Below are 57,671 nucleotides of genomic sequence, written 5' to 3'. Positions count from 1 at the left end.
TCGGAGTGAGAGGGCAGACCTCGATCTGTCCCCGCAGCCGAAGCCACCCGCCGATACAGGCGGGGGCGCCATGCAGAGGAAGAGGATCAGGATGTTGGATCGCAGATCAACACGGCTATACGTATCACCCAGACCTCAGCGGTCCAATCATTCAGACCCCGCAATCGAGCTGTTCAGACTGGCATCCGCCTGTTCCCGGGAGTTCGCGGCGAACTACAACGATCAGCAGGACCTGGCGTCCGACGCCCTGCTCGCCGCCCTCCGCTACAGAGGCGACATCCGGTTTCCCAGGCAGTTCATCCGGCGGACCATCCGCAACCTCTGCATAGACCGCTCCCGTTCGATCGGCGCCCGAGAACTCATCGGCTGTGAATCGGAGGCTTCATTGGGAGACCTCCGCGCTGAATCATCCGATCAGCCCTGCGACGTGTGCGAGTATGTCGCCCTGCGCCAGACCATCGAGCGCATGGAAGCGATGCTCAGCCCGGCCGAGCGAAGATGCTACGAGCTGATGCGTGGGGGCTACGAACAGCGCGATCTGCCCGCGATGCTGGGAGTGTCCAGGCAGGCTGTCTCCAGAATGGTGGCGTCCATTCGCCGCAAGTACCTGGTCATCGAAGACGTGACCGGAGAGCGCGCGGTCTAGCTTCGAAATGTCCTGTGGGTTCGCTATCCCGAATGTGGGAAGCGTCCCAGCCACGGATGGCATCTGTTCCAATTCTTGTTAGAAACAGCAGTAAAGCAAAGGCAGGTCAGGGCCCCGGCCCGGCGCTGCCTGGGCGGGCGATTCCTTCCGTCTCTGCGAAGAGGGATGAAGCGCCGCCCGGAAACCTATCACGAGGAAAAGGGGATTCAAGATGATTAGAATCACTCACTTCACCATCGCTGTCCTGTTGCTCGCAGTGCTGGCAATGCCGGTTCATGCACAGTCCTGGGACTCCGCCCAGACGACGGGCATCACCTTCGTGGACTCCGTCCTTGACCCGATGACCAACACGTTCACCTGGACGCTCACCAACAACGGCGGTCAGGCCGATCTGCCGTGCGTGTTGATCTGGTCGCTCGAGCCGTTCAACGTGCCCGCGCCGACCGCCTGGACCGCACCCGCGGGTTGGGAATGGGATGGAAGCGGCTGGCAGTCTTACGAGATCTCGCAGCCGAGCAAGAAGTACTTCACGCCGCCGGCTATCGCTCCGGGGCAGAGCGCGACGTTCACCTACACGTTCAACCCGTCCGCGCCGAAGATCAACCCGTTCGGCGCCGGCTACACCGGCTATCCCGATGCCATCGGCTTCCTCTGCCACGTCGGGCAGGTCGTACCGGGCAGCGGCAGTCTTGACGGTTCGGTCAGGTGGGTAGCGCAGGACAACCCGATGTACGGGCAGACCTGGTTCGACAAGAGCGGTGCGACATTCGATCCGCCTTATCCGCCCATCCCTGAGCCTTCCGCTCTGATAGTGCTCTGCACGGGGTTCATCTCCCTTGCGGGCCTGGCCCGAAGGAGAGCCTGACTCCCGGGGTACGAAGCATGCATCGCGCCGGCGTCATCGAGGCGCCGGCGCATCAAGAGGAGGTCGTGAAGACATGTTCAAGACAATCCATCCGGCAATCATCATACTGCTGTTGGCGGCGCTCGTGCTTCCCGCGTCGGCGGGCACCTATCAGTTCGTTCCGAGCGTTTCCGACCTGGAGGATCTGCCTCACGAGTACTACTACTCATGGGGTATATCCTGGGCCGTCCCGGCCGGCGAGCAGATCACCGAAGCCGTGCTGTTCATCTCGCAGATCAACGACTGGACCACGGAGTCGAACGATCACCTGTACATCCACCTGCTCGACAACCCGCAGGTTGGAGTCAAGCGCTGGACGGACTATGAGGGCGGCGGAGACAACTGGGCGAGCCACCCGCTGATCGCCAACTACACGGATACCAACAGCTATGCGGAGAATCTTACCTACAAGTTCAGCGACGTTGGTCTGATAAACACCCTGACCGACTACGCGAACAATAACAACGTGTTCGGCCTGGGCTTCGACCCTGACTGCCACTACTACAACTGCGGCATCAAGCTCACCATCAACACCGAGCCCAAGACGCCTCCGATCCCTGAACCGTCGAGTCTCTTCGCCCTGGCGATTGGAGCGACGTCGGTCGGCGGACTTGCCCTTCGACGCAGGAACAACAGCTGAGACCACAGACCGATTCCTGTACTCACCGCGAGAGACCCGGCCCCAATCCGGGTCTTTCGCGCGTCTCCCCGCGATTGACCGTGCGTCGGGCTTCTGCTACACTTGTCGCAAAGCCTGGATACTGCCGACACCCTTGGCCGTCGGTTCGTCATCAGGCCACATACTTTCACTGCTGATCGAGGGGAGCACGAGCATGCCCGAGGGCAAGACGATCTACGACAGACAGCCAATCGGCGGCGTTGACCAACTCGAGGAGATGCTGAGCGCGCCGACCGAGGGGGTGGTGGACACCCTCCGCCGCATCGAGGGAGACATACTGATACTGGGCGTCGGCGGGAAGGTCGGCCCGACGCTCGCCCGCATGGCCGCGCGCGCATCCGACGCTGCGGGAATCGAGCGAAAGGTGATCGGAGTGGATCTCTTCCCGAACCCCGAGGTTCAGGCGCGCGTCGAGTCTTTCGGCGTCGAGACGGTGAAGTGCAACCTTTTGGATGAGGAGCAATTCGACAACCTCCCGCCCGCGAAGAACGTCATCTTCATGGTCGGCATGAAGTTCGGCTCTACCGGCCAGGAGGCCCTCACCTGGGCGATGAACGCATTCCTTCCCGGCCTCGTAGCTCGGAAGTACGCGGATAGCCGGATCGTGGCTTTCTCGACGGGGAACATCTACGGGCTCGTGCCGCTTACCGGCGGCGGCTCGGTTGAGGCCGATGCCCCAAATCCGGTCGGCGACTACGCGACCAGCGCCCTCGGCCGCGAGCGGATGTTCGAGCACTTCAGCCGCGCGAACGGCACCCCGACGGCCATCATCCGCCTCAACTACGCGGTCGAAATGCGCTATGGTGTGCTTGTGGATGTAGCCCGACAGGTATGGGCGGGAGAGCCCGTGGATGTGACGATGGGTAACGCCAACGTGATCTGGCAGGCCGATGCCATCGCCATGACCCTCCAGTCGCTCGATCTGGTGTCGTCCCCGCCGTTCATCCTGAATGTCGCCGGCCCGGAGCTTGTCAGCATCCGCAAGGCCGCAGGACAGTTCGGCGAGATCATGGGGAAGCCCGTCACCATCACCGGAGCCGAGGCATCGGAAGTCCTGCTCAACGACGGCCAACTGGGGCATCGGCTCTTCGGCTACCCGAAGATCGGCCTTCAGCAGATGATCCACTGGATCGCGAACTGGGTGATGAGCGGGGGCGAGAGCCTCGGGAAGCCGACTCACTTCGAGAGCCGCGACGGGAAGTTCTAGGAGCCTCCTCGTTCAGGCCGCTTGAAAGGATGCCCATGCTGCCTACACAGGTTCGACACTCGCTCCGGCGCGGAGTCGTGATACCGGCGAGTCCGCTCGCGCTCACGGCCGAGCGAAAGCTCGACGAGCGCCGTCAGCGGGCGCTCTGCCGCTACTACATAGCGGCCGGATCGGGCGGCCTGGCGATCGGAGTGCACACCACCCAGTTTGCCATCCGCGATCCGGGGATCGGGCTCTTTCGGCCGATACTCGAACTCGCCGCCGAGGAGATGTCACGCGCGGACGGGGGCCGTTGCGAGCCGCTCGTCCGGGTTGCCGGCATCTGCGGAGCGACCGAGCAGGCGGTTGCCGAGGCCGCGCTCGTCCGCGACCTCGGATACCACGCGGGGCTTCTGAGCCTCGCCGCCATGAAGGACTCCGACACCGACGGCCTCATATCGCACTGCCGCGCCGTCGCCGAGGTCATCCCGGTCGTGGGGTTCTACCTCCAGCCGGCAGTCGGCGGCCGGGTGCTTCCCTGCTCGTTCTGGCGCCGGTTCTTCGACATCCCGAACGTCGCCGCAGTCAAGATCGCGCCGTTCAACCGCTACCAGACGCTCGACGTCATCCGTGCGCTGGCTGAATCGGGCCGTGACGAAGTCTCGATCTACACGGGCAACGACGACAACATCGTAATGGACCTCCTGACGTCGCACCGGTTCATCGTAGGCGGCAGGCCGATAGAGCGCCGGATCGTCGGTGGGCTTCTCGGCCATTGGTCGGTCTGGACGGCGAAGGCGGTCGAACTGCTGGACGAGTGCCGCGCGCTGGTCGAAAAGGGTGGGGACGTGCCCGCGGAGATGATGCGCCGAGCGATCGAGGTCACCGACTGCAATGCCGCGTTCTTCGACGCGGCGAACGCGTTCGCGGGGTGCATCGCCGGCCTGCACGAGGTCCTGCGGCGTCAGGGTCTCCTGGAGGGCATCTGGTGCCTCGACCCTCGAGAGACTCTCAGTCCCGGCCAGGCGGCGGAGATTGACCGCGTGTATTCGGCCTATCCGCGTCTCAACGACGATGCCTTCGTCGCCGAGCATCTCGATGAATGGCTCGGCTAGAACTCCTGTTCGTACTGAGACCAACCCGTGATGCGCAGATTCACGATCATAGTGTCACTCCCGCTCCTCATCGCGGCGGCGAGGTTCGTTCCACTCGACCGTCTGCCGTCCACATGCGTCTTCTACCGCGTGACGGGCTACCCATGCCCGACCTGCGGCATGACGCGTTCGCTCGCGGCCCTCGCGCATCTCGACTTCGGCCGGGCGCTGTCCTTCAATCCCATCGCGGTCATCCTGGCGGCCTTCTTCGCACTGCTCTGGTCGGCCGCTGTCCATGAGATTCTGACCCGGAGGCGGACCAGGCTTCTCGACTGGATCAGGCCGCGCGTGCCGACCCTGGTTCTATCGTGCATCGGCCTGACTATCCTGTACGGCGTGTTGAGGATTGTCCTCGGATGACGGCAGGACAGTCTCGGCGATCGGTCGAATAGCAGTGGAGGGAGCATCGGGCGGATCGTATAGCCGGCTCGCGCGGAGGCGATGCATGAACGACAATCCGAACAGAACGAAGTGCTCGAAGTGCGGTGCGGCCAACTTCCCGTCGAGCACGACCTGCTGGCAGTGCGGCGAGCCGCTCTCCGTTGAGCAGCAGGAGCCTTCCGAGTCCGTTGTTACGGTCTCTTCCGATCCGCCGGTCCCCGCTTCGCCGACATACGTGCCGCCCGCCGACCGCAAGGAGACCGAGACTCTCGTCATAGTCGGATTCGTGCTGGGCGGCCTGGGGTTCTTCGGATGCTGTTGCTGTTGTTCGCCCTTGTGTTCCATCGCTGCGATAGTTCTTGGCGCCATGGCGCATTCCAAGGGCGACACCCGGGGTATGTGGGTCATCATAGTCGGCGCCGCGTCTCTCATCATCGGCCTGCTGCCGCTCATCTGGATGCCCTTCACCATGCCCTTCAAAGGGCCGTGGCCCGGGCCGTTCCCAGGGCCGTTTCCGGGACCGTGGAAGAATACATAGCTTGCGCGATTGCCGCGGATGTGCTTTAATAGCGACTCGTGCCTGCCGTGCACCTGCGACGGCAGGCTTCATTTTGAGCGGAACTAGCCCGCGTCCCACGCAGTCTAGAGATGCGGAGCGGCGCTCCCGATAATCTTGTCGCAGGTCGAGTATCTCCTGCCGCGGCGAGCGAGGCATCATCGTAGAATGGCCAAGTCACTGATCATAGTCGAGTCACCGGCTAAGACGCGCACCCTGAAAGGCTTCCTCGGGAAGGACTTCCAGGTCGAGGCGTCCATGGGTCACGTTCGAGACCTTCCCGCGCGGGAACTGGCAGTGGACGTGGACAACGGGTTCGAGCCGAAGTACGCGACCATCCCCGAACGGAAGGACGTCCTCAAGCGGCTCGGCGATGCCGCGTCGAAGGCCGACACCGTGTACCTCGCCACCGACCCCGATCGCGAGGGAGAGGCGATCGCCTGGCATCTCGAGCAGGCCCTCAGGCTCAAGGGCGCCAGGAGGATCACCTTCAATGAGATCACCCGGACCGCTGTCCAAGAGGCTCTTCGCCATCCGCACGAGTTGGACGCCCATCTTGTGGATGCCCAGCAGGCGCGGCGCGTCCTCGACAGACTGGTCGGCTACAAGCTCAGTCCTCTGCTCTGGAGCAAGGTCAAGAAGGGGCTCAGCGCCGGGCGAGTGCAGAGCGTCGCCGTTCGCCTGATCTGCGACCGCGAGCGTGAGATCGAGGCCTTCGTCCCTGAGGAGTACTGGTCGCTCACCGCCCGGCTTACCAAGCAGGAAGAAGATAAGCCATTCAACGCCAAGTTGATCGAGGAGAAGGGCCAGAAGATCAAGGTCGGGAACGAGGAGCAGGCGAAGAGCATCCTGGCCGACCTCGAAGGCGCAAGCTGGGTCGTTGCCGACGTCAAGGAACGCGAGCAGAAGCGCAACCCCGCGCCGCCGTTCATCACCAGCACCCTGCAGCAGGAGGCGTCGCGCAAGCTCGGGTTCTCGAACAAGAAGACCATGACCGTCGCCCAGATGCTCTACGAGGGCATCGAACTGGGCTCGGAGGGGCACGTCGGCCTGATCACGTACATGCGAACCGATTCGACCCGAATCGCGCAGGAAGCGGTCCACGAAGCCCGCGAATACATCCTCCAGACCTACGGCGGGGAATACCTCCCGGATGCGCCCAGAGCCTACAGGTCGCGAAAGTCGGCTCAGGAAGCTCACGAGGCGATCCGTCCCACATCGGTCGCCCGCCGGCCGGAGGACCTAGAGAGCGTTCTGAGCAAGGATCAGTTCCGCCTCTACAAGCTGATCTGGCAGAGGTTTCTCGCCTGCCAGATGGAGTCGGCGGTTCTCAACGTCGTCACCGTGGATATATCCGCGGGCGATTACACTTTCCGCGCGACCGGCTCGACCGTCAAGTTCCCCGGCTTCACGGTGCTCTATACCGAGGGCAAGGATAACGGCAAGGACGAAGAAGACGAGAACCAGCTTCTCCCCAAGCTCGCTAAGGATGAATTGCTCCGCCTGCTCGATCTGATCCCGAAGCAGCACTTTACCGAGCCGCCGCCGAGATACACTGAGGCCACTCTGGTCAAGGCGCTGGAGGAGAAGGGCATCGGCCGCCCAAGCACCTACGCCAGCATCATCTCGACGATCCAGGACCGCGAGTACGTTATACTCGCCGAACGTAAGTTCCGGCCGACCGACCTCGGATGCTCAGTGAACAACCTCCTGGTGAAGCACTTCCCCGGGATCATGGATGTTACGTTCACTGCCGGCATCGAGGACAAGCTCGACGAGATCGAGGAGGGCAACCTGCGGTGGCCTGTGCTCATGAGCGAGTTCTACGGCCCGTTCGAGCAAGCTCTGATCGAGGCGAAGGCGAACATGGAATCGCTCAAGAAGGCTCCGGTCCCTACCGACGAAGTCTGTCCGAACTGCGGCAAGCCCGTCGTGATCCGGGAGGGCAAGTACGGGCAGTTCTTGAGCTGCTCCGGCTTCCCGAAGTGTAAGACGGTCATCAACAAGAAGCTCGGCGACCCATGCCCCGTCCCCGGGTGCGGCGGCGTGTTGGTTGAGGAGTCGCCGGGCAGCGCCAACTACACGTGCGACAACTCCGAGTGTACCTTCGCCACCCGTGGTAGGGCCGAGAACGGCAACGGTCAGCCGGCGGAAGTCACCGACCAGAAGTGCCCGAAGTGCGGCAAGCCGCTCGTGAAGCGCCAGGGCAAGTACGGCGAGTTCCTCGGCTGCTCGGCCTACCCGAAGTGTAAGACGATCATCAACATCCGCAAGGAAGGCGAGCCCGACGGGCCGGCGATACCCTGTCCGGTGGAAGGATGCTCCGGGCGCGTCGTACAGAAGTTCTCGAAACGGGGCCCGTTCTATGGCTGCGACAGGTATCCCGACTGCAAGTATATCCATCCGGGGAAGCCTGTCGACCGCAAGTGCCCGACATGCGGCGGGATGCTCGTCGAGAAGGAGTTTCGCGGCAAACCCCAGGGAGTGAAGTGCATTGCCGAGGGCTGCGACTACAAGGAAGCGGCCCCGCAGGCCGAATGACAAGTCCTTACTCTCTGCGGTACAATGCTCTCAGACAACGACAGGCCTCGGAGCATTGGACCCCAGGACTCCATCACTCCAGTACTCCCGCGCCCCAGAGATAAGGAGACGCCATGTCCATCAAGCTCGCATTCGTCGGATTTCGCCACGCCCACATCTTCGACCTTTACAGCCGCGCGAATGAGTCGCCCGACTTCGAGATCGTCTCCGCCTGCGAGGAGGACTCCGAGACCCGTAAGGCGCTGGCTGAGAACGGGAAGGCTGAGATCACGCACGACGACTACCGCCGGATGCTCGACGACGTCGCCTGCGACGCGGTCGCGGTCGGCGACTACTACGGCAAGCGGGGAAGCATCATGCTGGAGGTGTTGAGGCGGGGCAGGCACGTCATCGCCGACAAGCCGATCTGCACGAGTCTGTCCGAGCTTCACCGCATCGCCTCGGTCTCCGCGCGGAAGAAGCTCAGCGTCGGGTGCATGCTCGACATGCGTGACAAAGGGCTCATGATCCGCATGAGGGAACTCGTCCGCGATGGAGCGATCGGCGAGGTCAACGGGATCGTCATCGGCGGCCAGCACCCTCTGCTCCTCGGCACGCGGCCCGGATGGTACTTCGAGCCGGGGAAGCACGGCGGCACCATCAACGACATCGGCATCCACGCCTTCGACCTCGTTCCCTGGCTTACCGGCAGGCGGTTCGCGGAGGTCGTGGCCGCCAGGAGTTGGAACGCCGTACCGAAGGACTTGCCGCACTTCCACGATGCGGGGCAGTTCATGCTGCGGATGGACAACGGCTGCGGGGTGATGGGCGAGGTCTCGTACTTCATGCCGGACTCGATGGGCTACACGCTCGATCTCTACTGGCGGATCACGCTGTTCGGCACGGAGGGCATTCTGGAGACGACCATCAACTCCGAAGCGATCATGCTTGCGAAGAACGGGGCATGCGAGCCGGAGATGGTTCCGCCCGCCGAAGGCGATCCCGGCGGGTACCTGCGGTCGTTCGGCGAAGAGGTAACTGCGGGTCGGACCGAGGGCGTCTCGACGGCCGACGCGCTCCGTGCGGCCGAGGTCGCGCTGACTGTTCAGTCCGCCGGCAACTCAGGCCGCTTCCCTGTAGCCTTGTGATCCCTGGGCGTGAGCCCGAGTTGCTCGGCTCGCCTCCAGCGAGGATGGCTCCACATCCATTGCTCGGGATGCAGGGCGACCTGCTCTTCGATGGTCCGAGTGATCAGCGCGGTGTTCTCCTGTATGTCGCGTTCCGTGTCGTCGGTGCGCACCAACTCCAGCGGTGGGAAGAACCTGATGTGATGATGGTTCTGCTCGTCGCGCATGATAAAAACCGGCACGATCGGCGCGCCCGTTCTCAGCGCGAGTACCGCAGGTCCGGGAGCGGCGGTCGCGGGGTGCCCGAAGAACTCGACCCAGACGCCGCCTTTCTGGATATTCTGGTCGGCGAGAATGGCCAGCCCCTCGTTTCGGCGGAGACACTGGATAGCCGCCCGGAGGTCGTCGCGTCCGATCGAGTGCATCCCGAAGCGTTCGCGGGCTTCGTTCACGAAGGCGTTTACCTGGGCATCGTTTGCCTCGCGGATTATCGCGTTGACCTTGTATCCGTCCGCGGCCATCCTTGCCGCAGTGAGTTCCCAGTTGTCGTAGTGGGCGGACATGACGATGACGCCGCGGCCCAGCGACATCGCCTGCTTCAGGTACTCCGCGCCGGACTCACTCGCAAGGTCCAGGATCTCCTCCCTGGTCATCACGGGGAGCCGCAGGAACTCTATCACCGTGCGGAAGAGGTTTCGGAAGGATTTCCACGCAATCTCCTCGCGCTCACGCGCGGAGTAGCGGTCGCCGAACGCGCGTCGCAGTTGGCGCACCGACGTCCTGCGCGGTGTGGGGTATATGCGGTATACTATGCGTGCCAAGCGGTCCGCCAGGCGGTAACCCTCGTCCGGAGACATCCGGCGCACCTTGCCGGTCAGCCACCGGAGAGCGCGCCTCACGAAGGCATTGACGACGGCCCTTTTCGCACGCTTGAACGCTTGATGAAGCCCGCCGGGAGGATTCGAACCGGAATCGCGCGTATCCGGCTGCGGAACTGCCATGGGTCTCCTCTATGGGAAGTATGAACGCTGAACGTGAACTCGTCGTGATAGGCGGCGGACTCGCCGGGGCGGAAGCCGCCTGGCAGGCCGCTGGCGCAGGCGTCCGCGTGCGCCTCTACGAGATGCGCCCGGTGAAGCAGACCCCCGTCCATGGCACCGGCCTCCTCGCCGAACTGGTCTGCAGCAACTCGCTCAAGTCCGACCTCCTCACCAGCGCGTCGGGTCTGCTCAAAGAGGAGATGCGCATCCTCGGATCGCTCGTGGTCGAGTGCGCGGATGCTAACCGGCTTCCGGCGGGGCAGGCGCTAGCCGTTGACCGCGACCGCTACGCCGAATGCGTGACAGAGCGCCTCTCTACACTACCAGAAATCACTCTCTTTCATCAAGAGGTGACGAAACTGCCGCCGGACGGTATCGTCATCATCGCATCAGGTCCGCTGACCTCCGAGGCGCTTGCCGAGGAGATCTCCCTGCTCACCGGCCGCGACTGCCTCTACTTCTACGATGCCGTCGCCCCGACGATCACCGCCGATTCGATTGACTACGATATCGTCTACCGGGCTTCCCGGTACGGCAAGGGCGACGCCGACTACCTCAACTGCCCGCTGACCGAGGACGAGTACAACGCCTTCTACGATGCCCTTGTCTCTGCTGCGCGCGTGCCCACCAGCGCCGTCGAGCCGATGAAGCTCTTCGAGGGATGCATGCCTGTCGAGGAGATCGCATCGCGGGGGCGTCAGACTCTCGCGTTTGGCCCGCTCAAACCGGTCGGCCTCGACGATCCGCGCACCGGCAAGTACCCGTACGCAGTCGCGCAGCTCAGGCAGGAGAACCGGGAGGGAACGCTCTGGGGACTCGTCGGGTTCCAAACGCGGCTCAAGTGGCCCGAGCAGGAGCGCGTCTTCCGCATGATTCCCGGCCTCCGCAACGCCGAGTTCGCGCGGTACGGGGTGATGCACCGAAACACCTACATCGAGTCCCCGCAACTTCTGCTGCCCACGATGCGAATGAGAACTCCCCTCCCCGCGAGCGGAGAGGGGTTGGGGGAGGGGTCGATCTTCTTCGCCGGCCAGATCACCGGCGTCGAGGGATATGTAGAGTCCGCCGCGATGGGCATCGTCGCCGGTATCAACGCCGCCCGCCTGATCAAGGGCCAGGAGCCGATCGTCTTCCCGCGCGAGACGATGATCGGCGCGCTCGCCGACTACATCTCGTCTCCGCAGACCACCGACTTCCAGCCGATGAACGCCAACTTCGGCATCCTTCCGAAGCCCGAGCAGCGCATCCGGAACAAGCGCGACCGCCAGGCCGTCCAGGTCGAGTACGCCCTGGGCGCGATCCGGCGGACGATGAGTGAGGTGCAGGCATGAAGATGCGAGGATACACCAATAACCCTGTCGAGATCAGCTTTGCGGGGACCATCCGTGAAGACTCCGCCGACGTCGAGATGGACGTCATATTCGTCGGGCCTTCCGGGGAGTTCCCGGTCCCCGCGTTCCGGGCGGGAGGAAACGCATTCCGCGTGCGGTTCTCGTCCCCGAATCCCGGCCGGTACACTTACCGAACGATTTGCTCGAGTGACGTCGGCCTTGACGGCCTCGCCGGCGAGCTTGAGATCGAGCCCTACGACGGCGAGAACGATCTCTACCGGCACGGGCCGCTCCGGGTCGCCGCGAACCGCCGCACCCTCGAGCACTCCGACGGTACTCCCTTCTTCTGGCTCGGCGACACCTGGTGGATGGGCCTCACGAAACGCCTCGACTGGCCGCACGGTTTCGCATCCCTCGCCGCCGACCGGGTCGCGAAGGGGTTCAACCTGATCCAGATCGTCGCCGGTCCGCTCCCCGACTTCGATGCCGAGGACGCCACATGGCATCCACAGCAGGCGAACGAGGGCGGCTGGCCCTGGGAGCAGGGCTGGGCGCGCATCAACCCCGAGTTCTACGACCTCGCCGATCGGCGCATCCAGTACCTGGTAGACCACGGCCTGGTCCCGTGCATCGTCGCCATGTGGGGCTTCTACCTGCCGTTCATGGGCATCGAGAGGGTCAAGCAGCACTGGCGGAATCTCGTCGCTCGGTACGGCGCGTATCCCGTCGTCTGGTGTCTTTGCGGCGAGATCGAGCTGCCGACCTACAGTCACCTCGCAAACACCGATGCGCTCGAGGCCGAGAAAGCCGCACAGATCGCCGGCTGGACGGAAGTCGCGCGTTATGTCAGAGCGCTCGATCCCTACCGCCGCATCCTCACCGTCCATCCCGCGTGGGCCCAAAGCGGGCGCGACGCGATTGCGGACGAGTCGTTGATCGATCTCGACCTCCTTCAGACGAGCCACGGGGGCCATGCAATCCTCGGTCGGACTATGGACAGGGTGAACGCATCGAATGCCAGGACGCCGCGCATGCCGGTGGTGAACGGCGAGCCGTGCTACGAGGGCATCATGGGCACCGCGTGGCAGGAGATGCAGCGGTTCGTCTTCTGGACGAGCGTGATGTCCGGCTCGGCGGGCCACACCTACGGCGCGCAGGGCATCTGGGCGATGAGTTCGCGCGACGAGCCGTTCGTCGGCTCGACGATGAACTGGGGCGAGGGCTTCTGGCAGGACGTAATGCACTATCCCGGCTCGGCGCAGGTAGGATTGGGCCGACGCTTCCTCGAACGGTATCCCTGGTGGCTCTTCGAGCCGCGGCCGGATCAGCTGGCGATCGGCATTCCCGGCAAGCTGAAAATCTTCTATCTCGCCGGCCAATGGGTAGATCCCAAGTTCGCCGGGGTCCGCGACAAGCGCATCGAGATCGAGCCCGACATCCAATACCGCGCGTACTTCTTCGACCCGCGCACGGGCGCTGATGTCGCAGTAGGACCGGTCGAGCCCGATGCCGACGGCACGTGGCCCGTTCCCCGAAAACCTACGATGGACGACTGGGTACTGGTGCTTGACGGCACATAGCGCCCGTCTGTTGGAAGGCGAACATGCCCTCTCCGTCGAATACCACCCTGAGAGGTTATCGGCCATGTGCAAGATGACAGCGGCGGCTCTGTCCCTGATACTCCTTAGCGGAGTCGCGCAGGCGAATCCGGAGGTGGCGGATACCGTGAACAGAGAGTTCGTTACAGTTCCGTTTACCAGCGTGACGGTAGATGATGTGTTCTGGGCGCCGCGATTGAAGACCAACCGCGAGGCCACGATCCCGTACGAGTACAAGCAATGCAAGGATACCGGCCGGATAGACGGCTTCAGGCCCGACTGGACACCCGGTGAGGGCCAGACGCGCCATATCTTCTACGACTCGGATGTCGCCAAGTGGATCGAGGCCGCGAGCTACTCGCTGGCGACTCATCCCGACCCGAAGCTCGAAGGGCAGCTCGACGAGCTCATCGCAAACATCGCGAGCTGCCAGCAGCCCGACGGGTATATGAACTCGTACTACGTTAACGTCGAGCCCTCCAAGCGCTGGACCAATCTGCGCGACTGCCACGAACTCTACTGCGCGGGCCACATGATGGAGGCCGCTGTCGCGCACTATCAGGCGACCGGCAAGCGCAGCCTGCTCGACATCATGTGCCGCTACGCCGACTACATCGCCAGCGTTTTCGGCACGGGCGATGGGCAGAAGCGGGGCTACTGCGGCCACGAGGAGATCGAACTGGCACTGGTCAAACTCTACCGCGCTACCGGCGAGAAGCGGTATCTAGAGCTGAGCAAGTACTTCGTTGACGAGCGCGGCCGGAAGCCCTACTACTACGATGCCGAGGCCGTCGCGCGGGGAGAAGACCCCGCGCAGTTCCACGGTAGATCCTACGACTACTGCCAGGCCGACAAGCCTCTCCGCGACCAGCGCGAGGTCACCGGGCACGCCGTCCGCGCGATGTACATCTACACCGCGATGGCCGACCTTGCGGGCGAATACGGCGACGAGACGCTCATGCCTGCGCTCAACAGCATCTGGGACAGCGTGACACTCCAGCGGATGTATGTCACCGGCGGCCTCGGTCCCTCCGCCAGCAACGAGGGGTTCACTACGCCCTACGATCTGCCGAATGAGTCCGCCTACGCCGAAACATGCGCCGCAATCGGCCTTGTCTTCTGGGCGCATCGCATGCTCGGTCTCGATTCCGACGGCAGGTACGCCGACGCGATGGAGCGCGCACTCTACAACGGCGCCCTGAGCGGCATCTCGCTCGACGGCACGAAGTTCTTCTACACGAATCCGCTCGCGAGCCACGGACAGCATGAGCGCCAGGGCTGGTTCGGCTGCGCGTGCTGTCCGCCGAACATAGCGCGCCTGATCTCGTCGGTCGGGGAGTACATCTACACACAGAGCGATAACGAAATCGCAGTTCACCTCTACGTCCAGGGCTCGGCGAAGCTCGAGATCGGTGGCCGAAATGTGACGCTTCACCAGAAGACCGAGTACCCGTGGGACGGCAAGGTGGCGATCACTCTCGATATGGCCAGACCTGCAACATTCGGCTTGAGGTTCAGGGTACCGGGTTGGTGCCCGTCGTGGAAACTGAAGGTGAACGGCAAGCCGGTTGCGTCCGAGCCCGATCTCGGCTACGTCAGGATCGAGCGCAGGTGGAGCGGCGGCGACACCGTCGAGCTTGACCTTGCGATGCCGGTCGAGCGCGTACACGGCCATCCGAAGGTGCAGGCGGACGTCGGCCGGGTCGCCCTTCAGCGCGGGCCGATCGTCTACTGCGTCGAGGGTATCGACAACGTTGGCGTTCCGATTGACGGGCTCATTCTGCCGAAGGGGTCCGAATTCAAGGCAGCATTCCGCAAGAACCTGCTCGGCGGTGTGACCGTCGTCACCGGCGCCGCTGAGTACGCCGACGGTTCGGCCTGGGACGGAACGCTATACCGTCCTTCCGAGCCGAAGACCAAGAAGTGCAAGATCACCGCCATTCCCTACTATGCCTGGTGCAACCGGGGCAAGGGCGACATGGCGGTGTGGATAAGGGAGTAGACTCCCAGTGGCCGTGCCTCAGTGCCGGCATATCTAGTCCGACCGGTCAGACGCATCCGATCCGTCCGACAGGCGGCCAGAACCGAAGAAAGGAACACCAACCGTGCCCAAGAAGATCGCATTCATCGGAGCAGGCAGCTTCGGGTTCACCAGGGGGCTCGTCCGCGACATCCTGACCTTCCCCGAGTTGTCAGACTGCACGCTCGCGCTCATGGACATTGATCCCGAGCGTCTCGAGTTCAGCAGGCAGGCGGTCGAGAAGATCGTCGCCGCCGGGAACTACCCCGCGAAGGTCGTCGCCACCACGAATCGCAAGGAGGCTATCGAGGGCGCGGACGGCGTCCTGATCACGATCCTGCAGGGCGGACCTCAGGTCTTCCGCACCGACATCGAGATCCCGAAGAAGTACGGCGTGGATACCAACATCGGCGACACTCGCGGCCCTTCGGGCATCTTCCGCTCGCTGCGCACGATCCCGGTCATGCTCGATATCGTCTGCGACGTCGCCAGGTACGCCCCCAAGGCGACCGTCCTCAACTACACGAACCCGATGGCGATGCTCTGCCGGGCGATGCAGGGCAGGTTTCCGAAGCTGGCCATAAGCGGCCTCTGCCACAGCGTGCAGGGCACGGCGATGATGCTCGCCAACTGGATTGGCGCTCCCTATGAGGAGGTCACCTACCACTGCGCGGGCATCAACCATCAGGCATGGTACATTGACTTCAAGTGGAACGGCGATGACGCCTACCCGAAGATCCGGGAGGCCGTCGAGACTCGTGAGGACATCTACAACGCCGAGCAGGTTCGAAACGAGTTGTTCCTCCACTTCGGCTACTACATCACCGAGTCGAGCGGCCACAACTCCGAGTACTGCGCCTGGTTCCGCAAGCGCCCTGACCTCATCGAGAAGTACTGCACGACGGGCACCAACTGGAATCCGGGTGAGTACGCGTACATCCTGAACGAGTACCTCCGGCGCGAGGATACCTGGCGCGACAACATCCAGGCGGAGCTCGACAAGCCGATCAACCTGGCGCGCGGGCATGAATATGCGGCCAGCATCTTCAATGCCATCTTCGGCGACGGAGCGCTCTTCGAGTTCAACGGCAACGTCCGGAACTTCGGTCTGGTCGACAACCTGCCCGCCGGATGCTGTGTCGAGGTGCCGGTCATGGCCTCCAGGCGCGGCCTCGATCCGATCGCGGTTGGCCCGCTTCCTCCTCAGTGCGCGATGCTCACCGGTCTGAGCGCCCAGATCGAGGAACTTGCTGTGGACGGCATCATGACCGGCGACAAGGACAAGATCCGCCGGGCGATCTACATGGACCCGCTGACTTCCGCGGTGTGCAGCCTAGAGGAGATCAAGTCAATGGTCAACGAGATGTTCGAGGCCAACGCGGAGTACTGGCATCCGCTCGACGGCACGGGCGTCGCGCTCTGCGACGGATGGGACACGGACGGTTAGGGGATTGGAGTGATGGAGTGGCGGAGTGACGGGTATCCGGTACTCCGCCACTCCGTGCTTCCATCATGCATCAAGAGCTCGATCGCTTCATCAGCTATCTGCAGGTCGTACGCAACGTCTCCTCGAATACGATCAGGGCATACTCGGCGGACATCGCCCAGTTCGTCGGCTTCCTGGAGGACGAGGGCATCGGCTCGTCTCCCGGCGAGGTGGACTCCCGGGTCATGCGGAGGTATTTCGCCCGCCTCCAGCGCGGCGGGAACGGGAAACGGACGATAGCTCGCAAGATGGCCTCCTTGCGGGCGTTCTTCAGGTATCTCGTTCACAAGAAGCTGATGAGTGCGGACCCGATGCTCGGACTTTCCGGCCCGAAGCTCGACAAGCGCCTGCCGAAGTTCCTGCGCCCGGAGCAGATAGAGGCGCTGATGCTCCGTCCCGACACGACCACAACATCGGGCGCTCGCGATGCGGCGATCCTGGAAGTCATCTACGCGACCGGTTGCCGGGTTGGAGAGGTCTCAGGGATGAATCTGCTAGACCTGGATCTCGGCGCGGGCGAGATCAGGGTGCTGGGCAAGGGATCGAAGGAGCGCGTCACGCTCATCGGCCGCGCGGCACAGGAGGCGCTCTCGGGGTATATACAGAATGCACGCCCCAAGCTCCTTGCGAAGCGGAAGGACGGCGCGGACGAGCAGGCGCTTTTCCTGAACAGGGACGGCGGCCGGCTGACGGCGGGCGGTATCGCCCGGATGCTCGACAAACACTTTGGGGCGGTGAGCGGCGAGCTGAAGATCAGCCCACACGTCCTGCGGCACACATTTGCGACTCATATGCTCGAGAACGGCGCGGACCTCCGCTCGATCCAGGAGCTGCTCGGACACTCGAGCCTCTCGACGACGCAGATTTACGCTCACGTCACCCGGGAGCGCCTCAAGCAGGTCTACGAGCAGGCCCACCCCCGGGCGCTGGAGGAGAAATGACTGCACACGCAACCACGATCGTCGCGGTTATGCACAACGGCAAGGTCGCCATGGCGGGCGACGGTCAGGTGACTATCGAGAACCAGATCATGAAGGCCGGCGCGAAGAAGGTCCGGCGGATGCACGACGGCAAGGTGCTTGCAGGGATCGCCGGTTCGGTCGCCGACGCCTACACGCTGTCGGACAAGTTCGAGGCGAAGCTCGAGGAGTCGCACGGCAACATCCTGCGCGCCGTGCGGGAGTTTGCGAAGGAGTGGCGGACGGATCGGATACTGAGGAGGCTCGAGGCGCTGATGATCGTCGCCGACGCCGAGCACGTGCTCGTCCTCTCCGGCAGCGGCGAAGTGATCGAACCGGACGACGGTATCGCGGCGATCGGATCGGGTGGGGGATATGCCCTAGCGGCGGCCCGCGCCCTGATGCGGCACTCGAACCTGACCGCCCAGCAGATCGTCGAGGAGGCACTGCGCACCGCCGCCTCGATCTGCGTGTACACGAACGAGAACATCACGGTGGAAGCGCTGTGACGTCGGACATGTCTGACAAGTCCGACTCCACTCGAAGAGGCAAATATGGAAGACCTTACCCCGCGTGAGATCGTCGCGGAACTCGACAAGTATATCGTCGGCCAGGACAAGGCCAAGCGCGCGGTGGCAATCGCCCTCCGAAACCGCCATCGGCGCCGGCTGCTCGGGGAAGACATGCGCGAGGAGGTCATCCCGAAGAACATCCTCATGATCGGCCCGACCGGCATCGGAAAGACCGAGATCGCCCGCAGGCTCGCGCAGATCGCCCGTGCCCCGTTCGTCAAGGTCGAGGCCACCAAGTTCACCGAGGTCGGGTACGTCGGCCGCGACGTGGACTCGATGGTGCGCGACCTCGTCCAGCTTGCGGTGCGGATGGTCGAGACCGAGAAAGTTGCCGAGGTCCAGGACCGCGCCCGCGAACTTGCCGTCGAACGAATACTCGACATCATGGAGCCGCTGCCGTCTCGCGAGGATGAGCGCCCGGCGCATGGGAAGGAAATGGAGGCCGCAAGCCAGTTCCTAGGGCAGTTGTTCGGCGGGCGAGTTCCAGGCCAGGCAGAGCCCGAGCCCGAACCGGTGGCGGAGGATGAGCATCAAGTTGCCGAGCGCGAAGCCCTCGAGCGGGAGCACCTCAAGCGCAAGGAGAGGATCAGGGCGAAGCTCCGAAAGCAGATCGAGGACGGCTTGATTGACGATAAGCGCATCGAGATCGAGGTGGAGGAGACCGGCGGCACCCCGTTCCTCCAGGTCTTCAGCGGGCAGGGCATCGAAGAGATGGGCATGGACATGCAGGGCATGCTCGGCCCGATGATGCGCCGACGGAAGCAGAAGTCGGTCACGGTAGGCGAGGCGAGAGAGGTACTCGCGCAGGAGGAGGCCGGGAAACTCGTGGACCACGACCAGATCGTCCGCGAGGCAGTTGACCGCACGGAGCAGACCGGCATCATCTTCGTGGACGAGATGGACAAGATCGCGGGGCGGGAGAAGGGCGGCGACAGCGGCCCCCAGGTCTCCCGCGAGGGTGTCCAGCGCGACATACTGCCGATCATCGAGGGTTCGACCGTCGTCACGAAGTACGGCCCGGTCCGCACGAACCACATCCTCTTCATCGCGGCCGGCGCGTTCCACGTCAGCAAGCCGTCGGACCTCATCCCGGAGCTTCAGGGCCGCCTGCCGATCCGCGTCGAACTAGACAGCCTGACCGAGGCCGACTTCAAGCGCATCCTGACCGAGCCGAAAAACGCGCTGGTCAAACAGTACAGCGCGCTGCTCTCGACCGAAGGCGTGACCGTCCGGTTTGCGGACGACGCGGTGGACGAACTCGCGCGGATGGCCGCCGAGGTCAACTCGCAGATGGAGAACATCGGCGCGCGGAGACTGCACACGGTGATGGAGCGCCTGCTCGAGGAGCTCTCGTTCGACGCGTCGGAGCTTGCCGGTCACGAGGTCAGCATTGATGCCGAATACGTCCGCGACAAGCTCGAAGGCATTCTCAAGAACGAGGACCTGAGCAAGTACATACTGTGAGAATGGAGTGGTGGAGATATGGGTTCCCAGTACTCCGCTGACCCCATGAGGTACAATGCCGCTATGAACCGAAAACGCCATCTCATCCTCGCAGCAGCGTTGGCCGCAATTGTGATCATCACCAGAGGGGGTACCAAGCCAGTGGATATCAAGCCCACTGACAGCAAACGGCTCGTGATCGGGTACTTCTGGATTCCCGGCAAGTCCGACCGGTCCGCGTATCCGTGCATCCGTGAGAACTACAACGTGCTGACCCACGTCTGCCCGACCCGCGTCGCCATCGCCGACACCGACGGCAACGTGAAGTGCGGCAAGGATAACTACCTCCTCGCCTTCGCGAAGGAGAAGGGCCTGGGCGTTCTCCCGCTTGTCGCGAACGGCGAGTTCAGCAAGGAGATCGCCCACGAGGTGCTGATAGACCCGGCAAAGCGCGCGAAGGTGATAGACCAGTTGCTGAAGATCACACTCGACTGGAAGTGCCCGGGCATCAACATTGACATCGAGAACCTTCCGAAGGAAGACCGCCCGCATCTCAGCGCCTTCATGAGCGAGCTTGCCGACAAGTTCCATGCGAAGAAGCTGCTCGTCACGATTGACGTCCCCGCGAAGACCCGTGACGCGCCCGAGGCGGAGTGGGCGGGTCCGTTCGATTACGTGGCGCTCGGGAAGTCCTGCGACCTCGTGATGCTGATGGCCTACGACGAGCACTGGAGCGCGGGCAGTCCTGGTCCGATCGGCTCGGCCCCTTGGGTGCGAAGGGTGCTGGAATATGCGACGAGCGTCATCCCTCGCGAGAAGGTCGTGCTCGGAGTTCCCTTCTACGGCTACGACTGGCCTGAGCAGGGCAGGGCGAAGTCGCACACCACCAAGTCGGTGGAGGCCCTGATTGCGAAGGTGAAACCGGAGATCAAGTGGGACGACGAGGGGAAGTACCACTGGTTCACGTATACCGCCGAGGACGGCGTGAAGCGCGAGGTCTGGTACGAGGACCCCGACAGCCTCAAGCACAAGGTTTCGCTCGCGCAGGAGTACGGTGTCGCCGGCATCTCCATCTGGCGGCTCGGCGACGAGCATCCGGATTACTGGAAGCTCCTCGCCAAGTACCGCAAGGGCGAAAGTATCCTCAAGTAGACAAGCAGGCAGGGTCGGAGTCCGGCTCCGGCCCTGCCCTTGTCGATCCCTTGAGCGTCTGCGTTGCGGTCAGCCGATCTGCACGGTCGACTTGAGCGTTTCAGTTCGGTCAGTTTTCTCCCACGGAACGCCCTCTCTACCGAAGTGACCGTAAGCCGAAAGCGGTGTGTATATCGGTCTCCGCAGGTCGAGCGTCTCGATGATCCCCGCCGGGCTCAGATCGAAGTGCTCTCGGATCAGGCCGGCGAGCGCCTTGTCGGGTATCGCACCCGTGCCGAAGGTCTCCGCCTTAAGCGAGAACGCATTCCTGTCGCCTATGCCGTATGAAACCTGGACTTCGCAGCGCTGGGCCAGGCCAGCCGCCACGACATTCTTCGCGACGTACCTCATCATGTAGGCGGCCGAGCGGTCGACTTTCGTCGGATCCTTTCCGCTGAATGAGCCGCCCCCGTGCCGGGCATACCCTCCGTAAGTGTCCACGATGATCTTCCTCCCGGTGAGTCCGGTGTCGGCCCCGGGTCCCCCGACCTCGAACGACCCGTTCGGGTTCACTCGTACGATCGTATCGTGGTCGATCTGAATCACAGGGCTCACGACCGCAGCGACGACCTCCCGCCTGAGCGTCTCGAGATCGACGTCCGGCGAGTGCTGCGCCGATATCAGGACCTTCGCGACCCTGACCGGCCGGCCGGAGTCATCGTACTCGACCGTGACCTGCGTCTTGCCGTCCGGCCTCAGATAAGGCAGGATGCCGGATTTGCGCACCTCCGCGAGCCGGGCCGCCAGCCTGTGCGCAAACACGATCGCCGTAGGCATCAGCTCCGGCGTCTCGTCGCAGGCGTATCCGAACATCATACCCTGGTCCCCGGCGCCTCCGCCGTCCACCTGGTCGTAGATCTCGCACGCCTGCTGCCGCAGGATCACTTGGAACTCCGCCGAGTCGCAGTCGAAGCCGTCGTCGGCGCTCCCGTACCCGATTGACTCGATCGCTTCCCGCGCTATCCTTCGCGCGTCGAGTTCCGAATCCATGCTGACCTCGCCGCCGATCACGACCAACCCCTTAGTGATGAAGGCCTCGACGGCAGATCGAGTCGTAGGGTTGCGGGCGAGCAGCGCGTCCAGGATGGCGTCCGCGATTCTGTCTGCGACCTTGTCGGGATGCCCTTCGGTGACTGATTCGGATGTGAACATGTTCACTTGTGTTACTCTCCTCTTTGTAGTGGTAGATCGGACAGGCTACTCCCTGCCAAACGTCCAGAGCGCGCCTGCGACAGCGTCCTGGATCTCCTCGTCTTCCTCAACTGCCCCAAGCGCCTCAAGCGGTTCGATCGCGCGATCGTCGCCCGAGATTTCAAGCGCCTCTACCGCTTCGAGGCGCACCTTGCGGTCTGCATGGCCGAGTGATTCGATGAGCAGCGGCACCGCGTGCGGGTCCCGCAGCCGATTCAACGCCTGCGCGACGGCCCATCGCCCGTCTGGGTCCATTCTTTCAGCCGCAGCGAGAAGCGGCTCCGCCGCTCGAGTGTCGCCGATACTTTCCAGCGCTTCCGCGGCGGCAGTTCGCAGACGGTCTGTCCCATCGGCGAGAACCTGAAGGAGCGGCTCCACAGCCCGTGCATCGCGGATCTCGCCGAGCGCCGATGCCGCGCCGCGTCTCACCAGATCGCATGTGCCGGACAGGGCCTCGATCAGCGCCCCGACCGCGCGGCAGTCTCCGATCCTGCCGAGAGCCGCCGCGGCGCTCGACCTCACGCCGTCGTCTGCGTCCCTGAGCGACCGGATGAGTGGCTCCACCGCATCTGCATCTCTGATCTCACCCAGTGTGTTAGCGGAACCCCCGCGCACGTCGCTGCAGTCGTGCCCCAGCATGGCGATCAGCCGCGGCACGGCCTGACCGCCCGCCGCTGCAACCTGCTTCCACTCGCCGAGGGCCAGTGCCCTCAAGAATGGAATCTCGGGGACGTGAATCCTGCCGAGCGCATCGGCGGCGGCTCGCCGGACGATGATGTCCGGATCGCTCAGTGCCCCGATCAGGGCATCCGCGGCCTCGGCGGCGCCGATCCTGCCCAGCAGTTCGGCCGCGGCGCACCGGACGTTCCAGTCTCCGTCGGCCAGGCAGCCGATGAGCGGCTGGACGACACGTTTCTTCGGGCGGGTGCGGAGTCTCCTGGCAGCGGCCGAACTCACCTCCCTGTCCCAATCGTGCAGGTCCGCGATCAGGGCCGGCACATCCTTATTCGTCTTCAGAGCGAATAGATCGACCAGCCGCGCCTCACACCATCGGTCGGTGACCGCACCGTAATACCACTGCAGGTCCGGGTAGAACTCGGACGACACCTTGGCGAAGGAGAACAGGCTCTCGAACTCCTCCATGCTGGTGCCGTGAATGAGTTGAGATTCGAGATAAGGGATCACCAGGCTGGTCCACTCGAAGTTACCCGACTCCCCCATGCCCTGCCACATGGAATTGACTGTGCCGTCCATCAGCCTGATGAGTTCGCCGAGGGTCAGCGGCTGCACAGTGTACTCCGGCGATATCTCGTACTCGCGCTCGTCCTCGGGGTATTCATCGACTACCCGGTAATTCCAGCCCTTGGGTGTGCGCCTCGCGCGGAAGGAGACCACGTCGCCCAGCGTGGATTGAAGCGACAGCCGGGCGATCTCGACCTCTCCGGCCGACGTCGGAGGCAGGAACTCACCTCCCATGAATGACGGGTGTACTCGTCCCCATTCCTTGCGCTGTTCCTCCGACAGGCGTTCCTGTTGCAGAAACTCGCTCAGTTCGTCGTGCCGGCCTTCCTGCAGCAGTTTCAGGGCAAGGTCCCGCCTTGCGGTTCCCTGGATCGACGCGATCACCCCTCGCAGCGCGTTCTCGGCTGCGTCGTACGGTGCCGGCCGAAAATCGAAATCGACGGTTGCGCCGGCACATCTCGTGGCGGCGGTGGCAATGTCCGCGTACATTTCTTATGCTCCTCTCTCGAATCGAGTGTTGATGAACGCCCGGGCCAGCTTGTTCCTCGCGAGCATCCAGGCAGACAGGTTCACGACGACGCCCGACCTGTGAAGCATGTTAGGCCAGAATGCGGTGTGAGCGACCGAGCAGGGACCCGCGGTACACCATGCTCCGAAGAACGGAGGGGCATCGACCGCCCGGGCTTCAATCAGGTTCAGTTCCTCTGCCGTCCGGTGTTCCTCGCCCTCCGAAACGACTGCGGGCAACTCCAGCTTGCAGAGCAGCCCGTTTCCCAGCACGGGATGCTCTGCGACGGACGAGAACGTCAGCAGGCTTGTCACGTCTCCCAGGACGGCCGAAACCGCTCCTGGCTCCCAGGGAAACTCGACCACCAACCCGGTGTCGTCGCCGTTCGCGATAAGCCGCGCACGCCTGAGCATCTCCTCAGCGAGCTTGAAGTCCGCCGCGCCCCAGCAACTGGGGTTGTTCTCTCCCGGCAGCGTCGGCAGATCCTCGGATCTTCCGGGTGACAGGAAGCGCGCGGGCGCGCTCACGCTGGTGCCTTGGACGAGAGCTGCGGTGCCCACGATCGGAAGCAGAAGATGCCAGGTGCTCTCCTGCCCCCTGTAGAGGGAGAGGCGGCTGATAATGCTGACAGCCCGTGATTCGCGGTGGCGGATCAGTGCGCCGAGCGAGGCGAACCTGTTCACTGAGTCGATCATGTCGTCGTCCATGACGACTCCCACCGGGTCCGGCAACTCCGTCCGCACTGTGACTACCTCATAGACCCCTTCGTCCGTTCGCGGTTCAAGAGGTGCGGACTTCACAAAGGACCGGCCGAGCACGGATGGGACCTCGCAACTGTCTGGACGGGAGTCCACCGCGCCGACGGCCTCTGCCAGCATTTGAACAAACTTCGATTCCTCCACGAGGCTACACACTTGTTCGACCTCCGATACTCCCGTTGTCCCACACTCTTCGAAGAAGCTCTGCATCCGATTCCGTCCAGACGGTGGCGAGGTGTGTCTGCCAGACGTGCAGAACCGCCGGTTGGGCTTCCGGGCGGCACGCCGGGGTCGGCATTCTGGGGCTCCCACATCGTGCTTGAGAGCGGCCCTTGTTCGATTCGGTTGCGGGGCAGGTCCAGTTACTCATTTGGTGCTCCTTTCTCTTTCATCCGACGTGCGGATGGGATATGGCAGCACCAGGGGCAAACAAAAAGCCATCGCATCTATGCGATGGCCGTGGAGACATTTGCGGATTCTTCTTCGAGACTACTTTTCGAAAGCCTTCGCTTTCGCACATCGAGGGATCTCTCCCCCAGGGCACCGCTGCCGTCTCCAGGCCGGTTGCCAGTCCTGACTTTCGCCAGAACATTCCTGATGCACCAGTACTATACCACAGTGGTTCGAAATTGTCAACGGTTTTTTCGGCGCCACTGCCGCCGCCCCAATCCCCCTACTCCACTCCGCACCATTCCATCATGAAGTCCGTCACCACCTGCGCCGCGGCCACCATCTCAGAAACCGCGATCTGCTCGCACTCCGCATGCGCGTAGCAGATATCGCTCGGCCCGAAGACGACGGTCGGCATCCCGCCGCGGTGGTAGAAGAGCCGCGCGTCGCACGAGGCGGTCATCCCGAAGACCTCGGTCGGGCCGAGGACCCGCTCGGCGGATGCGTGGAGCATCTTCACCATCGGGTGATCGGGATCGGTGCGGTACGCCTCGTTGTGCAGGCGGTTGAACGTGAGGGAGTAGTGCTCCTTCGCCCACTCGCTTGCGCCGGCCTCGATTGCCGCTCGGACCTCGTCTCGCACCTCCGCGAGCCGCTTGTTCGGCAGGAATCCGATCCCGCCCTCGACCGTGCAGTTCGGCGCGACCATCGAAGGCCACTCGCCGCCGCGGATCGTGCCGAGGTTGACCTTGACCGTGCCGCCCGGGTCGGGGAAAAGCGGGTCGCCGTGAGACCCCGCGACAAGCTCCTTCTCGTATTCCCGCATGATGTCGAGTATCGCCGTCGTCTCGTCAATCGCGTTGACGCCCTCGCGCCATCGGCCCATGTGAGTCGCCTTGCCCTCTACCTCGAGCTTGAACCAGACCGCGCCCCGGTTCGAGGGGGCGATCCTCAAGCCCGTCGGCTCGAGTATCAGCGCGGCGTCGGCGCGGTAGCCGTCGAGAATCGCGGAGAGGGCGCCGTTTCCGCCGGCCTCCTCCTCGATCACGAACTCCGCGATCACGTCGCCCTTCAGCCGTACTCCCGCCGCCCTTAGCGCCTGCAGGGCCAGGATGATAGTTACGCATTGCCCCTTCGCGTCGCACGCACCCCGGCCGTAGATGACGCCGTCCTCGATGCGCGGGGCGAACATGCCCTCGTCGCAAGGAACGGTATCCATGTGCGAGTTCAGCAGGATGCTCCTCCCGCCGCCGGTCCCGGGAATGATCACGATGACGTTGCCCCGGCCGTCGTAGCCCTTGTGGCCGGGTACGGGGGTGTGGTCCTCATCGTCCTCGATGCCTTCGAGGATCGGGATGAGCCGTGTGTCGAAGCCCAGGCCCTTCAAGTGCTCCGCGAGGTACTTCTGTGCTTCGGCTTCCTCGCCAGTGACGCTTGGAATCGCCATGAGCCTGCAGAGGAGATCGGCGGCCTCGTCGGCCATTCGCTCGACGTGTGAGGATACTTCGGCTCTCATGGTATGTGCTCCCTGATGCCCGAGAGGGGCGGGTCTTGCTCCAGGAAGTCCTTTCCCGTGCCGACCGGCGAAATTCCTGCATGTCTCTGCCGACGAGGCAAAACCTTTGTAGGATCTGCCGCGTCTAACTGGGTGAGACCGAGCGATGTCAACCCCCCGGACCGAGTATCAGTCGCTTTTCGAACTACACGGAAAGGCAGGGTTGAAGATGGCCGGCGCTTCTCGTTCTTCCGGATTGCAGGACCGCAGACGCTCGCGCGAGCGCGGACACATTCATCTGATATCGTTGGGCGCCGTGTTGATCCTCTCTGCGCTCAGCCTCAGGGCATCCCCGTTCAGGCTCGGGGTGGTCGTCGGCGAGTCTATGACCCCGACTCTGTCGCCCCACAAAGTCTTCATGCTCGACAGGAGCTTCTACGAGCACGCGACTCCTACGCGGGGTGAGATCGTGGTCGCCGAAGCGAACGGTGAGACCTGCGTCAAGAGGGTTGCCGCCGGCCCCAGGGAGGACCTCTGGCTTCTGGAGTACAAGGGCGAGCTGTCCGGGTACTCGGAGGTCGTCAGGCCGCACGATCTGACACGGACACGGAGTCTGGTTGAGCGCTACCCGCGGATCGGTCAGTTGCGCCGCGTCACGGTGCCCGAGGGACGGGTATTCCTGGTTGGCGACGCGCAGAACCTCTCGTGGGACAGCCGGAACTACGGGACCGTGCCCGTTTCGTCCATCATGGGAAGGGTGTTTCCGCTGACCGCGAAGGCCTCGCGGTCGCTTGGGGCCGCTCCATGGCGTACATGATGTGGACGACTCAGCGCTTCCGGACCGCGTCCCAAAGCACGCAGGCGGTGTGCTTCACGGTTCGCGGAGATCGTGCATAGTGGAGCATCTCGTCGAGCTGCATCACGCATGACGGGCAGCCCGTCGCGATGACATTCGCCTCCGCCCCAACCATGTTCTCCGCCTTCCGCGCGCCGATGTCCCTCGACAGATCGGGGTAGTAGATGCTGAACGCCCCGCCACCTCCGCAGCACCTGTCCGCATCCGCCATCTCCACGTACTCGACGCCGGGCAGCGATGAGAGCAGTTGTCTCGGCGGCGTGCGGACGTTCATGCCGCGCGCGAGGTGGCACGGGTCGTGGTACGTGAGCAGAAGATCCTGCTCCGCCGCGCCCTCGAGTTCGCTGATACCCAGGCACTCCGTGAGGAACTGCGAGATATCGTAGACCCTGGACGATATGTTTTCCGGCACTTCGATCCCCAGTGTCTCCCGCCATTCCTTCTGCCACGTCAGTCCGCACGACCCGCAGGCCGTGACGATTGCGTCCACATCCAGCTCTTCGAAGGCGCGCAGGTTCTGCCGGGCGAAGTACGACGCCCCGGTGAAGTCCCCGGAGTTGAAGATCGGAGTGCCGCAGCACATCTGGCCCTTGGGTATGACGACCTCGACGCCGTGATGGGTCAGCAGGCCGACGACCGCCTCGCCGATCTCGGGCAGTATCAGGTTGCCCGCGCATCCGACGAAGTAGGCTACCCTCGCCTTACGGTTCGGGACCTCCACGACCTCCGGCACGCGCTCGAGGAACGGCTTGAGTGCGAACATCGGCAGCTTCTTGTCAGTCTTCATGCCCATCAGCGGGAGCGCGAGCCTCGCCGGGCTCCAGCGATGGTTGATCAGGGTCGCGCGCTGGAGCAGGCCGATCAGCTTCGCCCCGCCGGGAAACATCCTCCGGGCACGCATGGCGTGGCGAAAGATCAGGCGTTTTGCCAGGGGGAGGCCTCTCTCCGTGACGAGCTGGTTGCGGGCGTTCAGGACGACTTCATTCGGGGCCACTCCGCTCGGGCACTCCTCCGCGCAGGCTCGACAGTTGAGGCACTTGCCGATGATATCCCGATAGCGTGGCGTCAGTTCGACCTCATCCCGGGTCAGCCCGCGCACCAGGCGCACTCTCGCCCGCGGCGAGTTGCTCTCCGCGCCGAGTTCGCGCAGTACCGGGCAGACCGCGTTGCAGCTCCCGCACTTCATGCAGCGGTAGGTCAGTTCATCGAGCGTCTCGTACATGATGAGGATGGACCGTCAGTCCGCGAACATCTTTCCGGGGTTGAGGATCCCCTTCGGGTCGAGCGCCTTCTTGATCTCGCGCATCATCTGCATTGAGCCCTTGCCCATCTCCAGCGGGAGGTAGCGCGCCTTCGTGAAGCCGATGCCGTGCTCGCCTGAGACCGTCCCGCCGAGTCCGAGCGCCACACGGAAGATCTCGTCAACCGCTTTCTCGACCCGTTCCATCTCCTCGGCGTCCCGCTCGTCGGTCAGAATCGTAGGATGCAAGTTGCCGTCGCCCGCGTGGCCGAACGTGCCGATCGTCAGGTTGTACTCCCTGGCTATCCGGTTCACCTCATGGACCATGTCGGCCAGATTGCTCCGGGGAACGGTCGCGTCTTCCAGGATCGTGGTCGGCCGCACCCGCGCCAGGGACGCCAGTGCGGCGCGGCGGCCTTCCCATATCCGGTCGCGCTGTGCGGATGACGAAGCCGTCTGGACGTCGTTAGCACCGTGCCGCTTCAGGACTATCTCGCAGACTTCCGCCTCCTCCTCGACCTGCGACCTCGCGCCGTCAACCTCCAGGAGCAGCAGGGCGCCTGCGTCCACCGGCAGCCCGAGCTTCTTGTAGTCCTCTACCGTGCGGATCGTCATATTGTCCATGAACTCGAGCGTGGCTGGCATGATCCCTGCGCTGATTATGCCTGACACCGCGCGCGCGGCGCTCTCCGGGTCGGCAAACGACGCGAGCATCGAGCGGCGGCTCTTGGGCATGGGGAGCAGCTTGACAACGATCTTGGTGAATACCGCGAGAGTACCCTCCGAGCCGCAGAGCAGGCTCACGAGGTCGTATCCGGAGACCGACTTGAGTGTCTGCGCCCCGGCGTGGAACGGCTCCCCGGTCGCGGTGACCCCTTCGATCTGCTTCACGTAGTCGGTCGTCACGCCGTACTTGATCGCCAGCAGGCCGCCCGCGTTCTCCGCGACGTTGCCGCCGATGGTCGAGACCTTCATGCTCCCCGGATCCGGCGGATAGAGGAGCCCGACCGCCTGCACCGCGGCGTTCAGATCGGCAGTCACGGTTCCGGTCTCGACCGTCGCGAGCAGGTTCTCGCGGTCAATGTTGAGGATGCGGTTCATCCGGCTCATGTCCAACACGATCCCGCCGGCGACGGCGACCGATCCGCCGCTCAGTCCAGTCCCGGCTCCTCGCGGGATGACCGGGATGTTCTCGCGGCATGCGAACGACACGACCGCAGAGGTCTCGTCGAGTTTCCCCGGACGGACGACCGCGTCCGGCCGGTGCTCGACGTGCTGGGCGTCGTAACCGTAGGCGATAAGGTCTTCCGGCTCCGACAGGACGTTTGCCTTTCCTGCGATCTGTTCGAGTTCCGTGCTGATTGAGTTCGTCATGTTCCTGTTCGGGCAGGATACGGCCCGATGTCCATAGAAGCATTACTTGCCACATCGTATCAGGTTGCGCGGCAACCGTCAACGATGGCGGACTATCGAAAGGAGAGCGGCCGATGCAGAACTCACCCCTGGACAAGGACGAGCGCCTGTGGGCGATGCTGTGCCACCTGCTGGCGTTTGCCGGGCTGGTCGGCATTCCGTTCGGCAATATCCTGGGGCCTCTCGTTGCGTGGCTCGCGAAAAAGGACCAGTATCCGCTTGTGGACGACCAGGGCAAGGAGTCGCTGAATTTCCAGATCAGTGTCACGATCTATGGCGTCGGCCTTGCGGTGCTGGCCGTGCTCGCGGTCATCTCGATCATCGGCATATTCATCCTGCTTCCCGCTATCGTGCTGGTCGTCGGGATCTGGTGGGTAGTCGAGGCGGTACTCATCGTGATGGCGGCGATCAAGGCCAACGAGGGGGAGCGCTTCCGCTATCCGATCACGATTCGCTTCCTTCAGTAGCTTCTAGTCCTGGCGGGAGAGAAAGTAGGTATCCGAATTGGCTTCTATCACTTGCTGGGACGGCGTCGAGTGCATCGGCGGCAACAAGATCCTGCTGGAAGACGGCGATGCGAGTATATGGCTCGACTTCGGCCTCGACTTCGGCCGGATGGGGCTGTTCTACGAGGAGTACCTGAAGCCGAAGGGCCCTCTGGGCATCTACGAGCCGGTGCAGATGGAGCTGATTCCACCTTTCCGCGACCTCTACCGGGACGACCTCGTGAGCGCTCTCGCCGATCCCTGGATCGGAATCGAGGGACGCGACATCGGCGAGGTGTCGGGTGTGTTGATCTCCCACGCGCACATGGACCACGTGGGCACGATTTCCTACCTTCGCGGAGACATTCCCTTGTACGCGTCCGCGGTAAGCCTCGCGATGTTGAAGGCCACCCAGGACTCCGGGAAGAGCGGCTTCGATACCCAACACTGCTACGTCATCCCGTACGAGCCGGACGACTCCGGCGTGCTGAAGTCGTCGTCACACGCGAGAGTTCCCTCTCAGGCACGTCCGTTCTTCTTCGTTGATGAGGCTCCCGGGGCGGGGTTCCAGGAGTTCTGGGGCGACACGCCGAGCAGTCTCAGCAACAAGGGCAGGAAGCACGAGAGCCGCCCGATCGAGACGGCCTCGACGTGCGGAGGTCTGAATGTCAGACGGTGGCCGGTGGACCACTCCGTTTACGGCGCCTGTGCCTGGGCGGTCGAGACGAGCGCCGGGTGGGTCGTCTACACCGGCGACATACGATGCCACGGCCGGAATGCCGACCTCACCTGGAAGTTCGCGGAAGAGGCTGGGAAGCTCAACCCGGTCGCGCTGATAATCGAGGGGACTCGCGTCAGTTACCGGGAGACCGGCACCGAAGACCAGGTGCGAGAAGCTGCGCTGGAGGAGATCAGGAAGGCGACCGGGCTGGTCGTCGCGGACTTTGGGGCCCGGAACGTCGAGCGGCTCGATTCGTTCCTTCAGGTTGCCAGGGAGACCGGCCGCCGCTTCGTCATCACCGCGAAGGATGTCTACTTGCTCGAAGCGATGGCGCTGGCCGGGGCTGACGTGACCTCGCTCGATGACGAGAACGTGTTCCTGTACGGAGAGATCGAGGGTTCCGACGCCCACTGGAAGAAGGGCGTCAGGAGCAGGTATGCGTCGAGGACCGTGACGTGCTCAGACGTCGCAGCCGACCAGGGAGCTTACATGTGCTGCTTCAGCTTCTTCGACGTGAACGAGCTGGCCTACATCCGCCCAGCCCCCGGTTCGATGTGGCTCTTCTCCGGGTGCGAGGCCTTTAACGAAGAGATGAAAATAGACTTCAAGCGTCTCGGCAGGTGGATCGAGAGGTACGGAATGGCGTTTCCAGGCGATCCCAGGAGACAGATCGAAGAGGAACGCGCCGAACATCAGGGAAGCCCGTTCCACGTGTCCGGGCATGCCTGCCGGAAAGACCTGCTCAGAGTGATCGAGATAATCAACCCTCGCTGTGTGATCCCCGTCCACACCACGGCCCCGGGGCAGTACGCTGACGAACTAGGCTCCTCGCGCGAGTTGCTCATTCCGGAGCGCGGAGTTCCCATCGCCCTGAAAGGATGAATGCTTGTCTGACCTCGAACGCTACCTGCTCGTGGGCCTGATCGTCTTCTTCACGCACTTCCAGGAAGGCGTCACCGGCTTCGGATGCACCGTGCTCGCCCTGCCTTTCGTCGCTCTGCTCCTGGGGCTCAAGGTCGCCGTGCCGATGCTCGTGATGCTCGCGTGGATCCTGGCGCTGTTCATAGTGATCGCCGCCCGTAAGGACATCGTCTGGCGCGAGTACCTTCGCATCATCGCCCTGGCCGCCCCTGGTCTGCCTGTCGGGCTGTGGGTCGCGCACGTTCTGCCGGAGGAGGGGCTGAAGTGGGTGCTGGCGTTCTTCATGGTCGGCATCGGGGTAAACGGGCTGATCAGGCAGCTAATGACGTCCGGCAAGGACGGCGAGATCAGTCCGCGGGCGAGGCTTCTCCTGAGTGCGTTCATCCCGATCGGCGGAGTTATCCAGGGCGCTTTCGGCTCCGGCGGGCCTCTGGTGGTGGTGTATGCGAGCCGGGTGCTGACCGACAAGAGCGTCTTCCGCGTCACGCTCTGTCTAGTCTGGTTGACGCTGAACGGTACGCTGATAGCTCAGTGGGCGGCGCGCTCCATGATCACGGCTGAGACGCTCAAGCTCGCCGCGCTCTGCCTCCCGTTTACCCTCACCGGGATGCTGCTCGGCAACCTGGCGCACCATCGGATCAACGAGACCGCCTTCCGGATACTGGTCTACTCGGTGCTGATCGCGTCAGGCGGCATGCTTTTCTGGTCGCTGGTCTAAGTCGGGTGGCAAGAGAGAAGGCGGGAGCGCGATGCTCCCGCCCGAGGCGGAACGAGGATGGCGGGTGAGGTCACGGGCTCTCAGAAGCGAACCTGGAAAAGCTTGTACGCGGCCATCAGGCTGAACGAGTCGAAGCTGAAACCCGCGAACTTTTCCATCAATTCGTAACGGGCCTCGAGCGCCAGCTTCTTGTCATATACCAGGCCGATCGTGATGTTCCCAGTGAGTCCCCATCCGCTCCTGCTAACCATCATTGTCGGCGAGAACACGTCCCCGTAGAACGCCCCGACGTTGACGGCTGCGTAGGTCTGTGTCTTTGTGCTCTGGCCGAATCCCTGCAGGATGCCGACGGTCAGGGGTACCAGCACAGCGCTGTCGTCGTTCTTCTCCAGCGAGTAATAGCTGACGTCGTACATCAACCTCATGTGCTTCGGCAACTCAGTCAGTATGGGCCTCAGGCCGAACCTGACCTTCGTGCCGCCGAAGACGTCCTCCACGTCCGAGTTCAGGGGTGTGTACGAGCCTACGCCCAGGCCGATGACGAGCGGGGGTTTCCGGCCCTGCTCCTCGTCGGAGGGAGCTGCTTCATTGGGCTGCCCCGAGTCGGAGTCGGTCTGCGGTGCCTGTGCGATGAGCACGGGCCTGTCGGTGCCGTCGAGGACCGGCGGCTGTGCCGCCGCGAGTGCGGTTCCCACCGCAAGGACGGCGAGGACGAAAACAACAACAAACGACCGATGAATCATGAGACGACCTCCCGGATGGTCTGGTATGCGTGAGTATTGCCGACAGTCTAACCTCTGAGCGCCGAAAAAGCAAGGCTTAGTCGGCGGACAGCATTTCCCTGGTAATAGTATCGGTATTCCGGCCGGTCGGCTGTAGTAGCGGTCGCGCAGCGAAAGATACTGTCAGCGGCCTGTCTGAGGAAGGGGAATGCCTGAATCAGGCGTCGAACAGTTGGAGCAGAGCACTTTTTCGAACCGTATCAGTGGAATCGGCAACACACATGGTGAGAGCGCAAAATCCGGACTCGAGGATCCAGATGACGGACATCGACAAGCGCACGATAGCGGGTCTTCTTCGAGGCGATGACGCCGCATACTTGGCGGTCATCAACGCTCTGAAGCACCCCGTCCACCGGTTCGCCCTGCGGCTCTGCCGGGACTCAGCCACGGCCGAGGACATCACGCAGCAGACGTTCCTCGCGGTGTGGCAGAGCATAGGATCGTTCCGATGGAGGTCGAAGTTCTCGACCTGGGTCTTCGGCATCGCATATCGCCAATACCTGCTGCTGAGGCGACAGCGCGAGCACTCGGTCGAGACCGTCCCGCTGGAGGAATGGCACCAGTCCGACAGGTCCGACGTGTCAGACCTGTCCGATTTGGTCGCACAGAACGCCGAGCGCGAACGAATCCGCCGAGCGGTGTGCGCCCTGCCGGACCCGTATCGAGAGGTCGTCTGCCTCGTCTATCTGGAGGGCTTCACGTGCCGTGAAGCCGCCGAGGTGCTCGATACTCCCATCGGGACCGTCAAGTCACGGATCAACGGCGCGCTCAAAATCCTGCGCGAAAGGCTCGGGGAAAGTGAGGATCAGGCTGATGAAAAGCGACAGCCCGAGAGTTCACAGGCATAACCGCCTGACAGCATTCACACACAAGACGCTGTGTGGCACATGCAGGCGCAGCAAGACGGAATGGACTCGCCTTAGCCGTGGAATCGAGCGGCTTGAAGACGAGCAGTTCCCGCCGTCGCTCGATGAGAAGCTGCTCGCCGATGCGATGACGGCATCAGCGAAAGCCCGCCAGGCCACGCCGATCCGGTCCCGCGCATCGGAGGTGTTCACCATGAGAAGAGTGACATACGCGGCGGGATTCGTCGTGATCCTGCTGCTCGTCGGAGCATTCCTGTTCCCTCGAATGCAGGGTAACGCGGCGATTGCCGACGCGATGCAGGCGATGAGACAGGTCAAGACCTGCCACTTCACCGGCTCGATGCCTGACGATCATGGGGGCAGAATGGAGATCGAGGGATGGTTCAAAGCCCCTGACCGGTTGTATGTACACAACGGGGATTCCCATGAGTCCTACGTTCTGGATGGCAAAGAGATCATCATCGAGCGGGACAAGGTCACGATCAGCAAGAACGACACGGACGTCCAGTCCATATTCGTGGGTGGACTCTTCAGAAGGACGATGTCGCTGTATCAGTACTTCGACAAGGTGGACGTGAAGAAGGACGTGCTGCCAAATGGCCACGAAGCCCTGGTGATAACGACGCATGAGAAGCAGCGTTACTACGAGGGAACGGCCGTCTTCACGATTGACAGGAACACTGACCTGATGGTCAGCATTCGGGAGTACGACAAGCAGGGCGAACTCACGACTGAACTCGACAACTTCGAGTATGACGTTCCGATCCCCGATTCGGTCTTCAAGGTCGAAATACCCGATTCCCTGCCCGTGACCGACAACACGAACTAGCCACCAACTGGGGGCCCGTCCGGGCCCCCAGTACTCCACCGCTCCAATACTCCATGGTATAATCCCATCGAACCGTTTGCCCCCGAAACCTGACATACATAGTGAAAGCGCAATCCGCGGAGTGACTGAGTGGCAGAGATCGGTCCGGCGACAATCGAGGCTCTTCGTAAGGGCGAGGAGCAGGCCTACGCCGCAGTCGTGCACGAACTGCTCGCGCCTGTGTACAGATTCCTACTGCGCCTGTCCGGCGACTCGGGCACGGCAGAGGACCTGGCGCAGGAGACCTTCCTGGCCGTGTGGCATGGGATCGGCTCGTTCCAGCAGAGATCGCGGTTCAAGACATGGATCTTCGGAATCGCGTATCGCCAGTTCCTGCGGCATCGGGACAAGCGGACCGTCGAGACGGTTCCGCTGGAGGAATGGCATGGTCTGCCGGACTCGTCGGACAAGTCCGACCCGTCAGACCTGGTCTTGAGGACCGCCGAGAAGGAGGGAATCCGCCAGGCGGTCTACAGCCTGCCGGATCAGTATCGGGCGGTCGTCTGCCTCGTCCACTTCGAGGGACTGACGTACCGAGAAGTCGCGGAGATATCGGACCTACCGATCGGCACCGTGAAGTCGCGGATGAACAGCGCTTTCAAACTACTGCGCGAGAAGCTCGGGGGAAATGGGGTCGAAGGCTATGAAATGCGCGAACCTGAAAGCCTACCTGGACAACCAACTCAACTTCTATGAGCGTCTGCTGATGGCGGCGCATGTGAAGTCATGCGCGTCATGCCGGCAAAACATGGCGGAGTGGTCCGGCCTTAGTCGCGATATCGAGCGGCTTGAAGGCGAGCCTGTTCCGCCGGCGCTCAGGGAGCGGGTGATGGCGGACGCGATGACGGCGGCTGCCTCGGCCCAAGCACGTGATGCCTCAGAGTCCCGGAGTCCCCGCGCACAGGGGGTATTTGTGATGAAGAGAGCATTGCTCGTTGCCGCATTTGCGGTCGTTCTGGTCGCGGTCGGATTCTGGCTGCTTCCGGGAGAGAACGGTGATTTCGCTCTGGCCGACATGGCCCAGGCGATGACGAAGGTGCAGAGCGTGCATTTCACGGGCTTCAGCATTGATGGCAGCGGCCGGCGTCAACCGGTCGAGGGATGGGTCAAGGGAGCATCGAAAATCCGCATCCGGGTCAATGGTATCAGAGACGTAGCCGACGATGGCAAACGGCTGGTTGCGATCGAGCGCGACTATCTGCCAAAGGTGACTATCCGGAGCACAGGCAGTCTCCAGGGGCTTGCCAGGGGGATGACCTACCTCGATCTGTTCAGCGGCCCGGGAGCGCTCAGGTCGGCGGTCGTGGCCAATGGAGCCGAGATCATCGGCGAGAAGAAGGAAACAGCTGCCGGCAGGGAAGTGCTGGTCACCGAATTGCAGGGTGATGCAGGTGCCCGGATGTGCGTGTTTACCGATCTGAGCACCAACCTCCTGGTCAGATCAGAGACCTACGATCCGGCGGGCACGCTGATCGAGTGTATAGAACGAGTCGAGTATGATGTGCCGGTCAACGATTCGTTGTTTGTACTCGCCATCCCGGACGATCTCCCGGTCCTGGATATGATCAGCCCCAGTCCCGAGGAGATCCTCGATGATCGAGAGGCCGAGTTCAAGCGCCTGCAGGCCGACCCGAACGCCAGCATGCTCTTCTTCCAGGATCACAGCCCGGCGAAGCGTCTGGGCTCATGCGGGAGTAGTTTCCATCCCGATTTCCAGTTCGAGATGTTCGGGCCGGGACTGGTGTCCATCCACTACCTCGCCGACAAGAATATGTATCGCGTTCTGGGCAAGGTTCGGGCGCACAGCCTGAAGGACGGATGGCGCTCGGACATGGTCGAGGACGGTTACATCCGGCTCGCCGGCGAGCCTCAGGTGGAGGATGTCCTGATGCTCGATGGCAAGGTCGGCGATTACTGTAAGGCCGACAGAGGAGTCTACCGCATCGAGAACATCGGCCCTGGCCCCGCGACGGTGACCTGGCATGAGGTCAAGAAGGCATTCGTTATCCGAGGTAGAGCAACGGTGCTTCCGACCGGCAGGGCATACACTAACGGCGTGGTCGAACTGGATATCGACCATGGGCATGACATCGCCGAGTACGTGACATCGGGTGGGAAGCTTGACTGGGGCAACCTTCCCCATAGTGAGATCGAGTCCATGAAGGCCGATATCGACGTGGCGGTGAGGCTCGCGCGGATAGAAGCCGCCGCGAACGGAGACGGATTCGGTCGGATAGACGGCACGGAAGTCACGGCCATGTATGGCGTCGGCTCCCAAGCTGACGGCATCAAGTTCTCTCCTGCCGGACCCGGCAGGCAGATCTGGGTGTTGTACACTCAGTCCACTCGGCAGTACCACGTTCTCGGACGCTGCCGGATCGATCCGGGCGGCGCGATCGTCAAGAACGGTATCGTCTCCTACGATGGTAAGGTCCTCTCGTCTGAATAGGGTGTGATATCGAGGGAGGATCACAGCATAGGCGCAGGCTTGCCGGCCTGCGCCTATGCTCATTCCTGCCCGGTCTGCATAATGGAAATCATAGCTTGCGGGTCCGCACCTTGTTATGCTGGATGATGACGACAGAGCCGGCAATCTCGTCTTCAGCCAGCGCGGTGAGCATGATCTGCAAGCGGGAGCACATCATCTCGGAAGATGGGTTGTCAAGCCTCAAGAGCACCAGACCGGGACATGGCTCTTTGCAGGCGAACGTAAGGTCGGCGAAATCGAGGTCAGTGGAAACGAGGATCAGTCCATGAGACTCTGCATAGCCGAGTATCTCAAGGTCAGATGCGCCAGACAGGCCGATCTCAGAGCACCGGACTGCTTCATGGCCGAGCGATCCTAGAGTGCCCGCGACCTTGGGCGAGATTCCCATATCGAGGAGGAATCTCATTACACCGAGACGACCTTCTCTCGGGTAAGCTCGGCGGCGTACTCCAGAGCCTGCTTGATGTCCTCAGTCTCCAGTTCCGGATAGTCATCGACTATCTCGACGGGCGACTTCCCGGCGGCAACCAGATCAACGACCAAGTATACCGGTATGCGCAGCCCACGAATGCAAGGCTTCCCAAAGCAGACATTCGGATTGACTGTGATTCGGTCTAGTTTCATCGGATTCACCGTTCCCATTATACCACACTGCTGAACGGCTACGGGTTGATGATGATCTTGTTCCGCTCGGGGGATGCCATCACCTCGAGGGCCTCGTGGATGCGCTCGAGCGAAAAGCGGTGGGAGATGATCCGCTCGGTGTCCACGAGGCCGGTCTCCATAAGCCGGATCGCCTTCATCATGGCGAGCGAGGTCGTCCCGAAGCTGGCGTCCTGGCGACCCTCGAGGAAGTGAGTCAGCCCGCCGTCGAGTTCGAACTTCTCGTGCGTCGTGATTCCGAAGACGTTCCACCTCGTGCCCCGTCTGCGCAGATCGACCATGAGCTGAACTGCCTGGATCGGACCGGCGGCCTCGACGATCAGGTCCGGCCCGTCGGGGATGATCTCACTGATTCGGGCGAGGGCATCCTCCTTAGTGGGATTGACGGCATGAGTCGCGCCGAGGTCGAGGGCGTTTCGGAGCGCATAGTCACTCGTATCGACGGCGATCAGCCGGGCGGCCCCTGCGGCCTTCGCCACCATCAGGCACAGAAGCCCGATGCTTCCCACGCCGATCACAACCACATCGTCGCCGATGGTCATCTCGCTATGCCGGATGACGCCCTTCCACGCGCCCGCGAGCGGCTCGGTGATCGCGGCGGCGTCGAAGGAGATGCTCGCCGGCTTGTGGTAGAGCGTGCCCTCCGTCGTGAGCATGTACTCCGCGAATGCGCCCGGCCGCACGTCGTCCGGACCGTCGCCGCCGAGGACGAAAGCACGCTCGCAGTAGTGGGTGTTCGCCGACCGGCAGTGAGCGCACCGCCCGCAGTATCCGAGCGGCTGAACGATCACCTCGTCGCCGACCCTCACGTGCGTGACCCCAGGGCCTACCTCCGCTACGACTCCGCTCGGCTCGTGACCCTGGATCGAGGGGAACGTCACATTCCGCCGGATCCCCCTGATCGCCTTGTAGTCGGTCGCACATATCCCGCACGAGACGATTCGCACGACCACATCGCCATATTCCGTGGCGCGCGGAATCGGTACCTGTTCGAGTCGAAGGTCATCGAAATCGTGCAGAACGGCGGCGAGCATAGTCTCCATTGGTGTCTTCTCCTTCCGGCTGCATCAGGCCGGGTGTTCTATCGCCGAGGTCGACCTGCGGAGCGGATGGTCACCGGGCCGAAGAGTCCGCTGCTCAGGGATTCCCGCTCGAACTCCAGCGCGCGCTTATGGTAGGGTCCGAGGTGCTTGTCATCGAACCTGTCGAGCGCATGGCTCGTCAGATACTGGTTCGCCAGCGTATTCGTCACGGTAACGCTCAGCTCGTTAACACCCGCCCTTAGCGTACCAACTGTCACGAACGACCACGGCTGCCACAATCGCCTGCCCAGGCTCCGGCCATTGAGTCGCACATCACAGGCATAGCGGACATCACCCAGGTCGAGCAAGCGCGCTGCTCGGACGAGGCCCGCATCACACTCGAACCGAATCGTGTACTCAGCATCGCCCGAGAAGCCTTCTCCCAGAGCGTCTCTCCAGTCGCCAAGCACGACCTGCACCGCCTCGCCACTAGCGTCGCGGGCCTCGATATCGTGTTCTCCGAGAGAGTAGGTCCTATTCTGACGGCAGGACCATCCCTCTCCGAGTGTAAGCAGCACCTCTCCGGGCTCGGGCCGACGCCTCGACAGCGGCAGTCGCTCATTGGTGAAGCAGAAGACAGCGGAGCCGGCAAAGTTCAGAGTCAGAGGCATCGACCAGCCTTTCGGCGTGCGCTTCGCACCCGACGGCTTGTAGCACTCCCCCGTCTCCGGCTCCAGCCTCAACAATGGAAGCTCTTCCTCGATCGTCAACGTGCAGTGTGCCTCGTTCATCCCTTCATTGGTGATGAAGTAGAGGGTTCCGTTTGCCATCCGCCGGCAACATACTCTCAGGTTGGGGTTTGCCGGCGACACCCGCAGCAGTGGCTTGACGTGCTCAGCCACCACCTCGAAACCTATTGCCGCGGTTCCGACAGGTCTGTCGCCGGTTGGACTGTCTATCCAGAGCACCGTACCCCCGGCGGCCGCGAACCCGGCCAGGACGGACTTCGAACGTTCGGTCATCCAGTGGGTACGCGCAACGCATACGGTGTCGTATCTCATCGGGCCTGCGCACAGCTTGCCATCCGCCGAGCTTATCGACTCTCCAAGCACATCATCATCGATCAGGTCGAAGTCACACTGGTTTTCGAGGAGAATCCTTGCCAGCGTATCATGCGAAGTGATCACCGAACTGAGCTTAGACCCGCTGGCCCAGATGTCTCGAGCGGGATAGTATAAGGCCGTCCTGATCTCCGGAGTCCCCAGGGACAGGAGGTAGCTCAGCCTGGCGATGTACGCGTGGTATCCGTCCATGTACCTCCACAGAGGGCTGGTGTCCCCCATACTCGGCCGCTCTCCGCCCATGAACCAGTCCCGGGTAGAGAGCGGATACCCTATCATGGTCATCAGGTTGATGCCGCGTACGTACTGGTAGTCGCTGATCCACTTCATCTGTTCCGGCGTAAGCCCGCTTCCATACACGGCAAACGATTCTGTGAGAGCCCAGGGCTTTCCCTCGATGTGCGCCGCAGATGAAGCGTACTTGGGGAAGTGGTGGTTCTCGGCCCCGGGCCATATCTGCCGCCAGATGACATCGACTCCGGGGACATCGCAATGCCTCAGTGCGCGAAGGGCGTAGATGGAAGCGGCGGACTGCGTGGTGTGCTCGTTGTCGAGATGCCCGCCGGAGAGGATGCCGCGGCGGTGGCACCATTCCTGGATCTGGCCGAGATACGCCTCGGCGAACCGTTGGGACCACCAGTCGTGGAAGTCCACGCGTACCAGTTGGTCCTCCGGGGTGTCTCCCTCGAACAGGGAGGGAAGATTCTCCGTTATGTCATATCCCTTGGCTCTCCGGAAGTCCTCTGCCAAGGCGTCGGTCCAGGGAGTGGATGGCACCCCGGGCTCGTCGGTGAACATCAGAGAGACTGATTGCCCGAAGTAGTCTCCCATTGCCTGTCTGTAGCGCTCGTGGGTCATCCGGATGAACTCGGCGGTTGACTTCGGGTTGAGGAGATCGGGGTAGCTCGCGCTTCGAGAAACGCTGAATACCAGCACCCGGGCGTTGTCGACGCCGATCGTCTCTTCGGAGCCCGGCGTAAGCCGTTTGACCCGAGTCGAATCCTGGTACAGAAACGCTCCGAGGCAGTCCATCGGGACTTCGACCGTCTCGCCCTTCGCCGGACTCAGCACCAGTCGGACGAGTGTCTGCTGCCCAAGACTTGGGTTTGCCCTGACCAAGCTGCCGCACACACTGCCTGAAGGCCAGCCACCTTCGTCATAGAGCCAGATGTTCAGGCCGAGTCTCTTCGCTTCCGCTGCCATGAACCGGTATCGGTCGAGATAGCCCGGGCTCAAGTAGTCAGGGGCGAGCAACGTGGGCATCGACGTCGGGCGGAATTCCTTCGGCTCAGGCACCGGTGTCACGGTTCGGGCGCCCAGATCGGCCATATCGCTCATCTGTGACGAGATGACCGATTCGGTCATCTCGGCGTTCAGTACCCACATGTAGCCCGGCCTGTAGAATGCCTCCGGCGAGACGAAGCGCGCGAACCTCAGGGAGTCCAGGCCCGCCGTCACTGACCCTAGGTGACTGGATTCGGTTGTCGCATCTGCAGAGACTCCCTGCATGGAGCCGCCTGCCCGAACCGTTGCCGCAAGACAGACCACGCAGGCGAACAGCACGCAGACAAACTCGGGCAGTCTTTCGCGGATCATATCGCATGCGTCCTTTCCGTCCCTTCATCACGTGCGAGGGGCAGGCTTGTCAGGGCGCCGCCGATGTGTTTGTCGGTGGCTGCGTCGGGTGTTGCGTGTGACGAGGCTCGCTGCCTCAAGCACCCGGCAGCACCCTCCGAGGAGCGATGTACTCCTCCTTCGTGCCAAGCGACTCCAGGAGCTCGATGTACCCCGCGTGAAGCCTCTTCGCCACTTCCTTGTTCTCCGAGAAGACGTTCACGTTCTGGTGCGGATCGCTCGGGTTGTGGTACATCTGCGGCTGGAGGTCGCCGGCCCCGACGATCAGCGTCCACTCGTAGGTCACGATCGTGCTCGCCTTGAGCGCGCGGGCATACTGGTCCCAGTTCGACGACTCCAGGTTCAACGGCACATCCGATACCGGCGGATGGATGATCGCCCCTGATGTCACCGCGAACTCCCGGACCTGCCTCGGGCTGCCCTTAAGGATATCGACCAGCGAGTGCCCCTGGATCGTCTCCGGGTGCTCGACGCCCGCCAGGTCGAGGATAGTCGGCATCAGGTCGCACGGCTGGACGAACTGCGCGCGTCTGCCCGGACCGACTCCAGGCAGGTGCACGATCAGCGGGATGCGGCTAATCTCGGTGTAGAGTGGCCCGAACTTCCCGATCAGCCCGTGCTCGCCGAAGTAGAAGCCGTGGTCCGCCGTGAAAATCACCATCGTGTTCTCCATGAGGCCGAGGTCCTCAATCTTCTTCAGGAGCTTGCCGACCCAGGCATCGACCATAGACACTTCGCCCGCATAGAGGCCGCGGATGTGCTCCAGTTCGGCATCCGTCAGGAATCCGCGCGGCGCATAGAGCGGGTAGATCACCTCATCGCCCTTGTAGCCCGCGCAGTACATCTCCTTGTACTTCTTCGGCGGGTCCCAGGGCTCGTGCGGGTCGAAGGTGTCCACGTAGAGGAAGAACTTGTCGAGCTTGTGATTGTGATCGAGCCAATCCATCGCCCCGGCCATCGTCATCGGCGCGAAGTAGTCCTCCTCGCCATGCCGGTCGGCCACGTTGCGCAGGTACTGGGACGTCGTCCGATCCGCCCCTCGCAGCTTCTTCACGTCGCACGGGAGCTTGACCTCGCGCGGGTGGGTCTTCCACCGGTCGCCCTCCTGACCGCGGATCCAGTTCCATCCGTTGAATCCCCGATCGTAGCCGTACCCGTTGGCGATGACGTGCGGCGTGTCGAGGATCATGTAGCTGATGTAGCCGGCCTTCCCGAGAACCTGCGGGAGCACGATCTCTTCGCTGGAGAGCGCAGCCCAGTCGGTGTAGGTGAATGTGTATCGGCCGGTCAGTAAGTCCCGTCGGTTCGGTACCGTCGGGAACGAGCCGGTGTATGCGTGATCGAAGACGACCGACTCTCGCGCGAACTTGTCGATGTTCGGCGTCTGAATCCAGTTGTTCCCGTAACAATCGAGGTTGTCTCGTCTGAATGAGTCCGAGTTGATGAAGATGAAGTTCATGACGCCCCCTCCGTGCCTTCGCGAGGCGCGCAGGCACGACTCTGAATTAGCCGGTGGGGGCTCAAACTCCTTCGAAGAGAGGCGCCGATACTACGCCGGGATGGCCTGCCTCGGCTCCTCTTCGATCGCGGCTGCTTCCGCGATCGCGTTGCCCATGTCGGCGAGCGTCTTCAGGCGCGCCATCTCCTCGTCCATGTCAATCCGGTCTATCTGCCGGTCGTCGAGGGCGTTGATGATTCTTTCCGCAAGGCGGATCGACCCGAGGACTAGCATCTCGTTGTCGTAGTCCACGTAGACGTGGAACCGCCCCCTGGGGTCTATCCTCCAGTTCCACTGCGTCTCTCCCTTCAGGACGCGCGACTTCTGCACCTGCCCCTGCAGCTCTATGATGAGGTGTTCGAGCAGGTGGGGAATCTCGGTGGCCTGACATTCCCGGCGGAAAGTGTAGCCGTTCTCATTGTCGCATCGGTGGCGAGACAGATGCGGGAAGAGCTTGAAGAGCAGCCTGGGTATGTGCGGGGCGTGCTCCGTGGAACAGCGGTACGGATCGCCCATCTCGACGACCAGCTTCACCCTGTTGCGCTCGTAGAAGAGTATCTCGATGACTTTCACTTGGAATACCCGTCCCTTCTACCCTAAGGTATCGGGAAGAAGCGCCCCCGGCTGTAGGGCTGCCGACCGATGCCGTCGTCCCTGCGTCAGTGTAGCATCTGCCGGAGAGGGTGTAAAGCGGTTCTGCAAGATATTTCAGATATCTATCCCGACTCAGATATAGATAATGGACAACATAGCGGTGAACGCACAGCCAACTAATCGCCGTCACCGTAATACGGGGTCAGAAGGAGTGTCTCGCTTCGGTCCTCGACAGGTCCTCGATCGGTCGTATCTCCGCCTCGACAGCCGCTCCCCCGCGCGTGATCCTCGAGCCGCCCGCCAGAAGTGCCCTTGCGGTGCCGTCGGCGCCGATGCGGACGTGTACCGCCTGCGCGTCGGTCTCGAAGTCCAGAAACCGCAGCTTCGCCCCCGGCTTCACGCGTTGCACGAAGTGGTCGGTCCTTCCGTCCGCAAAACGGACTGTCAGGCCCATTGCCCGGCCCGTTACCGCCAGCTTCTCGACCGACTTGACCGGGCACTCGACGCCTTCCGCGACCGGGTAGAATACATACGCGAAGCTCGCCGGGCCGGACTGCTCGCGGGAATACGTCGGCGTCGGGATCGGACGCACGTCGTATCCGCCCGCGGGCATCCATCCCTGCACGATCGGCTTCTCCTGCCCGGAGATGACTTCGAGCCGGAGCCCCTCGTCGGCAAGAGCGATGATCGCGAGGTTCGACTCCTTGTTCTGAGTGACGACTGACAGAGATGACCCGTCAACCGTGACGCCCGGGGCATCGAGGTGGAACATGCTGTCGTATCGGTGGGGTTTGTCGTCCTGCGGCGTCAGGAAGTCGGTGACGATCCAGTACTCGGGTTTCACGAAGAGGATATGCCGGGTGTGTTCGACTCTGGTATCGTTCCTGGGTCCGTAGCCTTCGGCGTAGCTTCCGCACGCGTAGTCGAAACCCTCACCCGCGATCCACTTGTTCGGCAGCGGCTTAGAGATCACATAGTCTGCCCGGTTCGGTTTGTCGCGCCGGTGCTGGTCCTCCCCGTCCACCCTGATGGTGTTGTGGGCGCGCGTGGAGAGCACGTACTTGCGCCACTCCGAGCTGTCATAGGGGTAGTTGCCCGGGTCAACGAGGTGATACCTGCCGTGCGAGTAGATCACGAAGCTGAGCGAGTCCTCGTGCTGGTGGCCGTACCCGAACGGACCGGCGTCCATCAACAGGTAGCGGTCGTCCGCATCCCATCCCGAGCGCGTCACGATCTGGCCCGAGAACGGTAGCGCGATGGAGCCGACGGACGGCTTCTCTCCGCTCTTGCCTCCGGTGGATACCCACTCGTAGTCCTTCCTGTCCGGGTAGAACGTGAACGCCTTCGCCAGCGACCCCCTGATGTCGGTTCGCCCTGAGTCGTTCAGGCCCGGTAGCGTTCCGCCCGGCATCGAGGCGTAGAGGTTGTAGTCGTACATCTTCTGGATCCTGGCAATGAAATCATCCGGCACCGGTACGCCGTTCAGGTGGGCGATCTCCCAGGCCGAGATGAAGTTGCCGAGACTGACCTGATGGTATCCGGTGGCAAGCTCGATCTGCGCGCCGTCCGGGTAGACCTGGCGGTCGAGTTCCTCGTAGGTCTTCTCCATCGCCGTCCTGCGCCACTCGGCCGACTCCTTGAACTCGGGGAACATGGCGCCGACGTGCATCAGGCCGTTCATTTCCATCGCCAGCCAGTTGCCGGTAGTCGGGTACTTCGCCAGGTGCCTCGCGTGCTCCGCGAACGATTTCACCATCGCGACGACCGCCTCATCCGTGAACGACGGCGAGATCAGGAACTTGTGATAGGTATCCATCCACGACTGCCCCGCCCGGATGCCCGCCTCGATTGTCCGCCAGGTGTACGACACGTTCCCGCTGACGGTCGTCGGCACGGGGCACTTCGCCAGCCAGTCCATGAGCTGGAAAACGAACTCGCGCGCGTACTTCTCATCGCCCGTCCGCCGATATGCGTCGGCAAGGACGGTCCAATCCCTGTGGCGGGAGAGTTGCCACGGCCACTCGCGGTAGTTGATCGGGTTGAGCGTCCAGTCAATCTCGCCCTCGTACTTGTGGTAGTGGCTGCAGCTGTACAACTCGTGGGCGAGCACCCTGTCGGCGGCTCTGGTATCGACTCTCGAGGGATCCGCCTCACGTTCAGGCTCACTACGCCAGTCCCACTTCCAGGCCGGCGTCTCGCGGCTTCGCAGGTACTCGGCTAACTCGTGCATCCTCGCCCCTGGGTCATGCGCATCCCTGACCTTCTCCAGCCCTGAACGGTCGAGATCCAGCATTGCGAACAGCTCGTCATCGGATATGCCGGGACTCGGCACGCGGCCGAGCCGGATACCCGCGATGTGCATCACCACGGAGCGATCGGGCTCAAGGTCCCATCCCTCTGAGGCGAGCATGAAAGCCTGGATGTCGCTGAACCCTACCGGACAGCGGGCGATCCCGAACTCCGTGTATGGTATGGCGAAGGACTTCCAGCCCTGCCAGTTGAGCCTGATCTTCTTCATAAAGTAGTCCGGCTCCGGTGACTTGGGCGTGTCAGAGCCGAGCACCAGCACGACCTCACCGCCGCTCGCCTTGTTCGAGTGAAGCGCGAACTCGAGGCAGTTGAACCTCACCCAGTCGTGCGGGATCTGATCCGTACTGATGTGCCCGTCCTTCGCGTGGTCCCACTTCGGCGCGGGCATGCCGCCGTAAGTCATCGCCGGGTCGGGGGTCAGCCCCTCCCAGCCGGTCAAGTCGGACAAGTCCGAAAGATCCGCGTTCTCCGACAAGACCCGCGTCGCGAGGATGAGCGCAAACAGAATGCAGGCCGCAAGTAGTCTCATGGTCATCTCTCCGTCAACAGCCTTTCGTTTCTACCGGTCACTTCCCATATGGCGATGCTCGTGCGTCAAGTCGTGCATGTGCGGGTGTTCGTGTATCTCGCCGTCGTGCAGGTGCGCGTGCGCGTGAATCAGGTTCACCGAGAGCAGCAGGTCTAGATCGTCGAGCGCTTCGTTAAGCGGACCGTCGTACGCGAGTCCGTGGTCCTCCGAGAGGACCAGCGCCCGGTCGGCGACATCCGCCGCGAACCCGAGGTCGTGCGTGCATGTGACGAACGTCATTCCCGCCTTGTGCAGGACTTCGAGGAACTCCACCAGCCACTGCTGAGTCCGAGGATCGAGCCCGGCGCTCGGTTCGTCGAGCAGGATCACCTCGGGGCTGCACGTCACGAGTCCGGCCAGCGCGATCTTCTTCTTCTCGCCGCCGCTCAGCGCGCCGGGGGAGCGGCGCCTGAGATGTTCGACGCCGAAAAGCCTGAGCGTTTCATCTACTCGGTGCTCGACCTCTTCGGCGGAAAGCCCCAGTTGGAGCGGCCCGAACGCAAGTTCCTCCTCGACGGTCGAGCAGAAGAGCTGGGCATCCGAGTTCTGGAAGAGGAAGCCGACCTTCTGCCGAAACTCCCGAGAGAACGGAGGGGTCTCGACGCCCTCCTCAGTCAGTTCTCTGCCGAACGCCTCGATGCGTCCCTCCGACGGGAAGTAAAGGCCGTCGAGCAGATGCAGCAGGGTGGACTTCCCGCTCGCGTTCGCGCCCAGGATGGCGGCGCGTTCTCCTTGGCGCACCTCGAAGCTGATCTCGTTCAGCACCGCCGCGCCGCCCGGGTAGGAGTAGCTGATGCCGCTCGCCTTGAAGACGACGTCGCTCACGGAATCTCCTCCCTCGTCGGTGACGTGACCTCGCAACTGCGCTTGCGGAAGCAGCCCGACAGGGCGCGCTTCGCCTTGCCTGCGGGCAATCTCGCGTATCGGAACAGCCCGGGCATGGGATCCTGCCAGTTGAATACGGCCTCGTTGAACCTCAGGTACGGCCTCAGGATCTCCCACGCGCTCAGCTTCCATTCAGGCTTTCCTTTGCGCCATCGAAGCCCAGCAAGGTCTCCGGCGATGTCTATCCAGTACCGGCCGTCTCGCTGGCGCGCTTCGAAGAGAGGCTGTCCCGTGCAGATAAGGTAATGCTGAAGCGGCAGGTTGACGCCGTTCAAGGCGCACATCCCGCACCGGTACACGTAGCGCGGGTTTATCTCCAGCATGTACCACTTCCCGTCTCGATTGCTGTGGATGAACTCGATCCCGCCCGAACCCACGAATCCGCTTGCCTTGCAGAACCTCTCGGCCATCTCACGCAGTTCGGGAATGTAGCAAGACACCGACACGCATGCCTTCCCGAAGTCCGCCGGTTCCTGGCGGACCTTGCGTGCAGTGTGTACCGACGGCAGCTTTCCACCGACTTCGGCCACGAACTGCGCGGTCACCAGGCTGCGGTTTGGCTCGCTGATGAACTCCTGCACCAGGCAAGCAATCCCCATGTCCGACACCCGGCGGGCTGCCTCTTTCAGGTCCTTGCCGTCTGCGACATATATCGCCTTTCCGCCGAACTCCTTGGGGAACTTCACGACGTCCAGCAGTCTTCTTCCGTCGAACGTGAACCTCGAAACCAGCGGTTTCACCAGCGCCGGAAAACGTTGCCAGCCTGCGATGTCGGCTGCGTCCGGGCGGAACACAGTTTCGGGGACGGGTATGCCGATCTCCGCCGCCAGCCGGAGCATCGGCTCTTTGTCGAAGACGAGCCGCATCGTCTCCGGGCTGAGATAAGGATACGAGATTGCTTCCGCAAGCTCATCCCGGTAGAGCGATGCGATGTAAGCGTACAGGTCCTCGGCAAGGACGAGTGCGGGCCTCGTTCTCTGGTTCCTGCCGTACTCGATCAGCCATCGCACGAACGCCTCGTGGTCCTCGATGGGATTGGGGACGATGTGGCGCTCTCTGACATACCTTGACCGGAGGTTGTCGCACCGCCCGGGACTGAGTGCGACTACCGGGACGCCGGCCTCTCCCAGCGATCGGATGATGCCGTAGCCGGCGACGGTCCCCGACGGATAGACCAGGGCCTTCGACTCGGTGGAGAACTCAATGCCTCTGTAGCGCAAGCTCTAGAACCTCCCATCCGTCTTCATGAGAACCAGCGTCGCGGCGAGGGATATCGCCGGCCAGAGCAAGTCCGTCGCCCCGATGCCGGGCGCCCGCGCGACGCGGATGTCGCCGTCGTACCCGCGCGACACCATCGCGTTGTGCGTCTCCTGCGCGAGGCGGTGCGTCCGGCGGAAGAGGCTGCCGATTCCCGCCGCGACCCAGCGGTGCTCGTCCCTGAGCGGCCGACCGCCGATCGTCCGGCTCAACTTGGCAAGGTGAATCTCCTCCGCCGACCGCAGCAGTAGGGTGAGGTACCTCTGCATCATCGCCAGCACCATCCCGAATGCTCTGGGCATTCCAAGTCGCCGCAGCCCGTTGAGCAGCGACGCCCGGTCGGTCGTGGCGACCAGGAGAAACGCGAGAGTGATGCAGGCCGTCGAGCGCAGGACCAGCCGCCCAGCGACGATCAGTCCGTCCGTGGTGACGCTCAATGGGCCGAGAAGGGTGACGACCGGCGTTCCGGGGGTGACGACGTTGAGAGTCGCCGGCAGAGCGATCGCGAGGCTGAACATCGGTACGCCGAGCCACATCCGTCCCAGGCGGGCAGGCGTGATGCCGCTCACTAGGACGGCAGTCGCGGCGCCGACCACGAGGGCCGCGAGAGTAAGCAATCCATGGAGCAGGGTCGCTCCGACGATCAGGATCAGACAACTGACGGCCTTCGCCCTCGGTTCGATGCGCGAGACCCGCGATTCTGACGGTCGCTCGCCGGCCATCTCGCGGGCAAGCGCCTCCCCGAGGCTCGCCAGCGCGCGCCTGACCGTGTTGCGTTTCCTATGACTCTTCTTCGCTCTCGCGTCGCGCAAGTATCCTGCCCAGCAGCATCGTCAGCGCGACGACTATCGCCGCGCCGATCACCGCCGACAGTATATAGGAGACACCGAGCGCGTGCAACGGGGCGCTCTCCTGCCCCTTCATCGCGTAGTCCGGAATGGGAGCGTGCCACAGGTCGGCCACACTCGACATGCCTTCCGGCAGATACCCGACCATCCCGTCCAGTTCGTCGGCGCTCCACTCCCCCCAAGCCGATCCCGCGCCGAACCTTGCCGGGATGATAAGGCCCAGCGGAGAGAGCACGACGAGAATGCCCAGTCCAATCCAGAGCTTCTTCATGCCTTTGCCCCCAGGAGCGATGAATCCGCCTTCTGGAGATAAGCCACCACCAGTCCGGTGACGACCGCCTCCACGATTCCGAAGAACAGTAGGTGCTCCGCCGCCATTATCGGAACCGCGATCTTGAGCGGGTAGGGCGAATACAGCGCGCGGCCGGCCGCGTCGTGAGCGATCAGCGGCTGGATGCCGAACATGATCGCCGTACTCAGCGCTGCCGCGTTGAGTCCGATGTACCCGCCGACCGCCGCGCCGATCCATCTGCGCCTGGAAGTTACCTCCGACCGCCCCGCTATCAGCCGGTAAACTCCCCATCCGACGAAAGGCATCACCACCGCCATGTTCAGGCAGTTCGCCCCTATTGCGGTTATCCCGCCGTCGCCGAACATGACCGCCTGCACGATCAGCGCGACTGACACCGCGAGGCATGCCGCCCACGGACCGAGCAGTACCGCTATGAGCACGGCGCCGACAGCGTGTCCCGTCGAGCCTCCCGGGATCGGAACGTTGAACATCATGATGACGAAACTGAACGCCGCCCCAAGCGCCAGCATCGGGACCTGCCTGCTTCGCAACGTTCGGCTGACCGCGCGTGAGGCCGCTGCCCAGAACGGCGCTGCGACCAGGTAGGCCGCACTATAGGTCTGGGGACCGAGATACCCGTCTGGTATGTGCATGGCTACCTCCCTTGGATCGGTCCGGTCAGGACGAAGGCCAGGCTGAACCGCGTGTCGGCGCTGCTCGAGTTGGGGAACAGCACCCCGAGTTGAACGTCGAAGCCCTCTCTCTGATGCCAACAGAAGCCCACCGACGAGCAGTTCTCCGAACCCGCAGTATAGTCGCCCATCAGCACCAGTCGCTCACTCACTGCGTAGTCCGCCCCGACGAACCACTGGCTCTCGTTCTCGATGCTCTCGACTCCCGCATGAACGCGGAGCGCGTCGAGTTCCTGTGTCGCGACCAGGAACCTCCCGTGCTCGGGTCCGACGCCCAGGCTGTGGATGCCGACCGCCACTGCCGGGCGTACATCCGTGCTGGGGACGAGCAGGTACTGGAAGTTCAAAAGGACTTCGCCATCGTCCCCGTCCGCCCACTGGAAGTCCACGCCCGCCGCAAGCCTGGGGGTGAGTCCGAACTGGGTGTTCAGTATCCAGGTGTCGTCGCGGAGGCCGCTCATGACGCCGTCAATCTGCGGCTCGATGTCGTATTCACCGTGCGGGACCGTCTCCGCGGTCGGTATGGCGATCAGCCCACTGGTACAAGCAAGGCAGGTTCCGCCTACTGCCAACAGCGTGGCGACGACGAGGACGAGCGTTCCGCCTCCTCTGCTCGATCCGTTCGTGTGCATCGTGCCTCCTGAGTGGTCGGATGAACTACCTGAGCTGCTCGCCCGTCGTCGTGCAGACTAGCTTGCCGTGTTTGACCCCGCGAGTGCTGATCAGACGGTCCGCTATCGCCCGCACCTCGCTGCTCCGTCCGCGGACCACGATTACTTCGAGACAGCTGCGCTCTTCGAGGTGGATATGCGTCGCGCAGACCACCGCATCGTGGACCTCGTGCTGAAGTGCGGTGAGGTTATTGGACAGGTCGCGGACCTCATGGTCGTAGACGATCGTGATCGTTCCGACCACCGGCCGGTCGCCTGATTCCCAGTCGCGCTCGACGAGATAGTCCCGCATGATGTCGCGGATCGCCTCGGACCGGTTGCGGTATCCTTTGCCGTGAATGCTCTTGTCGAAGGCGTCCACCAGTTCTGCGGGAATCGAGACTCCGAAGCGAGCCAAGTCGGGCATTGAGTAACACCTTTCTAGGAATCGTAACACGCGCTGCTCTGATTGTCAACGGGCATCAGGAACGGATTCGGAGATCAACCCATCGGGCACTGTGAATCGGCGGTCTCGCACCTTGCCTGGATCGCCCAGAGCTTCCCTGATGCGATGAGGTACAGGAACGACGCGCCGAGGAACATGAGAAACGCTCCGCAGACGACGACGATCACCCGGTAGGCCCCCGGGCTGATGAAGACCCGCCCGGTCACGACCGCCGCCCCGACGAGCAGGTACCAGACGACATCTCCCATGATGTGGCCGATATAGAACGCGCCGACGGACGAGGTTCGGCTGCCCCCTGGCTTCCGAGCGAGCGTCGCGAAGAGAGCTGCGCCGACCGTCGCCCACCAGATGACCCAGTACGGGTTCGAGATGCTTACCGCCATGCCGGTGACCACCAGATTGCTGAGAGGCCCGGCGCCCGAAACTGGGGAAGCCGATCCGGAGGCGTGCAGGTCGAGAGCGCCGTTCAAGGCGGACGGGATCATGCCCCATCCCATCCAGAGGAGCACGGCGCCGCCGAGGACCGAGATCGTCCCGATCACCGGCCTCGCCTTGAGTAACCGTCCCAGGCCGAAGATCAACCAGACCACGACCAGCAGTTCGAGCAGCGAGTGTCCGACCATCAGCAGCAGTGGGGCGATGAAGCCTTCGGTTGCGGCCCGGGCGATAGTGACGGTCAGCAGCGGCCCGGGCATCAGCGCGCCGGAGAGCGCTGTCATGAAGGATGTTGCCAGGATCGTGATCGGCTTCATGGCAAGTTCAGTGTACCAGCGCCTGCGGCGGGTGTCAACGGAGTTTGCAAATCCGCGCGATTCGTGGTAAACTACGGGTTGGTTCCGGCAAGTCCGAATACGGTGGCCCTGCGACGCCGCGTGAGACATGCGGCGGGCCGATATCGCAGGGCTTATTGCTGTGTGCGGCGTGCCACGATCTGCCATCATCAATAAACGTGTCGCGGCCGAGGCTCGGTGCCGGCTGCGCTATTTGCGGCCGCGTGTCAATGTGGGCCGCGCGAAAGGGGAATGCAACATGAGCGACAAGAAGCGCGTGTACCTGTTCCGCGAAGGTAACGCCACAATGAAAGACCTGCTCGGAGGCAAGGGCGCCAACCTCTGCGAGATGACCAACATCGGTCTGCCCGTCCCTCCCGGGTTTACCATCACCACGGAGACCTGCAACGACTACACGAAGCTCGGCAAGCTTCCCGACGGCCTCTGGGAAGATGTGATCGCTGCGCTCGCCGACGTCGAGAACGATATGGGCAAGAAGCTCGGCGATGCCGCCAGTCCGCTGCTCGTCTCGGTTCGCTCGGGAGCCAAGTTCTCGATGCCGGGCATGATGGACACCGTACTGAACCTCGGGCTGAACGACGATACGCTCAAGGGTATCATCGCCGCGACGGGCAACGAGCGCTTCGCCTACGACGCCTACAGGCGATTCGTCATGATGTTCTCCGACATCGTGCTCTCCGGCGATTACCCGAAGCTCAAGAAGGAGCACTACGAGCACATCTTCGACGCCCTCAAGGAGAAGGTCGGCGCAAAGCAGGACACGGATGTTGACGCCGCCGGACTCAAGGAACTGGTAGGCCAGTTCAAGGTCTACTTCAGAGAGACTACCGGTCGGGACTTCCCGACGGACCCGATGGAACAGCTCAGGATGGCTATCATAGCCGTTTTCAAGAGTTGGAATAACGAGCGCGCAATCATCTACCGCACGCGCGAGAAGATCTCGCACGACCTCGGCACTGCCGTCAACATTCAGGCCATGGTCTTCGGCAACATGGGTAACGACTGCGGCACCGGTGTAGCATTTACCCGCGACGCGGCGACCGGCGAGAACAAGATATACGGCGAGTTCCTGATGAACGCCCAGGGCGAAGACGTGGTTGCGGGTGTCCGAACTCCCGAGACCATAGACCAGTTGGCCCAGCACAATGCCGAGATCTACGCGCAGTTCGTGGGGATCGCCAAGAAGCTCGAGAACCACTACCGGGACATGCAGGACATCGAGTTCACCATCGAAAAGGGGCGACTCTTCATACTGCAGTGCCGCGCCGGAAAGCGCACTCCGCAGGCCGCCATCGAGATTGCGGTGGATCAGGTTCACGAAGGGCTCATCACTAAGGAAGAGGCGCTCACCCGCACTTCGTCGGACGTTCCGGGGCTGATGCTCCTGCCCTCGCTCGACGCCGAGTACATCAGCAGGAACCATCCCGAGGTGCTCGCGAAGGGCCTGAATGCCGGTCCCGGCGGGGCGGTCGGAAAAGTGGCGATCGGGTCCCCCAAGGCGCTGGAGATGGAAGCTGCGGGCGAAGAGGTGATACTCGTGGGTCGGGAGACCACCCCCGACGATCTGGGCGGGATGCTCGCGTCGAAGGGCGTGCTCACGGCGACCGGCGGCAAGACCTCCCACGCCGCTCTTGTGGCAAGGCAGTACGGCATCCCGACCGTCTGCGGCTGCAGTGCCCTGCAGATTGACGACGTTGCGCGCACCATCACCGCGCATGGCGTCGTGCTGAAGGAGGGCGACTTCATCTCGATTGACGGTACCAACGGGGTCGTCTACCACGGCCAGATTCCTACCAAGGAGCCCGGAGTTTCGGGCAAGTTCGCGGAGTTCATGGGCTGGGCGGACTCGATCCGCAGGCTCGGTGTGCGCGCGAATGCGGACACCCCGGAGCACGCTGAGGAAGCTATTGAACTCGGCGCCGAGGGCATCGGACTCTGCCGGACCGAGCACATGTTCATGGGCGACCGAGTGCCCGCGGTCCAGGCGATGATCCTCGCCGAGAGCGAGGAGATCCGCGAGCAGGCCCTTGCGAAACTGCTTCCAATGCAGCGCGAGGACTTCGTCGGCATCTTCAAGGCGATGGGCGGCCGACCGGTCACCGTGCGCCTGATTGACCCGCCGCTCCATGAGTTCCTTCCGCCGCTGAACGAACTGCTCGTCGAGCTTGCCGAGCTGCGCTGCAAGAACCCCGGCTCGCCCGAGATCAAGCAGAAGGAAGCGCTCCTGCGGAAGGTCGAGGACATGCACGAGGCGAACCCGATGCTCGGACTGCGCGGTTGCAGGCTCTCGATCTACTTCCCGGGGATCGTGAACATGCAGGTCGCCGCCATCATCGGCGCGGCGTGCGAGGTGAAGAAAGCGGGCATGGACGTCCATCCCGAGATCATGATCCCGCTCATCAGCGCGGTGGCCGAGCTGACCTACATCAAGACGCAACTCGAGGAAGTCGCGAAGAAAACGATGGCCGAAGAGGGCGTCGAGGTTGACTACATGTTCGGCACCATGATCGAGATCCCGAGGGCGGCGCTGACCGCCGACGAGATCGCGAAGGAGGCCGCCTTCTTCAGCTTCGGCACGAACGACCTGACCCAGATGGGCTACGGAATCTCCCGCGACGACGCCGGCAAGTTCCTGCCGCTCTACATCGAGAAGGGCATCTTCAAGGCCGACCCGACCGATACCATTGACCAGAAGGGTATCGGCCGGTTGATGCAGATCTGCGTCGAGGATGCGAAGGCCGTGAACCCGAAGATCAAGCTCGGTATCTGCGGCGAGCACGGCGGGGAGCCGGACAGCGTGAAGTTCTGTCACAAGATCGGCCTGAACTACGTGTCCTGCTCGCCGAAGCGCCTTCCCGTCGCGCGCCTCTCTGCCGCCCAGGCAGTCATCGAGGAGCAGGGTAAGGACGTGCAGCGGGACAAGTAGTGCAGAGTGTGGAGAATAGAGTGGGGAGGGCGGAACTGGACAGCAAAGCTCCGTCTGAGTCGCCTTGCCCCCACCGATGCACTCCGATGAACGCACATAGCTGAACCACAGAGCCCCGGTGACTCCCGTCGCCGGGGCTCTGCTCTTGGGAGGAGTTGCCCACTCCAAGGATGAAATGCTCACTGGATCTGGCAGGAGCGGCAAAGCTGTTCGTGCTATCGTGTGCAGGTGGTATAATGAAGATACGCGATGTGCTCAGACGTCTTCAGGACGATGGCTGGTAGGAAGCCCGTCGGCGTGGCATTCACCGTGTGTTGAAGCACGACCCTAAGCCCGGTGTCGTCGTTGTGCCCGGCCATATGTCTGACGAGGTCGCCCCCGGCACACTCAAGAGCATCTCGGACCAGGCGAGACTGGAGGAAAAATAGTGATTGAATACCCTGTAATCTTCGAGAGAGCAGGACGCAACTACTCGGCGTATGTGCCTGATCTTCCGGGATGCATCACCACGGGCAAGACTCTGGAGGAGACCGAGCGCAGCATCAAGGAAGCGATCGACCTCTACCTCGACACCCTGCGCGAGGATGGACAACCGATCCCCGTGCCCACTGCGAAGGCGAAACCGGTCTCCGTCGCCGCATAGCATATCTATCCACTTGGGAGAGTGGCTGATGAACGAAGGCAGCTTCGTAATCTTCACCAACACCATTGACGACATGGTGGCGTTCAACATGCACCACCTCGCCCATTCGCCGGCCTCCAGGCGCATCAGGTTCTGGTCCACTTGGGGGATCGCCCTGGTCATAGTGCTGATCGGCGCTGTCGCCTCTCTGGTACAGGGAAGCTCGCACAGCCTCGTTCTCGTATGCGCTTGGGCGGCGGTCTACCTGGCTTTCACCATACCCTACTACAGGTGGGCCGTCCGACGGCGTATCAGGAAGCTGGTAGGTGAAGGCGAGAACAGGAGTTTCCTATGCCGACACACGGTACGGCTGACGGATGAAGGTCTGCACGCCGAGTCCGAGGTGTCCGAAGGCAAGATTCTCTGGGCGGGCATAGAGCGCATCGCCGAGAACGACGACTACCTCTTCATCTACACGGGCGCGGCGATAGGGCTGGTGATTCCCAAGGCGAGGATCGAGTCGGGTGATCTCGCGTCTCTCACCGAGGAGCTCAGGCGAAACGTCGGTCCGGCTGCAGACGGGGGCCCGCGATGAGCCCGTACGAGATCACGATGCTGGTATGCTTCGGGGCGAGTTGGCCCTTCTCGGTCCACCGAACGTGGAAGACTAAGAACGTCGTCGGCAAGAGCCCCATCTTCCTCTCGCTCGTCATCGTCGGATACGCGGGTGGAATCTTCCACAAGATTCTGTACAATCCAGACCCCGTCGTCTGGCTCTACGCACTCAATGCCGTGATGGTAGCCGCCGACCTCGTGCTCTGGTTCCGCTACCGAGAGCGCCCGGCTTGCCGCGCCTCTGACTCTGCCGCGATCTGAAGAATCCGTGTCGGTTCGGGCCTGACTCTGCGAGCATCCCGCCGCGCCTGCGCTCAACGTTTGACCTCGCGGGTCTCCCATGGTAGACTGTGTTCGAAGGCATGTTGCCTTGACGCAACGGTGCGACCGGATACCCAGGGAGGTATCCGGTCGCACCGTTGCGTCAAGGCAACATGCCTTCGAACACAGTCTACCATGGGAGACCCGCGAGGTCAAACGT

Annotated in this window: 51 protein-coding genes and 1 pseudogene; 30 read left to right on the top strand and 22 right to left on the bottom strand. The window is 62.9% G+C overall.

Going from position 1 to position 57,671, the window contains the following annotated elements:
* The first annotated feature begins 91 nt into the window (after nt 1-91).
* The 9 genes from KBC96_05045 (at nt 92) to KBC96_05005 (ending at nt 9,174) form a co-directional block, all read left to right on the top strand.
* Complete coding sequence (locus tag KBC96_05045; GenBank protein MBP6963756.1) at nt 92-646, top strand: sigma-70 family RNA polymerase sigma factor; 555 nt, start codon at nt 92-94, stop codon at nt 644-646.
* A gap of 211 nt (nt 647-857) precedes the next feature.
* Nucleotides 858-1,511, top strand: coding sequence for a PEP-CTERM sorting domain-containing protein (locus tag KBC96_05040; GenBank protein ID MBP6963755.1), 654 nt, complete (start codon nt 858-860; stop codon nt 1,509-1,511).
* A 73-nt stretch (nt 1,512-1,584) separates the two neighbouring features.
* On the top strand, nt 1,585-2,190 hold the full coding sequence (locus KBC96_05035) for a PEP-CTERM sorting domain-containing protein (GenBank protein ID MBP6963754.1): 606 nt from the start codon (nt 1,585-1,587) through the stop codon (nt 2,188-2,190).
* Between the two features lie 193 nt (nt 2,191-2,383).
* Nucleotides 2,384-3,436: an NAD(P)-dependent oxidoreductase gene (locus tag KBC96_05030; protein ID MBP6963753.1), complete on the top strand. Its 1,053-nt coding sequence runs from the start codon at nt 2,384-2,386 to the stop codon at nt 3,434-3,436.
* A gap of 35 nt (nt 3,437-3,471) precedes the next feature.
* On the top strand, nt 3,472-4,530 hold the full coding sequence (locus KBC96_05025; GenBank protein ID MBP6963752.1) for a dihydrodipicolinate synthase family protein: 1,059 nt from the start codon (nt 3,472-3,474) through the stop codon (nt 4,528-4,530).
* A gap of 30 nt (nt 4,531-4,560) precedes the next feature.
* A complete protein-coding gene (locus KBC96_05020; protein MBP6963751.1) occupies nt 4,561-4,929 on the top strand; it encodes a DUF2752 domain-containing protein in 369 nt (122 codons plus the stop codon).
* Between the two features lie 85 nt (nt 4,930-5,014).
* Nucleotides 5,015-5,488, top strand: coding sequence for a hypothetical protein (locus KBC96_05015; protein MBP6963750.1), 474 nt, complete (start codon nt 5,015-5,017; stop codon nt 5,486-5,488).
* A gap of 186 nt (nt 5,489-5,674) precedes the next feature.
* Complete coding sequence (topA, locus tag KBC96_05010; protein ID MBP6963749.1) at nt 5,675-8,047, top strand: type I DNA topoisomerase; 2,373 nt, start codon at nt 5,675-5,677, stop codon at nt 8,045-8,047.
* A 113-nt stretch (nt 8,048-8,160) separates the two neighbouring features.
* On the top strand, nt 8,161-9,174 hold the full coding sequence (locus KBC96_05005; protein ID MBP6963748.1) for a Gfo/Idh/MocA family oxidoreductase: 1,014 nt from the start codon (nt 8,161-8,163) through the stop codon (nt 9,172-9,174).
* Here KBC96_05005 and KBC96_05000 read toward each other — a convergent pair.
* A complete protein-coding gene (locus KBC96_05000) occupies nt 9,132-10,154 on the bottom strand; it encodes a lysophospholipid acyltransferase family protein (protein ID MBP6963747.1) in 1,023 nt (340 codons plus the stop codon). The two genes, KBC96_05005 and KBC96_05000, sit on opposite strands and share 43 nt — an antisense overlap.
* Before the next feature lie 20 nt (nt 10,155-10,174).
* Between KBC96_05000 and trmFO the strand changes: the two genes are divergently transcribed.
* The 8 genes from trmFO to KBC96_04960 all read left to right on the top strand — a co-directional run bounded on the left by trmFO (nt 10,175) and on the right by KBC96_04960 (nt 20,754).
* Nucleotides 10,175-11,524: a methylenetetrahydrofolate--tRNA-(uracil(54)-C(5))-methyltransferase (FADH(2)-oxidizing) TrmFO gene (gene trmFO / locus KBC96_04995; GenBank protein MBP6963746.1), complete on the top strand. Its 1,350-nt coding sequence runs from the start codon at nt 10,175-10,177 to the stop codon at nt 11,522-11,524.
* Nucleotides 11,521-13,104 carry a DUF4038 domain-containing protein gene (locus KBC96_04990; GenBank protein MBP6963745.1) on the top strand — a complete coding sequence of 528 codons (1,584 nt, stop codon included), beginning with the start codon at nt 11,521-11,523 and terminating at the stop codon, nt 13,102-13,104. Before trmFO ends, KBC96_04990 begins: the two co-directional genes overlap by 4 nt.
* Before the next feature lie 73 nt (nt 13,105-13,177).
* Nucleotides 13,178-15,124 (top strand): glycoside hydrolase family 127 protein, encoded by a 1,947-nt coding sequence (locus tag KBC96_04985; protein MBP6963744.1) that lies wholly within the window; start codon nt 13,178-13,180, stop codon nt 15,122-15,124.
* Between the two features lie 103 nt (nt 15,125-15,227).
* Nucleotides 15,228-16,589, top strand: coding sequence for an alpha-galactosidase (gene melA, locus KBC96_04980; protein ID MBP6963743.1), 1,362 nt, complete (start codon nt 15,228-15,230; stop codon nt 16,587-16,589).
* A 65-nt stretch (nt 16,590-16,654) separates the two neighbouring features.
* Nucleotides 16,655-17,569, top strand: a complete 915-nt coding sequence (gene xerC / locus KBC96_04975) for a tyrosine recombinase XerC (protein MBP6963742.1) — start codon at nt 16,655-16,657, stop codon at nt 17,567-17,569.
* A complete protein-coding gene (hslV, locus tag KBC96_04970) occupies nt 17,566-18,096 on the top strand; it encodes an ATP-dependent protease subunit HslV (GenBank protein ID MBP6963741.1) in 531 nt (176 codons plus the stop codon). The genes xerC and hslV overlap by 4 nt, the downstream gene beginning before the upstream one ends.
* 45 nt (nt 18,097-18,141) lie before the next feature.
* Nucleotides 18,142-19,623, top strand: a complete 1,482-nt coding sequence (gene hslU, locus KBC96_04965; GenBank protein MBP6963740.1) for an ATP-dependent protease ATPase subunit HslU — start codon at nt 18,142-18,144, stop codon at nt 19,621-19,623.
* A 63-nt stretch (nt 19,624-19,686) separates the two neighbouring features.
* A complete protein-coding gene (locus tag KBC96_04960) occupies nt 19,687-20,754 on the top strand; it encodes a hypothetical protein (GenBank protein MBP6963739.1) in 1,068 nt (355 codons plus the stop codon).
* Nucleotides 20,755-20,823: 69 nt separating this feature from the next.
* Here the strand turns inward: KBC96_04960 and metK are convergent, their stop codons facing one another.
* From metK to KBC96_04940, 4 genes are all read right to left on the bottom strand, one after another.
* Entirely contained in the window at nt 20,824-21,945 is a 1,122-nt protein-coding gene (gene metK, locus KBC96_04955) for a methionine adenosyltransferase (GenBank protein MBP6963738.1), read from the bottom strand.
* A 45-nt stretch (nt 21,946-21,990) separates the two neighbouring features.
* Nucleotides 21,991-23,715 carry a HEAT repeat domain-containing protein gene (locus KBC96_04950; protein ID MBP6963737.1) on the bottom strand — a complete coding sequence of 575 codons (1,725 nt, stop codon included), beginning with the start codon at nt 23,713-23,715 and terminating at the stop codon, nt 21,991-21,993.
* A gap of 3 nt (nt 23,716-23,718) precedes the next feature.
* A complete protein-coding gene (locus KBC96_04945) occupies nt 23,719-24,648 on the bottom strand; it encodes a hypothetical protein (protein MBP6963736.1) in 930 nt (309 codons plus the stop codon).
* A gap of 517 nt (nt 24,649-25,165) precedes the next feature.
* The gene (locus tag KBC96_04940; GenBank protein MBP6963735.1) at nt 25,166-26,398 is read right to left on the bottom strand and encodes an ArgE/DapE family deacylase; all 1,233 of its coding nucleotides are present in this window, start codon (nt 26,396-26,398) and stop codon (nt 25,166-25,168) included.
* A 145-nt stretch (nt 26,399-26,543) separates the two neighbouring features.
* Between KBC96_04940 and lepB the strand changes: the two genes are divergently transcribed.
* The gene (gene lepB / locus KBC96_04935; GenBank protein MBP6963734.1) at nt 26,544-27,194 is read left to right on the top strand and encodes a signal peptidase I; all 651 of its coding nucleotides are present in this window, start codon (nt 26,544-26,546) and stop codon (nt 27,192-27,194) included.
* Between the two features lie 10 nt (nt 27,195-27,204).
* Here lepB and KBC96_04930 read toward each other — a convergent pair whose 3' ends face one another.
* Nucleotides 27,205-28,455, bottom strand: coding sequence for a (Fe-S)-binding protein (locus tag KBC96_04930; GenBank protein ID MBP6963733.1), 1,251 nt, complete (start codon nt 28,453-28,455; stop codon nt 27,205-27,207).
* 15 nt (nt 28,456-28,470) lie between these two features.
* Nucleotides 28,471-29,847, bottom strand: a complete 1,377-nt coding sequence (locus KBC96_04925; protein MBP6963732.1) for an FAD-binding protein — start codon at nt 29,845-29,847, stop codon at nt 28,471-28,473.
* Between the two features lie 113 nt (nt 29,848-29,960).
* On the opposite strand from KBC96_04925, the gene KBC96_04920 reads away from it, so the two are divergent.
* From KBC96_04920 to KBC96_04910, 3 genes are read left to right on the top strand one after another with little or no spacing between them, the layout of a single operon-like run.
* The gene (locus tag KBC96_04920) at nt 29,961-30,353 is read left to right on the top strand and encodes a DUF4870 domain-containing protein (GenBank protein MBP6963731.1); all 393 of its coding nucleotides are present in this window, start codon (nt 29,961-29,963) and stop codon (nt 30,351-30,353) included.
* A gap of 37 nt (nt 30,354-30,390) precedes the next feature.
* Nucleotides 30,391-31,974, top strand: a complete 1,584-nt coding sequence (locus KBC96_04915; GenBank protein ID MBP6963730.1) for a hypothetical protein — start codon at nt 30,391-30,393, stop codon at nt 31,972-31,974.
* A 4-nt stretch (nt 31,975-31,978) separates the two neighbouring features.
* Nucleotides 31,979-32,731, top strand: a complete 753-nt coding sequence (locus tag KBC96_04910) for a sulfite exporter TauE/SafE family protein (GenBank protein MBP6963729.1) — start codon at nt 31,979-31,981, stop codon at nt 32,729-32,731.
* A gap of 80 nt (nt 32,732-32,811) precedes the next feature.
* Here KBC96_04910 and KBC96_04905 read toward each other — a convergent pair whose 3' ends face one another.
* Entirely contained in the window at nt 32,812-33,474 is a 663-nt protein-coding gene (locus tag KBC96_04905; GenBank protein MBP6963728.1) for a hypothetical protein, read from the bottom strand.
* Between the two features lie 296 nt (nt 33,475-33,770).
* Between KBC96_04905 and KBC96_04900 the strand changes: the two genes are divergently transcribed.
* The 4 genes from KBC96_04900 to KBC96_04885 all read left to right on the top strand — a co-directional run bounded on the left by KBC96_04900 (nt 33,771) and on the right by KBC96_04885 (nt 37,696).
* Nucleotides 33,771-34,361, top strand: a complete 591-nt coding sequence (locus tag KBC96_04900; protein MBP6963727.1) for an RNA polymerase sigma factor — start codon at nt 33,771-33,773, stop codon at nt 34,359-34,361.
* Nucleotides 34,327-35,208: a hypothetical protein gene (locus tag KBC96_04895; protein ID MBP6963726.1), complete on the top strand. Its 882-nt coding sequence runs from the start codon at nt 34,327-34,329 to the stop codon at nt 35,206-35,208. Before KBC96_04900 ends, KBC96_04895 begins: the two co-directional genes overlap by 35 nt.
* A gap of 129 nt (nt 35,209-35,337) precedes the next feature.
* Nucleotides 35,338-35,943, top strand: a complete 606-nt coding sequence (locus KBC96_04890; protein ID MBP6963725.1) for an RNA polymerase sigma factor — start codon at nt 35,338-35,340, stop codon at nt 35,941-35,943.
* The gene (locus KBC96_04885; GenBank protein MBP6963724.1) at nt 35,891-37,696 is read left to right on the top strand and encodes a hypothetical protein; all 1,806 of its coding nucleotides are present in this window, start codon (nt 35,891-35,893) and stop codon (nt 37,694-37,696) included. The genes KBC96_04890 and KBC96_04885 overlap by 53 nt, the downstream gene beginning before the upstream one ends.
* A gap of 88 nt (nt 37,697-37,784) precedes the next feature.
* Here KBC96_04885 and KBC96_04880 read toward each other — a convergent pair whose 3' ends face one another.
* The 14 genes from KBC96_04880 to KBC96_04815 form a co-directional block, all read right to left on the bottom strand.
* Nucleotides 37,785-38,141 carry a DUF5615 family PIN-like protein gene (locus tag KBC96_04880; GenBank protein ID MBP6963723.1) on the bottom strand — a complete coding sequence of 119 codons (357 nt, stop codon included), beginning with the start codon at nt 38,139-38,141 and terminating at the stop codon, nt 37,785-37,787.
* Nucleotides 38,141-38,377 (bottom strand): DUF433 domain-containing protein, encoded by a 237-nt coding sequence (locus KBC96_04875; protein MBP6963722.1) that lies wholly within the window; start codon nt 38,375-38,377, stop codon nt 38,141-38,143. Before KBC96_04875 ends, KBC96_04880 begins: the two co-directional genes overlap by 1 nt.
* A 20-nt stretch (nt 38,378-38,397) precedes the next feature.
* A complete protein-coding gene (locus KBC96_04870; GenBank protein MBP6963721.1) occupies nt 38,398-39,441 on the bottom strand; it encodes an alcohol dehydrogenase catalytic domain-containing protein in 1,044 nt (347 codons plus the stop codon).
* A 38-nt stretch (nt 39,442-39,479) separates the two neighbouring features.
* Nucleotides 39,480-42,137: a hypothetical protein gene (locus KBC96_04865; protein MBP6963720.1), complete on the bottom strand. Its 2,658-nt coding sequence runs from the start codon at nt 42,135-42,137 to the stop codon at nt 39,480-39,482.
* A 115-nt stretch (nt 42,138-42,252) separates the two neighbouring features.
* The gene (locus KBC96_04860) at nt 42,253-43,635 is read right to left on the bottom strand and encodes a sulfatase (protein MBP6963719.1); all 1,383 of its coding nucleotides are present in this window, start codon (nt 43,633-43,635) and stop codon (nt 42,253-42,255) included.
* A 90-nt stretch (nt 43,636-43,725) separates the two neighbouring features.
* Entirely contained in the window at nt 43,726-44,247 is a 522-nt protein-coding gene (locus tag KBC96_04855; protein ID MBP6963718.1) for a hypothetical protein, read from the bottom strand.
* 223 nt (nt 44,248-44,470) lie between these two features.
* On the bottom strand, nt 44,471-47,107 hold the full coding sequence (locus KBC96_04850) for an alginate lyase family protein (GenBank protein MBP6963717.1): 2,637 nt from the start codon (nt 47,105-47,107) through the stop codon (nt 44,471-44,473).
* 30 nt (nt 47,108-47,137) lie between these two features.
* Nucleotides 47,138-48,163 carry an ABC transporter ATP-binding protein gene (locus tag KBC96_04845; protein MBP6963716.1) on the bottom strand — a complete coding sequence of 342 codons (1,026 nt, stop codon included), beginning with the start codon at nt 48,161-48,163 and terminating at the stop codon, nt 47,138-47,140.
* A 1,091-nt stretch (nt 48,164-49,254) separates the two neighbouring features.
* A complete protein-coding gene (gene cbiQ, locus KBC96_04840; GenBank protein ID MBP6963715.1) occupies nt 49,255-50,100 on the bottom strand; it encodes a cobalt ECF transporter T component CbiQ in 846 nt (281 codons plus the stop codon).
* On the bottom strand, nt 50,069-50,407 hold the full coding sequence (locus KBC96_04835) for a PDGLE domain-containing protein (protein MBP6963714.1): 339 nt from the start codon (nt 50,405-50,407) through the stop codon (nt 50,069-50,071). Before KBC96_04835 ends, cbiQ begins: the two co-directional genes overlap by 32 nt.
* A complete protein-coding gene (gene cbiM / locus KBC96_04830) occupies nt 50,404-51,081 on the bottom strand; it encodes a cobalt transporter CbiM (GenBank protein ID MBP6963713.1) in 678 nt (225 codons plus the stop codon). The genes KBC96_04835 and cbiM overlap by 4 nt, the downstream gene beginning before the upstream one ends.
* A gap of 2 nt (nt 51,082-51,083) precedes the next feature.
* The gene (locus KBC96_04825; GenBank protein MBP6963712.1) at nt 51,084-51,752 is read right to left on the bottom strand and encodes a hypothetical protein; all 669 of its coding nucleotides are present in this window, start codon (nt 51,750-51,752) and stop codon (nt 51,084-51,086) included.
* Between the two features lie 25 nt (nt 51,753-51,777).
* A complete protein-coding gene (gene nikR / locus KBC96_04820) occupies nt 51,778-52,197 on the bottom strand; it encodes a nickel-responsive transcriptional regulator NikR (GenBank protein ID MBP6963711.1) in 420 nt (139 codons plus the stop codon).
* A 74-nt stretch (nt 52,198-52,271) separates the two neighbouring features.
* The gene (locus KBC96_04815; GenBank protein MBP6963710.1) at nt 52,272-52,988 is read right to left on the bottom strand and encodes a LysE family transporter; all 717 of its coding nucleotides are present in this window, start codon (nt 52,986-52,988) and stop codon (nt 52,272-52,274) included.
* Nucleotides 52,989-53,265: 277 nt separating this feature from the next.
* On the opposite strand from KBC96_04815, the gene KBC96_04810 reads away from it, so the two are divergent.
* The 5 genes and pseudogenes from KBC96_04810 (at nt 53,266) to KBC96_04790 (ending at nt 57,451) form a co-directional block, all read left to right on the top strand.
* On the top strand, nt 53,266-55,953 hold the full coding sequence (locus KBC96_04810) for a pyruvate, phosphate dikinase (protein MBP6963709.1): 2,688 nt from the start codon (nt 53,266-53,268) through the stop codon (nt 55,951-55,953).
* A gap of 236 nt (nt 55,954-56,189) precedes the next feature.
* A pseudogene (locus KBC96_04805) lies at nt 56,190-56,381 on the top strand (type II toxin-antitoxin system HicA family toxin).
* On the top strand, nt 56,381-56,596 hold the full coding sequence (locus tag KBC96_04800; GenBank protein MBP6963708.1) for a type II toxin-antitoxin system HicB family antitoxin: 216 nt from the start codon (nt 56,381-56,383) through the stop codon (nt 56,594-56,596). Before KBC96_04805 ends, KBC96_04800 begins: the two are co-directional and overlap by 1 nt.
* A 28-nt stretch (nt 56,597-56,624) precedes the next feature.
* The gene (locus KBC96_04795) at nt 56,625-57,170 is read left to right on the top strand and encodes a YcxB family protein (protein ID MBP6963707.1); all 546 of its coding nucleotides are present in this window, start codon (nt 56,625-56,627) and stop codon (nt 57,168-57,170) included.
* Entirely contained in the window at nt 57,167-57,451 is a 285-nt protein-coding gene (locus KBC96_04790; protein MBP6963706.1) for a hypothetical protein, read from the top strand. Before KBC96_04795 ends, KBC96_04790 begins: the two co-directional genes overlap by 4 nt.
* The last annotated feature ends 220 nt before the right edge of the window (nt 57,452-57,671 follow it).

The sequence above is a fragment of the Armatimonadota bacterium genome (genome assembly GCA_017993055.1).
In the GTDB taxonomy this organism is placed as follows: Bacteria; Armatimonadota; UBA5829; order DTJY01; family DTJY01; genus JAGONM01.
This window is presented reverse-complemented; position numbering and strand designations above follow the sequence as displayed.

Excerpts from the sequence above, each read along its gene's own strand:
- KBC96_04950 (MBP6963737.1), bottom strand. The coding sequence starts at position 23,715 with ATGTACGCGGACATTGCCACCGCCGCCACGAGATGTGCCGGCGCAACC.
- nikR (MBP6963711.1), bottom strand. The coding sequence starts at position 52,197 with ATGCCCGACTTGGCTCGCTTCGGAGTCTCGATTCCCGCAGAACTGGTG.
- KBC96_04860 (MBP6963719.1), bottom strand. The coding sequence starts at position 43,635 with ATGAACTTCATCTTCATCAACTCGGACTCATTCAGACGAGACAACCTC.
- KBC96_05040 (MBP6963755.1), top strand. The coding sequence starts at position 858 with ATGATTAGAATCACTCACTTCACCATCGCTGTCCTGTTGCTCGCAGTG.
- KBC96_04960 (MBP6963739.1), top strand. The coding sequence starts at position 19,687 with ATGAACCGAAAACGCCATCTCATCCTCGCAGCAGCGTTGGCCGCAATT.
- KBC96_04870 (MBP6963721.1), bottom strand. The coding sequence starts at position 39,441 with ATGGAGACTATGCTCGCCGCCGTTCTGCACGATTTCGATGACCTTCGA.
- topA (MBP6963749.1), top strand. The coding sequence starts at position 5,675 with ATGGCCAAGTCACTGATCATAGTCGAGTCACCGGCTAAGACGCGCACC.
- KBC96_05005 (MBP6963748.1), top strand. The coding sequence starts at position 8,161 with ATGTCCATCAAGCTCGCATTCGTCGGATTTCGCCACGCCCACATCTTC.
- KBC96_04875 (MBP6963722.1), bottom strand. The coding sequence starts at position 38,377 with ATGGGAACGGTGAATCCGATGAAACTAGACCGAATCACAGTCAATCCG.
- KBC96_04920 (MBP6963731.1), top strand. The coding sequence starts at position 29,961 with ATGCAGAACTCACCCCTGGACAAGGACGAGCGCCTGTGGGCGATGCTG.
- KBC96_05030 (MBP6963753.1), top strand. The coding sequence starts at position 2,384 with ATGCCCGAGGGCAAGACGATCTACGACAGACAGCCAATCGGCGGCGTT.
- KBC96_04845 (MBP6963716.1), bottom strand. The coding sequence starts at position 48,163 with ATGGAAGCTGAGCGCGTGGGAGATCCTGAGGCCGTACCTGAGGTTCAA.
- KBC96_04835 (MBP6963714.1), bottom strand. The coding sequence starts at position 50,407 with ATGAAGAAGCTCTGGATTGGACTGGGCATTCTCGTCGTGCTCTCTCCG.
- KBC96_04850 (MBP6963717.1), bottom strand. The coding sequence starts at position 47,107 with ATGAGACTACTTGCGGCCTGCATTCTGTTTGCGCTCATCCTCGCGACG.
- KBC96_04795 (MBP6963707.1), top strand. The coding sequence starts at position 56,625 with ATGAACGAAGGCAGCTTCGTAATCTTCACCAACACCATTGACGACATG.
- cbiM (MBP6963713.1), bottom strand. The coding sequence starts at position 51,081 with ATGCACATACCAGACGGGTATCTCGGTCCCCAGACCTATAGTGCGGCC.
- KBC96_04990 (MBP6963745.1), top strand. The coding sequence starts at position 11,521 with ATGAAGATGCGAGGATACACCAATAACCCTGTCGAGATCAGCTTTGCG.
- KBC96_04940 (MBP6963735.1), bottom strand. The coding sequence starts at position 26,398 with ATGAGAGCCGAAGTATCCTCACACGTCGAGCGAATGGCCGACGAGGCC.
- KBC96_05035 (MBP6963754.1), top strand. The coding sequence starts at position 1,585 with ATGTTCAAGACAATCCATCCGGCAATCATCATACTGCTGTTGGCGGCG.
- KBC96_04810 (MBP6963709.1), top strand. The coding sequence starts at position 53,266 with ATGAGCGACAAGAAGCGCGTGTACCTGTTCCGCGAAGGTAACGCCACA.
- hslV (MBP6963741.1), top strand. The coding sequence starts at position 17,566 with ATGACTGCACACGCAACCACGATCGTCGCGGTTATGCACAACGGCAAG.
- KBC96_04790 (MBP6963706.1), top strand. The coding sequence starts at position 57,167 with ATGAGCCCGTACGAGATCACGATGCTGGTATGCTTCGGGGCGAGTTGG.
- KBC96_05015 (MBP6963750.1), top strand. The coding sequence starts at position 5,015 with ATGAACGACAATCCGAACAGAACGAAGTGCTCGAAGTGCGGTGCGGCC.
- lepB (MBP6963734.1), top strand. The coding sequence starts at position 26,544 with ATGTCAACCCCCCGGACCGAGTATCAGTCGCTTTTCGAACTACACGGA.
- metK (MBP6963738.1), bottom strand. The coding sequence starts at position 21,945 with ATGTTCACATCCGAATCAGTCACCGAAGGGCATCCCGACAAGGTCGCA.
- KBC96_05000 (MBP6963747.1), bottom strand. The coding sequence starts at position 10,154 with ATGGCAGTTCCGCAGCCGGATACGCGCGATTCCGGTTCGAATCCTCCC.
- hslU (MBP6963740.1), top strand. The coding sequence starts at position 18,142 with ATGGAAGACCTTACCCCGCGTGAGATCGTCGCGGAACTCGACAAGTAT.
- KBC96_04905 (MBP6963728.1), bottom strand. The coding sequence starts at position 33,474 with ATGATTCATCGGTCGTTTGTTGTTGTTTTCGTCCTCGCCGTCCTTGCG.
- KBC96_04895 (MBP6963726.1), top strand. The coding sequence starts at position 34,327 with ATGAAAAGCGACAGCCCGAGAGTTCACAGGCATAACCGCCTGACAGCA.
- KBC96_04900 (MBP6963727.1), top strand. The coding sequence starts at position 33,771 with ATGACGGACATCGACAAGCGCACGATAGCGGGTCTTCTTCGAGGCGAT.
- KBC96_04865 (MBP6963720.1), bottom strand. The coding sequence starts at position 42,137 with ATGATCCGCGAAAGACTGCCCGAGTTTGTCTGCGTGCTGTTCGCCTGC.
- KBC96_05045 (MBP6963756.1), top strand. The coding sequence starts at position 92 with ATGTTGGATCGCAGATCAACACGGCTATACGTATCACCCAGACCTCAG.
- KBC96_04815 (MBP6963710.1), bottom strand. The coding sequence starts at position 52,988 with ATGAAGCCGATCACGATCCTGGCAACATCCTTCATGACAGCGCTCTCC.
- KBC96_05025 (MBP6963752.1), top strand. The coding sequence starts at position 3,472 with ATGCTGCCTACACAGGTTCGACACTCGCTCCGGCGCGGAGTCGTGATA.
- KBC96_04925 (MBP6963732.1), bottom strand. The coding sequence starts at position 29,847 with ATGACGAACTCAATCAGCACGGAACTCGAACAGATCGCAGGAAAGGCA.
- KBC96_04930 (MBP6963733.1), bottom strand. The coding sequence starts at position 28,455 with ATGTACGAGACGCTCGATGAACTGACCTACCGCTGCATGAAGTGCGGG.
- KBC96_04985 (MBP6963744.1), top strand. The coding sequence starts at position 13,178 with ATGACAGCGGCGGCTCTGTCCCTGATACTCCTTAGCGGAGTCGCGCAG.
- KBC96_04885 (MBP6963724.1), top strand. The coding sequence starts at position 35,891 with ATGAAATGCGCGAACCTGAAAGCCTACCTGGACAACCAACTCAACTTC.
- KBC96_04825 (MBP6963712.1), bottom strand. The coding sequence starts at position 51,752 with ATGCACACGAACGGATCGAGCAGAGGAGGCGGAACGCTCGTCCTCGTC.
- KBC96_04880 (MBP6963723.1), bottom strand. The coding sequence starts at position 38,141 with ATGAGATTCCTCCTCGATATGGGAATCTCGCCCAAGGTCGCGGGCACT.
- trmFO (MBP6963746.1), top strand. The coding sequence starts at position 10,175 with ATGAACGCTGAACGTGAACTCGTCGTGATAGGCGGCGGACTCGCCGGG.
- xerC (MBP6963742.1), top strand. The coding sequence starts at position 16,655 with ATGCATCAAGAGCTCGATCGCTTCATCAGCTATCTGCAGGTCGTACGC.
- KBC96_05020 (MBP6963751.1), top strand. The coding sequence starts at position 4,561 with ATGCGCAGATTCACGATCATAGTGTCACTCCCGCTCCTCATCGCGGCG.